General features: G+C 51.2%; 55 protein-coding genes, 2 tRNA genes and 1 other RNA gene (1 of these 58 running past the window's edge). 25 read left to right on the top strand and 33 right to left on the bottom strand.

Annotated features, from left to right (window positions below; genetic code table 11):
- Together yqeC and HOJ95_16380 are read left to right on the top strand one after the other, a co-directional pair.
- On the top strand, positions 1 to 110 hold the final stretch of the coding sequence (gene yqeC / locus HOJ95_16385; GenBank protein ID MBT6396274.1) for a putative selenium-dependent hydroxylase accessory protein YqeC. The gene continues 676 nt to the left of window position 1, outside the view; 110 of the gene's 786 nt are visible here — the last part of the coding sequence; its start codon lies beyond the left edge, outside the window; the stop codon is at positions 108 to 110.
- Positions 107 to 1309: a M20 family metallopeptidase gene (locus tag HOJ95_16380; protein MBT6396273.1), complete on the top strand. Its 1203-nt coding sequence runs from the start codon at positions 107 to 109 to the stop codon at positions 1307 to 1309. The genes yqeC and HOJ95_16380 overlap by 4 nt, the downstream gene beginning before the upstream one ends.
- A 63-nt stretch (positions 1310 to 1372) precedes the next feature.
- On the opposite strand, the gene HOJ95_16375 is transcribed toward HOJ95_16380, so the two are convergent.
- The 5 genes from HOJ95_16375 to thiE form a co-directional block, all read right to left on the bottom strand.
- Positions 1373 to 1612, bottom strand: coding sequence for a hypothetical protein (locus HOJ95_16375; GenBank protein ID MBT6396272.1), 240 nt, complete (start codon positions 1610 to 1612; stop codon positions 1373 to 1375).
- A gap of 24 nt (positions 1613 to 1636) precedes the next feature.
- Complete coding sequence (locus tag HOJ95_16370; GenBank protein ID MBT6396271.1) at positions 1637 to 2377, bottom strand: hypothetical protein; 741 nt, start codon at positions 2375 to 2377, stop codon at positions 1637 to 1639.
- A gap of 255 nt (positions 2378 to 2632) precedes the next feature.
- Positions 2633 to 3013 carry a hypothetical protein gene (locus HOJ95_16365; GenBank protein MBT6396270.1) on the bottom strand — a complete coding sequence of 127 codons (381 nt, stop codon included), beginning with the start codon at positions 3011 to 3013 and terminating at the stop codon, positions 2633 to 2635.
- 397 nt (positions 3014 to 3410) lie between these two features.
- The gene (gene thiL, locus HOJ95_16360) at positions 3411 to 4466 is read right to left on the bottom strand and encodes a thiamine-phosphate kinase (GenBank protein MBT6396269.1); all 1056 of its coding nucleotides are present in this window, start codon (positions 4464 to 4466) and stop codon (positions 3411 to 3413) included.
- Positions 4463 to 5104 carry a thiamine phosphate synthase gene (thiE, locus tag HOJ95_16355; protein MBT6396268.1) on the bottom strand — a complete coding sequence of 214 codons (642 nt, stop codon included), beginning with the start codon at positions 5102 to 5104 and terminating at the stop codon, positions 4463 to 4465. Before thiE ends, thiL begins: the two co-directional genes overlap by 4 nt.
- Positions 5105 to 5220: 116 nt before the next feature.
- Here thiE and HOJ95_16350 point away from each other — a divergent pair, with 116 nt between their 5' ends.
- A complete protein-coding gene (locus HOJ95_16350; protein ID MBT6396267.1) occupies positions 5221 to 7089 on the top strand; it encodes a hypothetical protein in 1869 nt (622 codons plus the stop codon).
- On the opposite strand, the gene HOJ95_16345 is transcribed toward HOJ95_16350, so the two are convergent.
- On the bottom strand, positions 7081 to 7677 hold the full coding sequence (locus tag HOJ95_16345; protein MBT6396266.1) for a TlpA family protein disulfide reductase: 597 nt from the start codon (positions 7675 to 7677) through the stop codon (positions 7081 to 7083). The two genes, HOJ95_16350 and HOJ95_16345, sit on opposite strands and share 9 nt — an antisense overlap.
- Positions 7678 to 7805: 128 nt before the next feature.
- On the opposite strand from HOJ95_16345, the gene HOJ95_16340 reads away from it, so the two are divergent.
- The 6 genes from HOJ95_16340 to HOJ95_16315 all read left to right on the top strand — a co-directional run bounded on the left by HOJ95_16340 (position 7806) and on the right by HOJ95_16315 (position 12331).
- On the top strand, positions 7806 to 8261 hold the full coding sequence (locus tag HOJ95_16340) for a DUF302 domain-containing protein (GenBank protein MBT6396265.1): 456 nt from the start codon (positions 7806 to 7808) through the stop codon (positions 8259 to 8261).
- Between the two features lie 154 nt (positions 8262 to 8415).
- The gene (locus HOJ95_16335; protein MBT6396264.1) at positions 8416 to 9162 is read left to right on the top strand and encodes an SUMF1/EgtB/PvdO family nonheme iron enzyme; all 747 of its coding nucleotides are present in this window, start codon (positions 8416 to 8418) and stop codon (positions 9160 to 9162) included.
- Between the two features lie 429 nt (positions 9163 to 9591).
- Positions 9592 to 9825: a hypothetical protein gene (locus tag HOJ95_16330; protein MBT6396263.1), complete on the top strand. Its 234-nt coding sequence runs from the start codon at positions 9592 to 9594 to the stop codon at positions 9823 to 9825.
- Positions 9826 to 9891: 66 nt separating this feature from the next.
- Positions 9892 to 10191, top strand: a complete 300-nt coding sequence (locus HOJ95_16325; protein ID MBT6396262.1) for a hypothetical protein — start codon at positions 9892 to 9894, stop codon at positions 10189 to 10191.
- An 87-nt stretch (positions 10192 to 10278) separates the two neighbouring features.
- Positions 10279 to 11040 (top strand): sulfite exporter TauE/SafE family protein, encoded by a 762-nt coding sequence (locus HOJ95_16320; GenBank protein MBT6396261.1) that lies wholly within the window; start codon positions 10279 to 10281, stop codon positions 11038 to 11040.
- 175 nt (positions 11041 to 11215) lie between these two features.
- Positions 11216 to 12331 (top strand): Gfo/Idh/MocA family oxidoreductase, encoded by a 1116-nt coding sequence (locus HOJ95_16315; protein MBT6396260.1) that lies wholly within the window; start codon positions 11216 to 11218, stop codon positions 12329 to 12331.
- A 66-nt stretch (positions 12332 to 12397) separates the two neighbouring features.
- On the opposite strand, the gene HOJ95_16310 is transcribed toward HOJ95_16315, so the two are convergent.
- A complete protein-coding gene (locus HOJ95_16310; protein MBT6396259.1) occupies positions 12398 to 13663 on the bottom strand; it encodes a hypothetical protein in 1266 nt (421 codons plus the stop codon).
- Between the two features lie 118 nt (positions 13664 to 13781).
- Complete coding sequence (locus HOJ95_16305) at positions 13782 to 14072, bottom strand: hypothetical protein (protein ID MBT6396258.1); 291 nt, start codon at positions 14070 to 14072, stop codon at positions 13782 to 13784.
- Positions 14073 to 14444: 372 nt separating this feature from the next.
- Between HOJ95_16305 and HOJ95_16300 the strand changes: the two genes are divergently transcribed.
- Positions 14445 to 14897, top strand: a complete 453-nt coding sequence (locus HOJ95_16300) for a GNAT family N-acetyltransferase (protein ID MBT6396257.1) — start codon at positions 14445 to 14447, stop codon at positions 14895 to 14897.
- A 10-nt stretch (positions 14898 to 14907) separates the two neighbouring features.
- Here HOJ95_16300 and HOJ95_16295 read toward each other — a convergent pair whose 3' ends face one another.
- The 4 genes from HOJ95_16295 to HOJ95_16280 all read right to left on the bottom strand — a co-directional run bounded on the left by HOJ95_16295 (position 14908) and on the right by HOJ95_16280 (position 18023).
- The gene (locus HOJ95_16295) at positions 14908 to 15255 is read right to left on the bottom strand and encodes a hypothetical protein (protein MBT6396256.1); all 348 of its coding nucleotides are present in this window, start codon (positions 15253 to 15255) and stop codon (positions 14908 to 14910) included.
- A 24-nt stretch (positions 15256 to 15279) separates the two neighbouring features.
- Positions 15280 to 15792, bottom strand: a complete 513-nt coding sequence (locus HOJ95_16290) for a tetratricopeptide repeat protein (GenBank protein MBT6396255.1) — start codon at positions 15790 to 15792, stop codon at positions 15280 to 15282.
- Positions 15793 to 15960: 168 nt separating this feature from the next.
- Entirely contained in the window at positions 15961 to 17319 is a 1359-nt protein-coding gene (locus HOJ95_16285) for a tetratricopeptide repeat protein (GenBank protein MBT6396254.1), read from the bottom strand.
- A 155-nt stretch (positions 17320 to 17474) separates the two neighbouring features.
- Complete coding sequence (locus HOJ95_16280) at positions 17475 to 18023, bottom strand: hypothetical protein (protein MBT6396253.1); 549 nt, start codon at positions 18021 to 18023, stop codon at positions 17475 to 17477.
- Positions 18024 to 18176: 153 nt separating this feature from the next.
- On the opposite strand from HOJ95_16280, the gene serS reads away from it, so the two are divergent.
- The 5 genes from serS (at position 18177) to HOJ95_16255 (ending at position 23044) form a co-directional block, all read left to right on the top strand.
- Positions 18177 to 19460 carry a serine--tRNA ligase gene (gene serS, locus HOJ95_16275; GenBank protein ID MBT6396252.1) on the top strand — a complete coding sequence of 428 codons (1284 nt, stop codon included), beginning with the start codon at positions 18177 to 18179 and terminating at the stop codon, positions 19458 to 19460.
- Positions 19461 to 19513: 53 nt separating this feature from the next.
- Positions 19514 to 19599 (top strand) — tRNA-Ser (locus HOJ95_16270).
- A gap of 245 nt (positions 19600 to 19844) precedes the next feature.
- A complete protein-coding gene (pabB, locus tag HOJ95_16265) occupies positions 19845 to 21086 on the top strand; it encodes an aminodeoxychorismate synthase component I (GenBank protein ID MBT6396251.1) in 1242 nt (413 codons plus the stop codon).
- Positions 21083 to 21967 (top strand): hypothetical protein, encoded by an 885-nt coding sequence (locus tag HOJ95_16260; protein MBT6396250.1) that lies wholly within the window; start codon positions 21083 to 21085, stop codon positions 21965 to 21967. Before pabB ends, HOJ95_16260 begins: the two co-directional genes overlap by 4 nt.
- 282 nt (positions 21968 to 22249) lie before the next feature.
- A complete protein-coding gene (locus tag HOJ95_16255) occupies positions 22250 to 23044 on the top strand; it encodes an SDR family oxidoreductase (protein MBT6396249.1) in 795 nt (264 codons plus the stop codon).
- A 75-nt stretch (positions 23045 to 23119) separates the two neighbouring features.
- Here HOJ95_16255 and HOJ95_16250 read toward each other — a convergent pair whose 3' ends face one another.
- Both HOJ95_16250 and HOJ95_16245 read right to left on the bottom strand, forming a co-directional pair.
- The gene (locus HOJ95_16250) at positions 23120 to 24094 is read right to left on the bottom strand and encodes a D-2-hydroxyacid dehydrogenase family protein (GenBank protein ID MBT6396248.1); all 975 of its coding nucleotides are present in this window, start codon (positions 24092 to 24094) and stop codon (positions 23120 to 23122) included.
- A gap of 99 nt (positions 24095 to 24193) precedes the next feature.
- Positions 24194 to 24904, bottom strand: a complete 711-nt coding sequence (locus HOJ95_16245) for a maleate cis-trans isomerase (GenBank protein MBT6396247.1) — start codon at positions 24902 to 24904, stop codon at positions 24194 to 24196.
- Positions 24905 to 25292: 388 nt separating this feature from the next.
- On the opposite strand from HOJ95_16245, the gene HOJ95_16240 reads away from it, so the two are divergent.
- The 3 genes from HOJ95_16240 to HOJ95_16230 all read left to right on the top strand — a co-directional run bounded on the left by HOJ95_16240 (position 25293) and on the right by HOJ95_16230 (position 27956).
- Positions 25293 to 26405, top strand: coding sequence for a CapA family protein (locus HOJ95_16240; protein MBT6396246.1), 1113 nt, complete (start codon positions 25293 to 25295; stop codon positions 26403 to 26405).
- A gap of 377 nt (positions 26406 to 26782) precedes the next feature.
- Positions 26783 to 26872 (top strand) — tRNA-Ser (locus HOJ95_16235).
- A gap of 262 nt (positions 26873 to 27134) precedes the next feature.
- Positions 27135 to 27956: a peptidylprolyl isomerase gene (locus HOJ95_16230; protein ID MBT6396245.1), complete on the top strand. Its 822-nt coding sequence runs from the start codon at positions 27135 to 27137 to the stop codon at positions 27954 to 27956.
- 10 nt (positions 27957 to 27966) lie between these two features.
- On the opposite strand, the gene recR is transcribed toward HOJ95_16230, so the two are convergent.
- From recR to HOJ95_16175, 11 genes are all read right to left on the bottom strand, one after another.
- Positions 27967 to 28575 (bottom strand): recombination protein RecR, encoded by a 609-nt coding sequence (recR, locus tag HOJ95_16225; GenBank protein MBT6396244.1) that lies wholly within the window; start codon positions 28573 to 28575, stop codon positions 27967 to 27969.
- A gap of 320 nt (positions 28576 to 28895) precedes the next feature.
- Entirely contained in the window at positions 28896 to 29213 is a 318-nt protein-coding gene (locus HOJ95_16220) for a YbaB/EbfC family nucleoid-associated protein (GenBank protein ID MBT6396243.1), read from the bottom strand.
- Complete coding sequence (gene dnaX, locus HOJ95_16215) at positions 29213 to 30919, bottom strand: DNA polymerase III subunit gamma/tau (protein MBT6396242.1); 1707 nt, start codon at positions 30917 to 30919, stop codon at positions 29213 to 29215. The genes HOJ95_16220 and dnaX overlap by 1 nt, the downstream gene beginning before the upstream one ends.
- Positions 30920 to 31002: 83 nt before the next feature.
- An RNA gene (gene ffs, locus HOJ95_16210) (signal recognition particle sRNA small type) lies at positions 31003 to 31102 on the bottom strand.
- 157 nt (positions 31103 to 31259) lie between these two features.
- The gene (locus HOJ95_16205; protein ID MBT6396241.1) at positions 31260 to 32102 is read right to left on the bottom strand and encodes a DMT family transporter; all 843 of its coding nucleotides are present in this window, start codon (positions 32100 to 32102) and stop codon (positions 31260 to 31262) included.
- Positions 32103 to 32213: 111 nt separating this feature from the next.
- Positions 32214 to 32831, bottom strand: a complete 618-nt coding sequence (locus HOJ95_16200) for a pyridoxamine 5'-phosphate oxidase family protein (GenBank protein ID MBT6396240.1) — start codon at positions 32829 to 32831, stop codon at positions 32214 to 32216.
- A gap of 507 nt (positions 32832 to 33338) precedes the next feature.
- Entirely contained in the window at positions 33339 to 34517 is a 1179-nt protein-coding gene (locus tag HOJ95_16195) for a hypothetical protein (GenBank protein MBT6396239.1), read from the bottom strand.
- A gap of 80 nt (positions 34518 to 34597) precedes the next feature.
- Positions 34598 to 35533, bottom strand: a complete 936-nt coding sequence (locus HOJ95_16190; GenBank protein MBT6396238.1) for a 3-hydroxyacyl-CoA dehydrogenase family protein — start codon at positions 35531 to 35533, stop codon at positions 34598 to 34600.
- 12 nt (positions 35534 to 35545) lie between these two features.
- Positions 35546 to 36580 carry an alcohol dehydrogenase catalytic domain-containing protein gene (locus HOJ95_16185; GenBank protein ID MBT6396237.1) on the bottom strand — a complete coding sequence of 345 codons (1035 nt, stop codon included), beginning with the start codon at positions 36578 to 36580 and terminating at the stop codon, positions 35546 to 35548.
- 16 nt (positions 36581 to 36596) lie between these two features.
- Complete coding sequence (locus tag HOJ95_16180; protein MBT6396236.1) at positions 36597 to 37769, bottom strand: hypothetical protein; 1173 nt, start codon at positions 37767 to 37769, stop codon at positions 36597 to 36599.
- Between the two features lie 46 nt (positions 37770 to 37815).
- Positions 37816 to 39024 carry a hypothetical protein gene (locus HOJ95_16175; protein ID MBT6396235.1) on the bottom strand — a complete coding sequence of 403 codons (1209 nt, stop codon included), beginning with the start codon at positions 39022 to 39024 and terminating at the stop codon, positions 37816 to 37818.
- A 255-nt stretch (positions 39025 to 39279) separates the two neighbouring features.
- On the opposite strand from HOJ95_16175, the gene HOJ95_16170 reads away from it, so the two are divergent.
- From HOJ95_16170 to HOJ95_16160, 3 genes are all read left to right on the top strand, one after another.
- Positions 39280 to 40152, top strand: a complete 873-nt coding sequence (locus HOJ95_16170; protein MBT6396234.1) for a hypothetical protein — start codon at positions 39280 to 39282, stop codon at positions 40150 to 40152.
- Positions 40153 to 40155: 3 nt separating this feature from the next.
- Positions 40156 to 40923: a hypothetical protein gene (locus tag HOJ95_16165; GenBank protein ID MBT6396233.1), complete on the top strand. Its 768-nt coding sequence runs from the start codon at positions 40156 to 40158 to the stop codon at positions 40921 to 40923.
- A 64-nt stretch (positions 40924 to 40987) separates the two neighbouring features.
- The gene (locus tag HOJ95_16160) at positions 40988 to 42157 is read left to right on the top strand and encodes an iron-containing alcohol dehydrogenase (GenBank protein MBT6396232.1); all 1170 of its coding nucleotides are present in this window, start codon (positions 40988 to 40990) and stop codon (positions 42155 to 42157) included.
- Between the two features lie 23 nt (positions 42158 to 42180).
- Here the strand turns inward: HOJ95_16160 and HOJ95_16155 are convergent, their stop codons facing one another.
- The 3 genes from HOJ95_16155 to HOJ95_16145 all read right to left on the bottom strand — a co-directional run bounded on the left by HOJ95_16155 (position 42181) and on the right by HOJ95_16145 (position 48509).
- A complete protein-coding gene (locus HOJ95_16155; protein ID MBT6396231.1) occupies positions 42181 to 43836 on the bottom strand; it encodes a hypothetical protein in 1656 nt (551 codons plus the stop codon).
- A gap of 75 nt (positions 43837 to 43911) precedes the next feature.
- A complete protein-coding gene (locus tag HOJ95_16150; GenBank protein ID MBT6396230.1) occupies positions 43912 to 45150 on the bottom strand; it encodes an aminopeptidase P family protein in 1239 nt (412 codons plus the stop codon).
- Positions 45151 to 45194: 44 nt separating this feature from the next.
- The gene (locus tag HOJ95_16145) at positions 45195 to 48509 is read right to left on the bottom strand and encodes a TRAP transporter fused permease subunit (protein MBT6396229.1); all 3315 of its coding nucleotides are present in this window, start codon (positions 48507 to 48509) and stop codon (positions 45195 to 45197) included.
- A 290-nt stretch (positions 48510 to 48799) separates the two neighbouring features.
- Here HOJ95_16145 and HOJ95_16140 point away from each other — a divergent pair, with 290 nt between their 5' ends.
- Complete coding sequence (locus HOJ95_16140) at positions 48800 to 49771, top strand: TAXI family TRAP transporter solute-binding subunit (GenBank protein MBT6396228.1); 972 nt, start codon at positions 48800 to 48802, stop codon at positions 49769 to 49771.
- A 112-nt stretch (positions 49772 to 49883) separates the two neighbouring features.
- Entirely contained in the window at positions 49884 to 50642 is a 759-nt protein-coding gene (locus HOJ95_16135) for a glucose 1-dehydrogenase (protein ID MBT6396227.1), read from the top strand.
- Between the two features lie 40 nt (positions 50643 to 50682).
- Here HOJ95_16135 and HOJ95_16130 read toward each other — a convergent pair whose 3' ends face one another.
- The 5 genes from HOJ95_16130 to HOJ95_16110 form a co-directional block, all read right to left on the bottom strand.
- Entirely contained in the window at positions 50683 to 51717 is a 1035-nt protein-coding gene (locus HOJ95_16130; protein ID MBT6396226.1) for a 5-methyltetrahydropteroyltriglutamate--homocysteine methyltransferase, read from the bottom strand.
- Between the two features lies 1 nt (position 51718).
- On the bottom strand, positions 51719 to 52654 hold the full coding sequence (locus HOJ95_16125; GenBank protein MBT6396225.1) for an MBL fold metallo-hydrolase: 936 nt from the start codon (positions 52652 to 52654) through the stop codon (positions 51719 to 51721).
- Positions 52655 to 52730: 76 nt separating this feature from the next.
- Positions 52731 to 53522, bottom strand: coding sequence for an alpha/beta hydrolase (locus HOJ95_16120; protein ID MBT6396224.1), 792 nt, complete (start codon positions 53520 to 53522; stop codon positions 52731 to 52733).
- Positions 53523 to 53577: 55 nt separating this feature from the next.
- Positions 53578 to 54759 carry a hypothetical protein gene (locus tag HOJ95_16115; protein ID MBT6396223.1) on the bottom strand — a complete coding sequence of 394 codons (1182 nt, stop codon included), beginning with the start codon at positions 54757 to 54759 and terminating at the stop codon, positions 53578 to 53580.
- A gap of 68 nt (positions 54760 to 54827) precedes the next feature.
- Positions 54828 to 55610 (bottom strand): SDR family oxidoreductase, encoded by a 783-nt coding sequence (locus tag HOJ95_16110; protein ID MBT6396222.1) that lies wholly within the window; start codon positions 55608 to 55610, stop codon positions 54828 to 54830.
- A 293-nt stretch (positions 55611 to 55903) separates the two neighbouring features.
- Between HOJ95_16110 and HOJ95_16105 the strand changes: the two genes are divergently transcribed.
- Entirely contained in the window at positions 55904 to 56284 is a 381-nt protein-coding gene (locus HOJ95_16105; protein MBT6396221.1) for a cupin domain-containing protein, read from the top strand.
- A gap of 92 nt (positions 56285 to 56376) precedes the next feature.
- A complete protein-coding gene (locus tag HOJ95_16100; GenBank protein ID MBT6396220.1) occupies positions 56377 to 57552 on the top strand; it encodes an alpha/beta hydrolase in 1176 nt (391 codons plus the stop codon).
- The last annotated feature ends 119 nt before the right edge of the window (positions 57553 to 57671 follow it).

The following is a 57671-nucleotide window of genomic DNA, read 5'->3' as shown; positions in this document are numbered from 1 at the left end:
TTCGTCTTGCCGAGGAAGTATGGGAATCAGTGCCCGAGGGCATCTTCGATATGTGCGTGACGGGAGATTCGGTGGAAGGCCGATTTTATCTTATCGGAGAGAAAAAATGATCGGTGCAAAAAAACTGCGCGAAAAAATTGAGCCGCGCCAGAGCGAGATAATCGAGAATCTCAGGCAAGTTGTCTCAATCGATTCACCCACCTTTCCGGGGCAGGGAACAACTAAAGTCGCCTCATACTTCGAGGCGCGCTACCGGAATATGGGCGGCGATGTGGATCGCATACCTGGCACGCACGGTACGGGCGACCACCTGACAGTTCGCTTCCGGGGAAAACGCCCAGACAAACCCAAGCTTTTTCTCATCGGACACTGCGATACGGTATTCCCAGAGGGCGAGGCCGCCAAACGCCCTTTTAAAATTACCGGAGACCGCGCGATGGGCCCTGGCATCATCGACATGAAAGGCGGGCTGGTTACATGCCTCCACGCGATGGAAACCTTACTCGCAGAGGGCTTCGATGATTTCGGCACCATCACCATTCTCTACGACACGGACGAGGAGCGAGGAAACCCCTCCTCAAAGGGTCTGATTGAGGAGATGGGCGAATTTGCGGCGGCGGCCCTGATACTAGAGCCTGCCCGAGCAGATGGCTCGGTCGTCAGCGCCAGAATGGGAAGCGCCATCGGCACGCTTTCTATAGAAGGAATCGCCGCACACGCCGGTGTTGACCCCGAAAAAGGGCGCAGCGCGGTCGAGGAAGTGGCCCGGCAAATTGTCCAAGCCTACGGTCTTGTTCGCCCCGGCGGAACACTCAACGTCACCGGCCTGAGCGGCGGGGAGCGCCCGCACATCGTGGCCGATAAGGCGGACTGCACCATTGAAATCAGGGCCTGGCAACAGGAAACGCTCGACGCCATGCGAAATGAATTGGCCAAGAATATTCAAACTCCCAACGTCGAGGGAACGCGCCTCATCTTCACCGAGGGAGGCGGGCGGCCAGCCATGGAGACCGGCGAGGAGACGGGAACGCTTCTCCAACTCGCCGAGAAAATTGCCTCCGATGCCGGCGTTTCATTTTCTCACACCCAAACAGGGGGAGGCTCAGACGGTAACTACCTCGCACCCATGCGTGTGCCCGTCCTCGATGGCCTGGGGCCTGTGGGAGGCGGACTCCATACAGTAGAGGAATACATCGAGCTATCCTCTCTCGTGCCGCGTACAGCGATGCTGGCCGGTATTATCGAGCGATTCTCAAGCGGCATCCACCCAGACTCTCCCGACAAGACTGAAAAACAGATGTTTCTTTAGGCCTTTCAGGCAAAAAAAATCCCCTCTCGCAGAGAGGGGTGAACTCACTAAAAAACCAATTCGTCAGGTAATCAAATTAACGTTCGCCCCCCGGCCGCCCTCGCGAAGAAAATTCGTCTTCAGGCTTTTCTGCTGGAGATTTTGGGTTAATCGAGCCGGTTTCGTAGGAAACGTATCCTTGCCCCCAACACTCGCAGCAATGACTTTCGAGGACACAGGAAAAGCAGCGGTCGTTTCCGGGCCCTTGGGCCCTGCAGGCAACGGCTTGCCACCCTGCGCCGCCACTTGAATAGAATCAACCATTAGCCATTTCCTTTTCCCTAATTATCAAGCAACAACATTCACAACATCGCCTCTAACTTCCGGCACATCAGAAGAATCCGTACTTGTATTATCAGCGGATGTTTCAGGCGCATTGGGAACCGCCACCTCGGGGATACTCGCTTGCGGCGCAGGACCTGTGCCACCTACAGCTTGCGGAGCCTGGCTTTCACTCGTCTGAAGCGTTGGTGTCGGGTTGGGTGCCTCTGCGACAGGCGCTGCCTGGCTCGATGTCTCTGTCGCGGCAGTATTCGTCTGCTGCCCAGCACTTCCACCAACAGCAACCGGGGCGACTTCAGGAGCCTCCGTTCGAGGGGAAACAGCGGCAACTTCTTGCCCACTATCAGGCGCCCCCTGGGGAGCATTTCCCACACCCGCCGGGCTTTGTGTTTGCTCCGGCTGAACTGGCGGAGGGGCCGGGCGTGACTGGGCCTGTGCCTGGATTGCCTGGCCTGTAAGCTCGCGCAATTGCGACGAAGTATTCGCACCCTGCGCCGCGTTCTGGACAGACACAGAGGAAGACTCAAGATTCCGGCGTCGCTCGCGTGCCTTACTAATTTGCTCTCCGGTATCGGGCCCCTTAATTGCCGGATCCGTTTCGGGCGCCTCAGAACTGCTTGGCGCAACCGCCGTAGCCGGAGGGCCACTCACCGAGCGCACCAGCGTACTCTGGCTATCTCGCTTGGCCACAAGCTCGTTTAAATTACGGCCACCCAATTGCGGTGTACTACCTACGTTATCAACCATGGCCTTGCCCCATTGAAAATTTAGATTAATGTTTCTCTAAACGTACATTTGTACTAAAAATTACTCAACCATTGAAAAAGTTTCTTTACATCAACCCCTAAAGTTTCCCAGAAAACAGCCGATAAGATCAACAGGTAATTAGAATCTCCCGTTTGGACCATCTCAAAAAAAATATTGAGATTAATCCCGATAAGTGAGAGAAAAACTGAAAACCCTCACAAAATCAGCAGCGATCCCCCCTTTTACAACCCTTTTTTAGCCCAGGAAGTTAACGTTACTACCCCTTGAACCACCTAGACTCTTCAGACCCACCGTGATCAAATTCGACTGAACCCGAAGAGACAGCCCCCCTCCCGACACCAACGAACTAGCCAAATTCTGGTCAACGATCTGCGAGCCAAGCTTGGCGGCAAGATTTATCCCACCTTTCTGAATATTGCTCGCAATGGCGTCCTGCGCAAGAAATGCATCGGCTGTATTCTGACTCGAGACATTCGCCAACAGCGCCCCAGAGGCGTTGGAAAGCCCGTCGCTAGAGCCTATACCTCCTAGCAAAGAGCTTTTAACAGATCCTCGGATGCTCAGCAGTTGTGCCTTAAATATCGCCGATTCGGTAAATCGTATCTCACCGCTCATATTCTCAGTTTCCTACATTTGTTCATTTTAAATATTCCCCCATATCTTTTAACGTCGATTTAAGGGAAAACTTTAGGGGAAAAAGTGATTTTTTTGAAAAAAAATCTTATTTTCCGTATAAGTTAAATATTAACAATAACTTATCTGTCATTAAGATCGAAAGAAAATTCGCCCGCTTTTTACCTGAAAAATACAATTTCAAGAAAAAAAATGGCCCCCGCCGGAGGAGACGCCGACGAGGGCCGAGGTGCGGAAGATAGGAGTCCAAGGACTCCCCACGAAAAATATAATTCAGACAGTTTAGTCCGTCAACTATTTTAGCCGAATAATCACGCGATCTTCCCCAGACAACAGCACCGTCAGAGAGATCACAAATAACCCCCATTTTATCAATACTTTAACTTTTAGGGTCCTCTTCAGGTTTTCCGAAATGATCCCATGATTTAACCTCAAGGGGCTCCGTGCCACTTCTTTTTTTAATCAAAATCCCCTCTGAGGGCAGCAATATCTCTCCAATCGGGGTAAGAGAGCCGCCGCCAACGGATCTTACAGCTTCTTGAAGCGCGGGCACCTCTGAGACCGGGGCCGTTAACAAAAGCTGATAATCCTCGCCCCCATAGAGAGCCCACTCTTTTGGGTCCACCTGAACAATTGACGCCAAATCGAGGGCCGCTGTCGAAATAGGCAGTTCATGCTCCCAAATCACCGCCCCCACTTCACTTGCTTTGCAAATATGCTCGACATCGCCTGCCAGCGCATCACTGATATCCATCATCGCGGTTGCCTTGCAAAGCGCCGAAATGGCCTGCGCCTCTCTCACCCGAGGTTGTGGTCGCTGATGTGCGAAGGTGAGCATCGTTCTCGATTCATAGCCGATCTTCAACTCCGGGTGGTTCAAGATATAAAAACCTGCGGCGGCGTCTCCCAGGTTACCTGTCACCAGAATTAGATCGCCCGGCCGCGCTCCGCTACGGAGAAGAAGATTCTCGCGCGCCACCTCTCCCGTAATAAACACGTCGATGAAAAACGGCCCTTCAGTGCGCGTTACGTTTCCGCCAACAACGGCGAGGCCCCACTGCTCGGCCTTGGCATTAATTCCCTCATAAACCTCGTCAAGAAATTCGAGCGACGTGTCATCTGTCACCCCAAGAGAAATCAGCGCATAAAGCGGACGGGCGCCCATCGAGGCAACATCGCTTATATTCACAGCAAGTCCCTTGTGGCCAACACTGAAGCCTGAAGCGCCCGTCTTCGGAAAATGGGTGCCTTGCACCTGCGCATCGCACGAAACTACCCAACATTTCCCATCGCCAGCATCGAGCACGGCGGCATCATCACCGATACCAACGATGACATTCGGGCCCTCGAGTGACTTGGTCAGCTTCGAGCGCAGGCGCTCGATCAGAGCAAATTCGCCATAACCTCCCGCCGTTTCTTGCACTTTTGCATTCACCCTTTGGCCTCCTCGATACGGCGCCTCAACTCCCGCGCTGCCGCCTCTGGATCGGACGCTCCCATCACCGCCCCAATAACCGCCACCCCTTGCGCCCCGGCAGCTATGACGGGCGCAAGATTTTCAGCATTCACCCCACCGATGGCCACCGCCGGAATACCACCCGCATAGGGAAGAATTTTGCCCATCCCGGCAGGGCCGATGGGTGGCCGCGCATTATCCTTGCTGCCCGTCGGATAGATTGGCCCCACCCCGAAATAATCTGCTCCATCAGCCTCTGCTTTTGCGGCCCACTCTATTCTCCCCGCAGTCACGCCATAGAACAGGCTACCTCCCAACGCCTTCGCGCGGGGAAGGGGTAAATCCGTCTGGCCAAGATGCACCCCCGCAGCTCCAGAGGCGAGAGCAATATCGATGCGATCATTCACTGTGAATGAACATCCGGTTCCATCGAGCGCGGCGCATAGCTCGTCTGCCTCGCGCAGCAACTCGGCACTCTCCATTTCCTTTTCGCGGTACTGAATCATCGTCGCGCCGCCAGCCGCCGCAGCACGGACGGCATCGGCCATCGGCATGTTCGAGGAGTGAGCCAGAATTTTTTTGTCCGTTATGACGATGAGCGTTGGGTCGAGGGGCATGATTTCTCCCATTGATTCTTCTTGTTGAGGGACGGCAGCCTACCTATAATACCCTTAATCTATGCGCTTGAGTTAAACGCGCCAGGGCCGGTGAAACGCATCTTCGAGGTTTCCAGTTGATCAGTGAAGACAACGATACCGCACAATCGGAATCAGTTCACACCTTTATCTGGGAATGGCGCTTTGGAGTCTCCCCCGAGCAGCTCTGGCCACACGTCTGTGACACCGACAAAGTGAACCGACTCGCAGGCCTCCCTTCAGTCACCTACAGGACCGTCCCGATTGAGGGCGGCGGCTCGCGAACCTACGCAGAAATCCGCCTGCTAGGCCTCATTCCGCTCCGCTACCGGGAACACCCATTCGAGTGGGTGGAAAACCACCGCCTTTCCGTGAGGCGCGATTTCGAGTCAGGGCCGCTCCACAGTTACACCAGCCGCGTCGAGCTTTTTCCCGAAACCAAGGGAACCCACCTAGTCCAGACCTTGTCTCTAAGGCCCCGGTGGCCGCTGATAGCGCCTCTTCTGAAAATGGTGGCAAGCCGGGCGAAAGTCTCCTTCGGCAAGGTATACGAGGGATTTGTAGCTGAAATACTTGACCGCGCGGACCACGCCTCCCCCGGTCGCTGGCGCTCCTCAGTGGAAAGAGAGGCTGCCCGCCTGCTCGGCAAAATCTCTCCTCCACCCGACCAGGATCTTCTCGATAAACTGGCTCGCCATATATCCACGACAGAAGGCCGGGACCTACGCTATATGCGCCCCTACGCACTGGCTCGGGAGTTTGGCTACCCTAAAGATGAGGTTCTCTCAGTGTTCCTCTCCTCGGTTCAGGCGGGCGTCCTCAACCTGACCTGGAACCTCATGTGTCCACACTGCCGAGATGCAAAGGCGCAATACACCTCGCTCGGCGAAGTCACCTCAGGGGCCTATTGTGAGGCATGCAACATCGACTACGAGGTGGAGTTTGACCGCTCGCTCGAAGTGACCTTTTCTCCCTCGCCTGGCCTTCGACAAATCCGAGAGGAAATATACTGCGTCGGGGGACCCGGCAACACGCCCCATGTGGCTGAGCAGTTCACGCTAGAGCCGGGCGGCTCGCGCCGGGCCAAACACCACCTTCCCCCCGGCGCCTATCGCATCCGGTGCGAGAAAAGCAAAACCTATGTTTCCATTCGAATGACAGATGACACTCGCCAAAACGAAGCGCAAGAAACGAAAATCAGAATCACCGAAGAGGGCCTCGACCCGTTTTTCATTCAAGAGCCTGCCGATATCCTCTGTTTGAATTACACAAACACGGCCGCCGAGGAAACGCTTATTGTACTGGAGCGGGTAGCCTGGGCCGACGATGCCGCAACGGCAATAGACATCGCCTTTTTTCCGCAGTTCAGGCGCATCTTCGGGCCGGACGCCATTCGGCCCGGCGAGAACATCGCCATCCAGAACGTCGCGCTCATGTTCACCGATCTCAAAGGCTCGACCCAAATGTATGAAGATATCGGGGATGCCGTCGCCTACGGGGTCGTGCGAGGACACTTCGACATCCTGAGCGCAGAAATACTTGCCCGCGACGGCCACCTCGTCAAAACAATCGGCGATGCCATAATGGCCGCTTTTAAATCCTCTGAGAAAGCACTAGAGGCCGCCTTCGCCATCCAACAAAAAATTGGCAAGCGAAACGCCGAAGGAGCAGACAACCCGGTAATTATCAAGTTGGGAGTCCACACAGGTCATGCCATCGCGGTCAACCTGAATGGGCAGACAGATTTTTTCGGAACAACGGTCAACATCGCCGCCCGCATCCAAGGCCAAAGCTTGGGCGGTGATATCGTGATCACCGATTCGCTCAGACAGGAGCCAGCCGTTGATGATTTTTTATCGCAGATAAACTTTCGCGAGGAAATTTTCGACGGAGAACTCAAGGGGATTGATGAAAGTCTACAGCTTCATCGGCTATGGCCCGGCGGGGCTAGAGGTCTCTCAGCGTAGGCTGGCAGTTTTCTTTCCCGGGGGCCACTGAGAGGAGGTCGTACGTTTTTCGAGAAGCTTTTCAATTAGTGCGGTCGCCTTTTTCCCCTTCCAGCTCACGCGGCCCACAGTCCAGGCGGCAAGATTTAAATCTCGATCAAGAACGTAGATTGTCGGGACATTTCGAATGTTATAACGAAGCCTCGATGCGAACTTTTGGTCGTGGAGAACAGGATAAGTCAGCTTTTTAGAGGCGCTCCAAGCCTTAACAAGAGAAACCGGAGCACGGTCGATTGATACGGCAACCACTGTGAGCCCGCGCTCTTTGTATTTTTCATAGAGTCGAACGAGTGCGGGCATTTCCTCATTACATAAAGGACACCAGGTGGCGAAAAAAACGAGGAAAACCACCTTTCCCCGAAATTCGGTCAAGGTACGTTTTTTGCCATCAAGGGCCGGGTAGGAAAAATCCTTGGGTGGCGTCGAGCCCTCGGGAGCAAGAAGAAGCTTGTTGAACACTGGGGCCGCCGTTGCGGTCTGCTCTATCGCCATCGCAAAAAAGGCAATCAGAAAAAGGAGTGCCGCAATACGGAATACTTTCGTGTGCATATTGTTTTTCCACTATAGAGTGATTTTCGGCCCAAATGGACGATACATCTCCCCTCTGGAAAGAATAACATCATCCGAGGGAAATTATTCACGGTGGGCTACCCCCTAGAAAAAGAGGGAATTATCGAATGCGTAATTTAGCCGTTATTTTCGCCATGTTCTTTTCAATTACCCTGCTCACGACCAGCCCTGCCCACACCGGTGAAATGCCTCGCTTCAAGACCAAGGCGCCATTTCTTCAAACAGAAAAAGACCTAACCGCCGCCATCAGGAAAAACAAGATGGGACTCGTCAGCAAAGCGAGTGCTACGCATGGTGCAGCGGCAATAGGCGTTAAAATTAAGGGCAACCGGGTTTTTGGTGTATATCATCCACGCTTTGCCGTTCGAATGCTCCAGGCGAGCATACCGGCGGGAATCGAGGCGCCGATTCGAATCTATCTTTACGAAAATACCGATGGCACGGCGACAATTACCTACAAAAAACCGAGCGATGTTTTCCGTCCCTACGGAAGCGCCGACCTCGATAAAATGGCCGCCGAGCTTGACGTGATCTTCGCGAAAATCGTGCAAGACGCACGATAAACGCCTCTCAGATAAAATAACTCGGGTAAGAAAACCCATGAGGGCAGCATTAACCGTAGCGCTATTTTTTTGGATTTCCCTGCCTGGCATGGTCAGTGGTGAACCCTGCAGCGGCGACAACTCTCTCATCAAAATACCAGCGGGACATTTTTGGATGGGAAGTGACCGGGCCGAGAGGGATCTCGCCTACCGCATCGGCAGCAACGCCGCACGAAAAGGCCGATGGTTTGATGCATGGGAACTTCCCCGCAAACAGCTCTTTTTAAAAAATTATTTCATCGACAAGAATCTCGTTACCCAAAGCGAATATCAATTTTTTGTTCGGGAGACTGGCCACCCTGCACCTTTCATTTCCCCTGAAGACTATCAGCGACAAGGATATCTCGTTCATCCCTACAAGGCTGTGCGCCGATACCTATGGTTAAAAGACGCGGGCGGCAAACCGACCCACCCTGCTGGCCTTGAGCGCCATCCCGTCGTCCTCGTCAGTCGATTAGATGGCGAGGCCATGTGCGCCTGGCGCAGGGGAAAATCCGGCGGCAAGCACTTGCGCCTCCCCACCGAGGCCGAGTGGGAAAAAGCCGCTCGCGGCACACAAGGCGCTTATTTTCCTTGGGGTAATCGATTCGACCCCGCTCGTTTAAATCACGCCTACCATCACAAAGGAACTACCCCAATTGGCACTTACACAAAGGGTGCCAGCCCGTACGGGGTTCTCGATATGGCGGGCAACGTTTTCGAGTGGACTTCGAGCGATTTTGACCCTGGACGGGGCGTTATGAAAGGTGGGGGCTCTTGGGACGATCAGCCGGGCATCACTCGGGCCGCCTCGCGGCATGGCCGATCTCCGAGAGCTCGCCACCTGCTATTTGGATTTCGATGCATGTGTGAGGAAAAGTGATAGGGCAAAACACACCCTTTAGAAGCCGCAAGATATGAGGCTTAAAAATTTTCAGGCGTGAGTATTGATACTCGATCCTCTGCCCGATACGGCTGCCGCCACCGCCTGTTTTGTGGAGGTCGTCGATACCTCCACAGCAGACATGATCAACTGAAGAGCCGCATTCTGTGACGCGGGTTTACCACCTCCGCCCCCTCGGGCTATTGCATGAGAACTTGGTCCTACTTGTACGGGCTTAATATACATCTCCTTATCCTCGAAAAAATTAATTGGCCACCCGTTACTATCTACGGTCGATATTAATGATATCTTTAGTAATTATTTAAAAAAATACAGAACGCCCGAAAAATAAGGGTTTTAGGCTCATATTTTTTTTACGAGGGGGCGGCAGTCCGAAAATGGCCCTAACTCATCGCCAGGAGATGACATATGAACTGGATACACCCCATGAAACTGGATGAAGCCAAAGGCGCCTCAAAGGAAATTATCGATAAAATTCGGGCCGGGGGCCGACCCGTCTCGAAATTTCTTCTTGCCCTCGGGCGGCGTTCCGAAGTCCTCTCGGGGCGTGAAACACTCAGAAACGCCGCCTACGGGGGGAGCACACTAGGAGTACGGCGAGAGCAGATGCTAGCATTTTTCGTCGCAGCTCACGGCGGCTGATATGGCTGAGCGATTAACCACGGATGGTCGTTCCATGGTCATAGCGAAAACACCTCGGAGGCCGATTTGGCCGAGGTCCTACTCTCCCCCGAAAACGCAAGGATACTTGATGGGGCTGACCGGGCTATTTGTGCGCTCGCCCTTAAAATCACCCTGAGCCCCCATACCATCGCAGAGGCCGATATTGACACCCTCCGCGCTGTTGGGCTCAGCGAAGACAATGTAGTCGATGTCATTGCCTGCGCCAGTTATCGCACCTACGCCAACCGGCTAAACTACGCTTTCGGCATAGTCGAGCAAGAACCCGATGGGTCGCCCGAACTGACAGCAGCACTTTCGCGTCTCAAAAAGGATAGAGAGGAGTGATCAATGCCCACCTATGCTAGAGTCCCCGGGCTCGGTTGTTGTTTATTCACATAATCTCAGATTTCCATTCGAACCAAGGAAACATCTGTGACTGAAATTCCCGTAATTCTCATGATTTTTCTTTTCATCGTTATGGTCTTTGGTGGATTTGCCAAAGGGACAATGGGCTTTGGCCTCATCGTATCGACCGTTCCCTTTCTCTCTGTCGTAATTCCTCCTAAGGATGCCATGGCATGGATGGCGGTGCCTATACTTCTTCTCAACATCTACGCCCTCATACTCACCCGTTCTGAGTGGCGCCAGACACCGCGAATCTTCGTTTTTCTCCCTGCGTGCATATTTTTCGTGCCCATCGGTGTCCGCCTCGTCGTCTGGCTTCCCGAGGACATCACCCGGGCCGCCATCGGGGCTAGTGTTTTTATCGTTGTCGCCATGCGACTCGGCGGCTGGAAGCCCGAGAAGAAAACAGAGCATGTCGGACACCCCCTTTCAGTTGCCTGGGGAGCGGCGACCGGTTTTCTCCATGGCGCACTAATGATGCCTGCCCCGACTCTTGTGCTGTACCTTAATTACATTTCCGTCCCGAAGGATGCTTTTGTTTTTCTTCTCAATTGCGTTTCGACAACTCTTATCTTCACGCAGATTGTCACATTCGCAGGCCTTGGCGCTTATGCATCTGGCGCGGGCTGGCAGAGTCTTTTTCTTCTCGCACCTGCCGTTCTCGGAATGTGGATCGGTAATCGTTTTCGCCAATCGCTCTCAGAATCCGGATTCGAGCGTATGGTCCTCAGCCTTCTCGGTCTCGTCGGAATAACGTTAGTCGCAAAATTCATATATGGACTCCTCTAGCCACCTGTTTCCCTGCAAATCTTAAACACCTCTCCAGATCCTGAACTTTATTTGTATAAAATTTGACCCTAAATCCAGATCAACATGCAGAGGCAGCCAACCGTGTGCTAGAATTCAGTTATCCGAAAATTCACGAGAACTTAAATCTATTCTGTTTAATGAAACAGGAGCCGCTATGAGCGAGGAGACAAAAACCCACCAACCCGTCGGCTTGGCTCTTGTGGGCTGCGGCATGATTGGACGCACCCGGGCTCAAATCGCCCGGGAATTCGGCGGCCTCGGGTGGCTGGGTGTCTGCGATCATAATGAAGAATTCGGCAAAGCCTTCGCAGAGGAAATCAAGGCTGACTTTTTCACGACCGACTATCGGGAACTTTTCGACTGCCCTGAAGCAAACGCTGTCATCGTTGCCACGGATGAAAAAAATCATGTCGAGCCGGTGCTCGCCGCTGCAGAGGCGGGCCATGCCATCATGGTCGAAAAGCCCCTGGCCGTTGATGCCCGCGAATCGGCCAAAGTCCTCAAGACTCTTCAATCCACCGGCGTTGACGCCGTCGTAGGCTACACTAGACGCTTCCTCCGCCGCTTTCTCACGGCAAGGGAAAGGATCATGACGGGCCAGCTCGGCGACGTCACCTCGATGACAACCCGGGCATTCATGAACCGTATTGCCTCATCTGCCATCGTTAAACGTGCGGACGACGCCGCTAAATTTACACCCATGGTAATTGCCGGCACACACACCCTGGATTTGTCATTGTGGTTTCTTGAAGAGAAAAAACCTGTCCAGATCTACGCAAGCTCGGTATCAAAAACAATGGCACCACTCGGCACAAAGGACGCCACATTCGGCATCGTCACTTTCGAGGACGGAACCATATTGAGCATGTCTATCAATTGGGCCCTGCCAGAAATCTGGCCAGGTTCGGTTTGCAGCAACGAATTTGGTATTGTGGGAACAGAAGGTGTGCTCACCATCGACGACACCCATCGAGATCAAGTGCTCGCCACCGAGAAAGGCCAACCAGCGGGCTACACCCCTGATATAAAGCGAAACGTCGATTTTCTCGAAAGCTATCCTGCAGGCGATTTCGCCTTTGGTCAACATTGGGGGCCCATCCGAGACGAAACTCTCACATGGTTATCCCGAGTTCATAGTGATCGCGACACCCCGCACGCCACCGCAGCCGACGGACACCGGAATCTGATCATCTCAAAAGCCATGGATCTTTCAGCCAGGCGAGGCGAGGCCGTGCGCCTTCCCATCGAACCCGAAGAGCTAGAGGATTAGTTTTCCCGGTTAAATTTCTAGGTGGCAAGGCTACTCAAGAGAGATAAAACAATCTCCTGAATTTCACTACCCTTTATCCAGTTCTATCCGATCATCGAAAATATCAAACGGCGAATTTTCCGCACGCCGTTTGGCTTCCTCAAGGAGTTTTCTTGCTTTTTTGGAAAGTCCCCGGCCTCCGAGCGTTGCTTTGAAAAATCCAAGATAGAAAGAATCAGGTCGAACACGTACCCGAACGCGAAGGGTGGCGGCCTCAGGGGGCCTTCCCCGACGATAGTTCATGATGAACGCTTCTTGTGGGGGAATGCGTTTATCGTAAATTTCGCGACTAAAATCAGAAGAAAGTTTCCGCTCAATAATCTCAACCACCTGGCTCCCCGGAAGGGCAGCTCCGTTTTTGTCCTCTAACCATGCGATAACATCAACCGAGGGCGTGATGTATGTTGGAAAATAATGGCCAGCACCCGTGTTGGTAAGAATGATTTTGGCCGAGACAATATCTTTAGGAGCTTTGTCTTCGAGTTCAACATCCAGGGTAACAGCGCTCTGCGCCATTTCTTTATCGTGTATGCCGCGCCAAAGATGTGCTCGCTTGGGCATATGGCAGTTCTGACACTGAACCCCCTCCTTGGCCCAGATACTCGCCTTCCATTCATTATAGGTATTCTGGATGGATTTTCCGTTCGGCCCACCGCCCTCGAACTGATGACAACCCATACAAAACTCGGCGCGCTCAAAAAACGGGGTACGCTCCACCCCACCGTGCTCCCCGGTTGATGTTGCATCATTAATTCCGACCTTTGTTTCGCGCTTCGGGGGGCCGTAGACTCGCCAGTTTCGTACATGGCAGGCAGCGCAAGCCAGCCCGGCCATTTCGAGTTTCAATATATGAGCCGGATTCTTTTTCCATGAAGCGAGAGGCCCGATGCCCGCCAGGGATTTTTTCTGCTGCTCGGCTAGCGGTGCATGACACTCATTACAACTTTGAGCGGAACCAGGATTATTTGCCCACAGATCTACGGTCTGACCGTAAATACCAGGGCTCATCGCTCCGGCATGAAGTGTCGTTTTCCATTGCTTGTATTGGTCTGGATGGCAACTACCACAATCCTCGGGAAGCAAGGAGCGCTCACGTTTTTTGTGAGACGCCGGAGCCTTCCCCATCGGAGGAACTGGTGTACGCCAATGTTGTTTCGCGAATTCAGCGGCAGACTTCCAAGCCGAAATAGATTTTTTTTCGGCGGCAGAGGATAAACGAACTGGCAATTGAAAATTCAATCCCGCAAGCAAGAAAACCAAAATAGTAGAACTTAAAATGCCGAGGCGTTTCATCGACTCTCTCAGAAAAAAACAATTTTATTAGAAAACCACAAAACAGGACAAAAAAACCCCGAAGGAAAAGGATACCCTCTCCTCCGGGGGATTATCCACCTTGCTCAGGCAGACAAAATTATTTTTTTGCGCAGGGGTTGCAAGGATTCTTCGCGGCGCAAGGGTTCTTCGCAGCACAGGGATTCTTGGCAGCGCAAGGGTTCTTCGCGGCACAAGGGTTCTTCGCGGCACAAGGATTCTTCGCGGCACAAGGATTCTTCGCAGCGCAAGGATTGCACGGATTTTTCGCAGCGCAAGGGTTGGACGCCGCTTCCGCCGAAATGCCACTAATCATAAGAAGCGAGGTGACGGCAAATCCCAGAAACATAACTTTGAGCATTTTCATCATGTGTATCCTCCGTTTTCCCAAAAATCAAGGTTGCATGGTTAAACGCTCCCGCACTACGCGGAAAGCGCCTTAAAAAAGACTTTTTTATCGTTAGGGGCACCATCATGCGGCTTCACACCCTCCCCTAGGATATTTTCTCTCCTAAAAGCCGCCATTATCAGGCTATAAGAGAGAGAACGATTCTGGGACCTATATTATTCCCGGTTAGAGCATCTGAATTCTATTTTGATGATTCCCGCCCCAGTATTGCCTATTAACGAATGTTAATAAGGAAAAAATTGACCTACGGTGGAAATTATTATCCGAAAATGGTTTTATCTTTCAGTGAGATACAATCTGAAACTCTCTAATACAAGCCAGCACCAACACCTACAGGAGTATATTTTGGACAGCATTAATATTCGGCCCGCGCTCGCAGACGACATAAACATCATCGTTCGCTTCAATATCGAGATGGCACTTGAGAGCGAAAGTCTGAAACTCCCACCAGAGGTCGTCCGCCAAGGCGTTGAAATGTCTCTTGGCAACCCAGAAAAAGGGAAATATTTTCTAGCTGAAGAAAAAAGCTCCGGTGATTCGGTAGGCCAGATACGCGTTACTCTCGAATGGAGTGATTGGAACAACGGATATTACTGGTGGATACAGAACGTTTATGTTTCCCCCTCATCACGAAAACAAGGGATTTACACCGCCCTACACGAGCATGTACGAAAGTTGGCACGGGAAGCCTATGCGTGTGGTCTTTTGTTATACGTCGACCATGAAAACACATCCGCCAGAGAAGTTTACCAACACTTAGGAATGAATAATAGCCACTATCTGATCTACGAGCAGGAAAAAAATTAATTCGGAACTATCAGACATTTTTTTTCATGAGGGAGATCAACTCCTGAAGCTTCAACTCTAGCAAATTCTTTTCCTTGCCAACCGAATCCACTCTAAAACCGATGGCCCAACTATCCGTTGAATCCAATTTTCCACTTTTCCAGACAATCCGGCCCTGACAATTAAGAAAGACCTCATCCATAATCTGAATAGCACATTGAATCGAATCACCGATCGTCGGTTCCTTGGTAACAATCACCCGAAACCCGCCAGTGCTAACATCTTCGGGGACAATAGATATTTCTGACAGCGCTGGCGCATCGATCACAACCGGGAGAGTAAACCTTGATTGTTGACGCCGTTCATCCGGGGATACCATTACATTTCCTTCACAGGACAATCATTATTTTTCGTTTTCGCTCAAAACATTTTTCCAAATAGGGAGCTTTTCAAGTGCATTTTTTGCCTCGATAAAATCAGGTTTGATTTCCAAGGCTTTTTCAAATAAACCGGCGGCTTCATCTAGTTGAAACTGAACTATGTGAACTAGTGACATGTTGTAGTAAATAACATGGTCGCCCGAATTGATGTCACTGGCCCGCGAGAACGCCTGCAGAGAAAGAGCAAATGTCTTCATTTGCCTAAGGCTAATTCCTAATCGATTAAATGCCTTTGCAAAACCCGGCCCTGGCTCAAGACTCGCCGCAGCCTCAAAAGTTTTTTCAGCATCCTTGAGTTCATCGAGCCCTACAAGTGCCTGACACAATCCAAGACGAGCGTGAATATTACTGAAATCACTTGTCAAGGCTTCGTCAAACTGCGTTTTTGCAGTTTTAAAATCTTTATCTTCTAGAGCCTCATGCCCGCGTACGACTCGATCATCATCGCCTCCAGGCGCCACGGCATCCGCGCTCAAAATCTTCTCCCTTACCTTCTAGTCAAGATACGTTTGCAATGACGCTTAATAACCAAACTTCCATTCTACGCAAAGACCTCTCCTGTCAACCATAAAATTATACAACGTTCTGATTATAAATGCGTTAAAATCAATCAAAAAAATTCCAAATATCGAAAAATCGACAAATTATTTTTTCAACATCTGTTGAATTTTATCCCTAGCCCCCTTGGCCTCAACAAACTCGGGGTTATACTGGAGCGCCGTTTCCAACAATTCAAGACACTCCTCAAACTGTGTTTGCGCAACATATACCATTGCCTTGTTATAGTAGAGAATTTCATCTTCCGGGTCATATGAAATGGCCCGATCATAAGATTCAAGAGCTGTCTTAAAATCCTTTGCCTTTCGAGCAGATATTCCCATTTTGTTATACACATGCAAATCCTGGGGGCGTTCATCGCTTTCCAGTGCCTTTTGAAAAGCCTTGTCGGCGGCCTCTTTTTCTCCCAACGCCTGATGGGATTGCCCGAGCCCAACGTTGGCTGCCACACTGTTCTCGTTCACACAAACAGCGCATTCGAATGCACTTTTTGCCTCCGGGATTTTTCCACCATCCAGATTTTTATCTCCCTGAGAAACTAATTCCGCTTCAATTTTTTTAAATCTTTCGCGGACTTCGGGATCTATTTTTTCAGCTTCGGCTATCGCCCGCTCGGCCGATTCTTTGTCGTTTTTCTTAAGGTGCACTTCAGCCAGACTGGCATATACCTCAAGCAGCTCCCCCCCTTTGAGCAAAGCATCCTCAAAAGCATCCTGCGCCTCGTCGAGTTTTCCTTTCTGCATATATTCTTGGCCACGTCGAATCAAACCCAAGTTTCGAGCATCGAATTTCTCCCGGGCCATCGGATCAATCCTGACGGCCTCGGCAAGGACCTGCTCGGCCGCCTCTTTATCACCTCGCGCCAAATAAACCTCGGCGAGGCCGCAAAAGACTTCCTCGGAGCCGCCACCAGTCATCATCGCTTCCTCGAAGGCTTCCTCTGCACCCTCCAAGTCTCCAAGGGCCAAAAGCTTTTGCCCCCGCTCAACAACCGACGTGGTCGCCGACTCATTTTCCTCGTTCTGCTCCTCCGCCATCGTCGCTGTGAGAATATATTTCCCGACGACATTTTCAATTGCCTCGCGAAGTGACCTTTCCTCCACTGGCCTTTTGATTATCTTGGTCACACCAGCGTCTATGGCAACCTTTGATGTCTCCTCATCATCGATTTGAGAAATGTAAATAATCGGCGCCTTTTTATTCTTCCCATCAGCTCGAATTTGAGAAATTACATTGACGCTATCTCCCTTCTCTAGATTATCTCCAATTAGAATGATTGAAAAAATTTCAAACCGACCCATGTGGAGGGTCTTGTATGCATCATCCACAAAGGTAACATTCGTCAACTGATATTCTTTGAAAAGTCGTTTTAGGGAGGCAATTGCCCATGGGGCGCTTTCAGCAGCCAATAGCGTAGTGCCTGGATCAAGTTTTTCTTCAGTCATAATTCTGGTTCTCCCATCTCACATCAGCATAATCAAAAATCAATACTATTGAATCAAGTTGGGATACTTGGAGTCAAGGATATTCAGTTCATATCTAAATAAAAGAAATGAAACCGGGCAGGACTTAACATAAAAAAAGGGCAGACTCTTGAAAGCTATTGCCCCATACCATCACCACGGGAGTCGCCATACTTACGTATCGTGGTGACATCCTGAGTTTGAATTGAATCTACTGTTATATTTTCAATTTTAGGTTTATTTTTCTTGTGAAAGGTACATCTTACACCCACAATCGTTCTAGCTGCCAACCTCACCGAGGATACGACTATTACACCCACAACAGCTGACTTCCCGCCGAGATAAGAAATAGCTTTTCTCCCACCCCTGCCCCCTATTAAAGCAATCCGAGAGGTGGCATCGACCGCCGAATTAATGGGCCGTCTCAACTGCGCTGTTAGACGGCGGAACACCCATGAGGCAATTACACAAAAAATAACGGACAGGACAAGGAAAACAGCTAAAACTTGAATCGCTTTGGATGGGTTTTCCACTAGAGCGACGCTCATAACGGCTATTCCGTAGAAAACAAAACAGACAAGAGCAATCAATGCAGCAACAATCCCACCGGAGCGATGTAGTATTCGAAAGAGGGTAAGCAAGAGAAATACCTCTTTATAAAAAAATGTGCGATAAATTATGTACAAATAAACGATATCCCAATTCTTCGAGTTGTCAAAGAAGGGGTACAACTAGTAACTATATTCGCTCATTGACGTCCCGTAGTGAGCGCTTTAATGTCTCAACCCGTGATATGTGGAACATCCAAACGTTGACTAGATGTCAGGGAGAGAACGGAATTGCTGGATATTCGCCTGATTCGAAATAATCCTGATGTGGTAGCCGAGGCTCTGGGCCGTAGAGGAGAATCCCCCGATTTAAGCGGAATCCTTGCTATTGATGCCCGCCGACGAGAGCTGACAGGTGAGGTCGAAAGCCGTGTGGCCGAAATGCGCCGCGGCAGCAAGCAAATTGGCGCGCTCAAAAAAGAGGGCAAAGATGACGATGTCCAGGCTATTCTCGATAAGAATGAGCACCTCAAAGAAGAAATTAAAAAATTTGAAACGGATCTTGAGGTAACGGAAATCGAGTTCCAAGGTCAAATGCTTCTGTTTCCCAACTCTCCTCACGAAACAACGCCTGAGGGATTCACCGACGCAGACAACCACCTGGAGCGAACGTGGGGAGAAAAACCTGAATTTAATTTCGAGCCCAAAGCCCATGACGATATCGGTGAGGAACTCGATATTTTAGATATGAAAAGGGCGGCAAAAATTGCTGGTGCGAGATTCGCTCTCTACAAAGGGCTGGGTGCCCGTTTGGAGCGCGCCTTAATTAACTTCATGCTCGACACTCACACCAGCGAGCATGGGTATACCGAGTGGCTTCCGCCATTCATGGTAAATCGGCAATCCATGACCGGCACAGGACAGCTTCCTAAATTCGAAGAGGACCTTTTTAAAGTTGGAGACGGCCAATTTTATCTAATCCCAACTGCGGAGGTCCCTATTACCAATATTCACCGAGAGGATATCCTGGACGGCAGAGAATTTCCCCTTAAATATGTCGCCTACACTCCTTGCTTCAGGAGCGAGGCTGGATCTTACGGAAAAGATACACGCGGCTTAATACGCCAACACCAATTCAATAAAGTGGAGCTCGTGAAATTTACCGTGCCAGAAAACAGCTACGATGAGCTCGAATCGCTCACTGCGAACGCCGAAACAATACTGCAGCGACTCGGCCTGCATTACCGAGTAGTTACCCTGTGCGCTGGCGATCTCGGTTTTTCCGCTGCCAAAACCTACGACATCGAAGTCTGGGTGCCTTCACAGAACACTTTTCGGGAAATTTCCTCTTGTAGCAATTTTGAGGATTTTCAAGCGCGACGAGCGCAAATCCGATACCGCCCCGAGCCCAAGGACAAACCCGAGTTCGTCCACACGCTCAACGGCTCAGGATTAGCCGTAGGCCGAACCGTCGTCGCGATTCTCGAAAATTACCAAAACAAAGACGGTTCCGTCACAATCCCAGAAGTCTTGCGTGGTTATATGGGTGGGGTCGAAGCCATCGAGCCCGGGTAATATTCAAATTCGCAAATTCCTTTATAATCGTTTCGATGAATGACTTTATATGCGGAGGGGTGGCCGAGCGGCTTAAGGCGGCGGTCTTGAAAACCGCTGAGTGAAAGCTCCGGGGGTTCGAATCCCTCCCCCTCCGCCAAATAGTCATTGTTTTCCAACGCGCAAGGCAGCGATTAAAACACTCCCAGCATATGGAGAAACAAGACCATTTCTTTTTCCCGTGAAACGACCAACCTGAAGAATCAAAACGTTTACAAAGCCGTCTGGTTAACTCGGCAGTGCCAGCGTTCACCTGTAGAAGTTTTTCATATTTTTTCATATCTTGGAGAACATCCGGCATTTTTTTATACTGGAGGTGAAAGTGTTTGCGAGGAACACTACAGCTTGATCGCTCTCTCTCCGGAGCCATCCCTTCACGTTCATCCTGATACTCTTGAAAATCCATTCACAATGCTGCGAAATGTTCTCAATTGCCAGAGTTGGGGCGGGTCAGACAGACCGCCAGTTCCCTTTATCGGTGGATGGGTTGGATATCTAACATACGACTTGGCCCACTGGATAGAGCGACTGGACACCTCCGCCCGTGTTGATCATAGCTTCCCGCTTATGGAATTCGCGTTTTGCCGCCGCATCCTTGCCTACGATCATACCCATAACACGTGGACCGCTATCGAGCTTTTAAATGAAGATACGCCACCAGAAGAAACAACCAAAAAATTAGAAAACCTATTAAACTTAATCGCCGGGGCTCCGAATCCGAAGCGCGACCACCGGCCTGCCTTATCAAAAGATCTTCAAAGTAATTTCTCCCGCAAAAGTTACGAGAGAAATGTTCAAATAATTTTAGAGCACATCGCGAATGGCGATGTATATCAAGTAAATTTTTCGCAACGATTCGAGGGATTTCTTCAAATTTCCCCCGAAGAGATGGCTCTTAGATTATTGGAAATTAATCCCGAACCTTTTAGCGCTTTTCTATCTTTCAGCAATCGGGCAATCGTCTCCTCCAGCCCGGAGAGGTTTCTTCGTGTGCATGATCGTTCGGTGGAGGCATGGCCCATAAAAGGTACATGCCCCAGGGGAGTGGCCCCGGAGGAAGACGAACGTTTTCTCGAAGAATTGCTCGCCTCGGAAAAAGATCGCGCAGAACTTATTATGATTACTGATTTGCTCCGCAATGATCTTGGACGCGTCTGCATTGCTGGTTCGGTGAAAGTTCCCGAGCTACGAAAGGCTGTTTCTCACAATAACGTCCACCATACATATAGCCGGGTGACGGGAAGACTTAATCCCGAAACAGACTTAATTGATTTACTCCAAGCCACATTTCCAGGCGGGAGCGTTACCGGAGCCCCTAAGATAAAAGCCATGGAAATCATCGAAGCACTTGAGCCCACAACCAGGGGTCCGTACTGTGGAGCGATAGGCTATATCGGCGTGGACGGCACAATGGATTTGAATATCGCCATCCGGACGGTTCTATGCGAGGGCAGACGCGTAACGTTCCAAGTTGGCGGAGGCATTGTAGCCGAAAGCCGCCCGTCCGATGAATTTGAAGAAACGCACCAAAAGGCAAAGGGCATCTTGAAAGCCTTCGGTATAAATTTGGATAACTTTTTCAAATGAACAAATCGAGCCCTTCATTTGTGATTCTTAATGGAGAGGTCATCTCTACAAAGGAGGCGTCAATTCACGTTGATGATAGAGGATTTCTTTACGGCGAATCAATATTTACAACAATTCGATGTTACGGTGGCGTTCCTTTTCGAGTAATTCGTCATTGCGACCGCCTGAACAACTCACTGTCGTCCCCCGTGGTGGATATAGACTATCACGTTGACTTTGCAAAACTCGAAACTGACATTCAACAACTCCTCAAATTGAATAAGTGCCCTGATGCTGCGGTACGCTTTACCATTACTCGAGGTTGTGCCACTGGACCACTTCCACCCCAGAGACTTACCCCCACGACACTTCTGAGTCTCCACCCCTTTGCTCCTGACACATCCCTTCTGAGTCGCGGAGCTTCTTTATGCATCTCAAATATTCGACGAGATCCTGCAGGGGATATTGGAAAACATAAATTAGGCAGCTACTTCCCCTCACTCCTTGCCAGACGGCAAGCATTCAATAAAGGGCATGACGAATCGGTGATTTGCGACACAGATGGCAACTTCCTCGAGTGTGCCTGCTCGAATTTATTTGCTGTGCTTGATGGAACTCTTGTAACACCAGATACAACAGAGAATATTTTACCTGGCATTGCTCGCGAAGGAGTACTGGAATGTGCTGCAGCCATCGGATTGAAAACATCACTCGAGACACTGACATCCGATATACAGAAAAATGCTAAAGAATGGCTGATCACCAACTCACTAATGGAAATTGTTCCCGTTGCCAGCTTGGGGGAAAATAGATTTTTCGTTCCGGGACCAGTAACAAGCCGTCTACTTGGAGAATTCAAAGACTTGGTGGCTTCCGAGATCCGCTCTGAAAAGCATGAGTAAATCGACCAGAGTTGTTGGCGACCGTTGTGTTTTCACCCGTCATTGAAAAAGTAAGCCTCGATTCGAGCCAGACAAAAACTTCTCCATAATTAGTAATGAGAATCGCAATGTTTCTTCAGATAAAATTGTATTGATTCAACACATCCGAAATGATTACGTCAATTGGTAATCCAAATCCATAAACCCGAGGTGAAGAATCTTGCTTTCAGCTAGAATGTCCCAACATCCAAGAAATTAATGGCTTTAAATTCTATTCCATACTGGGAGAGGAGGGACCACGTAATGATCTCTATCGATTTAAATGGAAAAGTTGCCATAGTTACAGGCGCAAGCCAGGGAATTGGACGTGGGTGCGCAGAATGGCTCGCTCGCGCCGGAGCAGCGGTTGCTCTTGTTGCGCGAAACGCTGAACTGCTAAACGAAGCGAGTTCAGCTATTCGCTCAGAGGGTGGGACAGCTGAAACATTTGTGGCCGATTTAACGGAATCGGGCAAGACTGAATGGGTTGTTAAGGAGACAATTAAAAGATTTGGAGGACTCGACATTCTAGTAAATGTCGCTGGTGCAAGCCGCCGCTCCGATCCCACAGAGACTTCCGATGAAGATATCGATTTGGCCATAGATACAAAACTGCGAGCGGCCGTTCGGTTGACGCGGGCTGCCGTCCCACATATTCGTTCTCGCGGAGGAGGCAGCATCGTATTTACCGGGGGCTCTAGTCAACGCCAAAGCACCGATTTTCACGGCTCAGGCTGTATTCCCAATGCTAGTCTGGGCGCATACAAACATCACCTTGCGCAAACGCTTGCACCAGAGGGAATTCGGGTTAACCTCATTGTACCGGGGTCCACCAGAACACCACGGATGGAAAAAGGCGCGAGCCGTCTCGCCGAGCTAAGTGGAAAAACCACTGAGGAAGTCATGGCGGGCCGAATGGCAGCCGTTCCCATGGGCCGCATGGGCACTCCTGATGATTGCGGGAAAGTTGTCTTGTTTCTTGTCTCGGACCTTTCCTCGTTTGTAACTGGAGAATCTATCGGAGTTGACGGCGGTCGCTGTGATGTCATCCGATACTAAAACAACGACTCAAAACAGACAATTTTTTTTTATAATCAACAACGAGAATCAGAGAAAATGTATCCAAAAAAAAACTTACTTTTTCAGCACGGCCGGATTGATAACATTGATTGGTAAGCCAGTTTCATAAGCCAATATCTGATCGAAGATATCGCTGAACTGCAACTCATATTCCTCTTGGGATACGTAGCCGATATGCGGTGTGCAGATGACATTTTCCAATTGAAATAATGGGTGATCTATTTCCATCATAGGCTCATTTTCATAAACATCGACAGCGGCCATACCAGGGCGCCCGCCGCGAAGTGCATCAACAAGAGCATCTTGCTCTATTAGTTGGGCACGACTTGTATTAACAATCAGAGCGGTCAGTTTCATACGGGCAAGATCAGTGGCTGTAACGATACTCCGAGTCGAATCATATAAGCGCAAATGCAGAGAGATAACGTCACACTGCTCAAAAAACACCTCTTTGCTTTCAGCGGTTTCATATCCATCAACTTCCGCACGAGAGCGAGATTTTTCACTCGCCCACACCAGGATATTCATCCCGAACGCTTTTCCATATCCGGCTACCGCACTTCCAATTCGACCGTAACCAAAAATTCCGAGTGTGCGCCCACGCAAAGTGTTTCCCACACCGCTCTGCCATCCACCCGCCTTGAGCGAGGACATCTGCTGAGGTATCTGTCTCATCGCCGAAATTATCAAACCCCAAGTCAGCTCGGCTGTTGCGTAAGAAGGCGTCCCCACATGTTGGCTGGATGATAAAATCACTCCCAGGCTCGTGCAGTCATCCACATCAATATGGGGATAAATACTCCGCTGGCTAATGAGTTTTAGGTTGGGAAGCTTCTCGAGCAAAGGCGCTCGGATTTCCGTTCGCTCCCGGATGAGTACCAGCACCTCGGCATCCTGAAGACGCCCTGCAAGTTCATCCATATCCTGAATATGATCATTCCAAATAGTGACATCGTGTCCGTTCAGTTTCTTGAAACATTCAAGCACTCGTAACGTATCGAAATAATCATCCAAAATAGAAATTTTCATGAGCGGCTCGCCCGAAATAACTTTTAGCGCAAACAAACACTACCCAGATTTTTTTATAACGCAGAAAAAGCATTGCGCATCGATTGAACCTTCTAAAATTCAAGGGTGGGAAACTGTCGAGAGATGGTCGCGCAACAATGTGCCCCCCGCAGTGGCGGGCTCTTCAAAACCTGCCACGCGAAGAGTGTACCAAAGAGCCGCCGCATTGCTCGTAAGCACCGGCTTTCCAAGATCAGCTTCAAGCTGATCTATGACCTCGAGAGAGCGGATATTTGTACAGCTGATTAAAATAGCGTCCGCATCAGGCGTATCAACCTCCCTGGCCAGGGCTTCGACTTCCTCCGGAGGCAAAAAAGAGGCCCCTCTGATATTAAGCCCACGCTCCCGAGTAACCTCAAACCCATAACCATCTAAAAATTGAATGAGACGATCATTTAGCTCTTGCCGGTAAGGGGAAGCCAAAGCAAGACGAGAAACATCCATCTCTCGCAAAGCTTGAATTATGGCAGTTGTAGTGGTGGTTGCCGGAACATTTGTCTTCTGTTCTATAATTTCTGAAATTTCTTGATCAATACCAGGCCGAACAAAGCTCGCAACAGTGCAGCCAAAGCAAATAGCATCGAGGTTGGCATGCCCAAGAAGCTCCGCCAACTGGGGAACCTCTTCAACTTGTTTTTCCGCACCTATACCATGATCCACTCGGGTGAAATGAACAGAAACACCCTCCGGAGCCATGCGCTGGCATTCGTACTCCATCACTGTATTCCATGAGGGGACGATAAAACCCAACTTCTTTTTCCAATCCATCATTTCTCCCCTTTCTAGTATCTTTTAACTTTTAGCCAATCGACCAAGGCTCATTTTATTAAATTCTTAATAAAAAAGACCATCATCAAACATTCTGAATATACCATGCCTCCCCTTCCTTATGCCGGATACTTGATCACAGACACCCACAAGTAGAAATCTCTAATACTCCTAATTGAGTGCAATTCGAGGCTTTTTCCTGGGCGCATTATACCCTTTCTCCCATCGTGCCATTTTGACACAACTCTCGTTGAGCTATTCAGCCATCAAAGGGTAAACTTGGGGCCTAAATTTAATAGATGGTGACGACCTTCCGGCTGGAGCGGGCCGAATTTTCGGTACATTGCCCTACCAGGTAGAAATTTCGTGACCTTATTTGGGAGATAATACGGTGACTTCAAAAACCAATAAAATAGCGCAATGGCCACGGGAAATCACCAAGGACGACGAACATGTAAAAATGATTTTAATCGGAGACACTAATATTCAGAACAGGACCAACCCTGCGGACGCCTTCAAACATGTCATGCCGGCATTACACTCTGCCGATCTGCTCTTCGGACAACTTGAGAGCCCGCTCTCACCCCCCTCCACAGATCCTAAAAAACCAGACATTCAACACAAATATTTATGGCATCACTCTCACCCGGAAATGGTGAAGGGGCTTGAGGCCGCTGGATTCGCCGCCGTAAGTTGCGCAAGCAACGTCACCTACGGCAGCCAGACAATACTCAATTCACTCTCTACGCTCGACACTGCAAAAATCGGGCATTGCGGCGCAGGTCGCAACCTAGAGGAAGCAAGACGCCCGGCTATTGTTGAGCGAGGCGGAGTACAGTTTGGCTTTCTCAGCTACACCTCCGTTTTCTGGCCCGTTGGTCATGCTGCTGGCACAGACACCCCAGGGGTGGCCACCATCAAAGCGACAACCGCCTATCAGCCTGGTCCACGAGCACTCGAAATGCCGGGGGTGCCGCCGCTCGTTGTCACAACACCTGACCCGACCGAATTAGAGGCCATGAAAAATGATGTCAGGCGATTGCGTGAGGAGGTAGATATTGTCGTTGCTTCTTGTCATTGGGGCGTTTCGGGAAGTAGCGTAGTCGCCGACTACCAACGAGCGATAGGCCATGCGGCAATCGAGGCTGGCGCTGACATCGTGATCGGTCATCACCCGCACGTTCTTCAAGAAATTGAAATATGGCAGGATCGTCCTATCTTCTACAGCATGGGAAATTTTGTCTTTGATTGGGAGAGGATGAGAAACAAGAACCTAGATGGTCTTATCGTATATTGCACGATTCGTGATCGCCACCTTGTGGATATAGCTTTTGCACCCGTTCGTCGTAACAATGATAATTTCATCGAATTACTGCAAGCGAATCGAGACGAGGGGGGCAAAATTGTTGATCACGTTTGCAACCTATCATCCAAGGTCAATACCGAAATTACCGTGGAAAACGAGGTCGCTGTTATCAAAGGCCTAGAAGTGTCCACCGCATAAATTCGATTAGATTTTTCAACTACAATCAACAATGGATAATTCACCCGCTCTGTAAACTTCGGAAATTTTTCATCCCTACCACTGACAATTCGGGAGATAATGGACTTTTCCGTTCGGGTGTGGCATCTGGCATTAATGAAAAATTGGGGGAGGCGACAATTCAAAACCACCTGGCTAGCAAAGATAACCAAGAAAGCTTTAAATCTTTCCTCGAAATACGTAAACCAAAGCAGAGCAAGAAGTAAGATAAGGAAAACCACCAACAGGAACGATTACGCCTTCTCCCGTTGACAGAACGACCGGATAAGCCCAATCTTAGCGGGAAAGAGATGCCGCAGCCTGCCGGGCGGCTCCAAAAAATTTGAAAATATTGACGCGGAGAGGTGGCCGAGTGGCTGAAGGCGCACGCCTGCTAAGCGTGTGAATGGGTGACTGTTCCGAGGGTTCGAATCCCTCCCTCTCCGCCATTTTTTTGTCAACATTTACTATCACCCAAGAATCCTATTTCTTGTCATTTTTTTAAACTTCAAATTTCACATTCAGCAAAATGAGTTCCACGAAAATTTCCTGTTTTATTTCGGCACTAGAAATCAATGAAATTTCCCTGTATCGTTAGTGTTAGTGATACGTGAACGGGCCCTTTTGGGGGCACATTTCTAATTTCAAACCACCTGGTTATGGTTCGCAACTAACTATCAAAGGTCCGATAAAAAAAACAGGAGTTCATACATGAGGTTCCTCCTCTCATTTGCGGTGCTGTTATTTTCCCTCCAACCTTTTCTTGCCTTTGGAGCTGAAGAATCCAACCCCGTTGCCATCATGAAAACATCACAGGGTGATATCCACCTTGAACTCTTCAAGAAATCTGCACCCAAAACAGTGGCGAATTTCATCGGTCTTGCGGAAGGAACAAAAGAGTACAGAAATTTTAAAACCGAAAAAAAAATGAAGGGGAATTTTTATGACGGCATCGTTTTTCATCGCGTAATTAAGGGCTTCATGATTCAAGGTGGCGATCCTAAGGGAAACGGCACCGGGGGCCCCGGATACCAGTTCGAAGACGAGATCAATGCCTCGGATCTTGGTCTTGGAAAACTGAAAGCCATTCAGGACAAAGGCGCAATACATCGTTATCTACCGGTTCGTACCCAACAGGACTATCAGCGCTTCATCTTAATGCCGCTATTCAGATCGATGGGTATTCGCTCCCAAAAAGAACTCGACGATCGAAAAAGCGAGATACAAAAAAAACTCAAAGAAATGACCATCAAAAATGTATATGAGAATCAAGGGTACATTTTCTCTAGCGAGCTTAAATCTCACCCCCCCCTGAAGGGCGTTATCGCTATGGCGAACTCGGGGCCCAACACGAATGGCTCGCAGTTTTTCATCAATCTAGTAGACACACCTCACCTTACAGGCAAACACACCGTATTCGGGAAAGTGGTCAAAGGCATGGAAATTATCGAAAAAATTGGTGACGTTAAGGTGGGCCAAGGCAGCAAACCAGTTCAAGACATTAAGATCATATCAGTTAGATTAAAAAAATAAGACACTTTTGTTAAAGTTCTTTTCTTCCCTCGATAGAACGGGAAAGAGTAAGTTCGTCTGCATATTCAAGATGGCTACCCATCGGCAGCCCTTGGGCTAATTGCGTAACACGTACACCAAATGGTTTAAGCACCGTCGCTAGATAAAGAGAAGTTCCCTCGCCTGCCATATTCGGATTCAATGCCAAGATAACCTCTTTCACTCCATCCTTTTTAATGCAATCTATCAAATCTCCAATAGTGAGATCCTCGGGATTCACGCCGTCTAAGGGCGAAATGACCCCCATCAGAACATGAAATCTTCCACGGAACCCACTTGCTCTCTCTATCGAAAAAACATCTGCGGGCTCTTGAACAACACAAATAACGGACGGATCACGTCCTCCGCATATAGAACAATCTTCACCACCTGCCTCACCTTCCACCAAAATATGACACCGCTCACACAGATTTACGCGGTCATGAAGAGATTCACATTTTTCAGCGATTAGCGATGCGGCCTCGGGATCTTGGGTAAGCAAATGAAATACTATTCTCTGTGCACCCTTGGGCCCTATGCCGGGAAGACGGCGGAAAGCATCGATACACTCTTGAATCGCGGGAAATTGGTCGAGCGGCATTCGCCACACTCCATATAAGTATCTAAAATTTATTTTGTTATTGAAAAAAACATAGCTAGTAGCACAGTAAGCAGCCCAACCAATAGGAGCGGGCCGATAAATTTTGAGCCGATATCCGCTCGATGCCCACATGCGGGACATCGGCTAAAAAGGAACTGTTCTCGAGGCCCTCTAAAACCACATCTTTCACAAAGAGCGGAGACTAGGCGCGCACTACACGAAGGGCATACAGGATCGCTCGTAGAAATTCGAGCGCCACAGTTTCCACATTTCAGTCCGGAATTGGATGGCGAATTTGTACGCGTCACCCCGCACTCACCCTACATTAGACCCGGTATTTTCATTCCACCAGTAAGCTTTTTCATTTCTTCAGCCGCCATATCTCGTCCTTTTTTTATTGCCTCGCTGCAGGCCGCACGAACAAGATCTTCAAGCATTTCGATGTCTTCGGGGTCAACAACATCTTTTTCAATTTTTACAGAAAGTAAATCACCGGCTCCATTCGCAACGGCCTTGACCATTCCACCACCTGCAGCAGCTTCAACTGTCTTAGCGGCCATCTCTTCTTGAATTTTCGCAATCTTGTCCTGCATCTGGCGGGCCTGCTTCATCAAGTTCCCCATACCACCTTTAAGCATTACCTATCTCCATTAGTTTTACCGCCCCTGTTCCTGGCAGGCCGGATATTCGAAATTTGACCGTCAAATATATCTATCACTTCCTGAATAAAAGTTTCTTCGGTTTCTTTTATTTTCTGCCTCTCCCCAACATCCACGGAGTCTTCGGGGGGAGACGGCTCGCTTACAGAAAGTTTCTCAAGTATCACCCGTACGGGCCATGGAGCCTCCGAACCAAAAAATGCCTCAATAGAAGGAACCGCCTGCTGGATCATTTCAAATGCTTGAGCATGACCATTATCAACCGGGAGAGATAATTTTATAGTGCCCCCAGAACGCAGATCAGCATCAACCCCTTTCAAAAGCTCACGCTGAGCCGGACGAAGGGATCTAACAGCTTCGGCCCATATCCGGCCCGCCTCTTCTATATCCCAGGACACCTGAACTGCACTTGCCACAGGAGGGGAGGCACCTTTATCGGCAACATCCTTATCCCCCTTTTCCTCTTTCATGGATGCGGTTGAGCGAAAATCAGACGATGCCGCCCCAGCCCGCGAGGGAACACCCAAAGAAGGCGTAATTGGTTGCTTAGATTCAAGCTTTTCTATCATGGGCCCCAGTTCGGCGATATTCCTGAGGCGGCACATCCGGAGGAGGGCCAGTTCTAGCGTCATTCGCGGGTGCGTGGATGCACGCAGTTCGATCTCCCCGCTTTGTAAAATGGAATAAGCCTGATGGGCTTCAGGAAAGGAAAGTCTACCAGCAAGAGCCTTGCGCTGCCCTATCTCAGAGGGGCCAAGGTTAAAGAGCGTATCGTCTTCACCAGCCGACTGAAAAACCATTATGTCACGCAGAAATTCAAGGAGATTCCCACAAAAAAGACGAAGATCGTGACCCGCATCAAAAAGATTGTTCAGTTCGAGCAACGCGGCGTGGGCATCGCGCTCAATCATAGCAGTAACAATATTTCGGTATACCTCAGAAGATGGAACACCGAGAACACCCTCCACCTCACTAGCGGTCAAAACACCATTGCCGGAGAAAGCGATTACCTGATCCAGCAAGGATTGCGCATCACGCATGCTTCCCTCGCCCATCCGCGCCAACAGGACGAGTGCATCTTCTTCAACTTCCAAGTTCTGCTCTTTAACGATACGTGAAAGCTGCTCGGCTATAACATTTGTAGCGATGCGTCGAAATTCAAAAACCTGACAACGACTCAGAATCGTATCCGGCACTCGCTGCAACTCTGTAGTAGCGAAAATGAAAACAACATGCGGTGGTGGTTCTTCGAGGGTTTTGAGAAGTGCATTGAATGCACCCTTCGATAACATGTGAACTTCATCGATTATGAGTGTCTTATAGCGTCCTCTAGCAGGCCGGTACCTCAATCCTTCGCGAAGCTCTCGTACGTGATCCACTCCCGTGTATGTGGCTCCGTCTATTTCAAGAACATCAGGATGGGAGCCCTGGCTTATCTCCTCACACGAAGAACATTTATTACAGGGCTCGGCTACTGGATTATCTGAGGACTCACAATTAAGGGATTTAGCGAGTATCCGCGCCGTTGTTGTTTTCCCCACGCCACGTGTTCCACTAAAAAGATAGGCCGATGCGATACGACCAGCTTCCAGTGCATTGGAGAAGGTACGGCGAATATGTTCCTGACCAACAAGATCTTCAAACCGCTGAGGCCGCCATTTTCGTGCACTGCCGATGAAATTCATACTACAGACCTCTCACCATTGACTGAGAGAAAGCGAAATCCAAACAGAAAGAATAACCATTCAAAGGCTCCGCCGCGCGAAGACAGAGCCAGGCACCCTCGTGGCACCCGGGAGTGATCGCATACCGCTGCTTCCTTCCGGACCTGACGGAGTTCGCAAGCTCCCGCCGCACGAGACCCGACTCGCCGACAACGCGACGGAGCGATACCTCGAATGGAATCGAATTTGACGCTGGCGGCAAGCACTCTGTTTTCCGCCCTGCTTCTATAATTATCCTATCGCGGCCCACACCCATTTGGAAAGGGCAGGAAATAATCAGCCACAAAGGCCCAAGTAACCCTTATTTCAAGGAAGTAACTACCACCACTCCAATCACGATAAGGCATGCACCGCCGATAATACGAGGAGTTAGTTTTTCCCTCCCACCCAAAAAAAACTTTGTCTGAATCAAGGCAAATAATGGCCCCGTAGCCATAATAGGACCAACAAGCGAAACTCGCCCCCCACGCAGGGCAAAGAGAAGAGAAAACAAAGCGAACGACATTGCCAGCCCAGCTATGAGAAAAAATAAAATTGATTTTCGGTTGAATACATAAGCCCGCCCTCCTGTCGCCAATTTAAGTATAAAAGGACCGACGAGCACGGCCGATGCACCCTGCAAGAAACCACCAAAAAGCAGAGAATCCATCCCTCCGAAACCAATTTTCCTCAAATTATGGGCCAAAGCAAAAGCCAGGGCTGACATCAATGGAATCCAGATATACTTCAATTTTTCCCTAAGATCTCTTCCACCCATCAGAAACCAGACTCCCACGAGGAGAAGAGCAATACCAAACCATAAGGCTGGGTGCGGACGCTCGCCAAGAATAAAAATAGCCAAAAGAGGACCGAAAAAAGCATGAGAATTAACAAGAGCGTTCGTCGGCGCAACCCCAAAATGAGAAATTGATCGATACAAAAAAAACAAAGAGATCGCTGGAGACGAAATTCCCGCCGCCATAAACGCGAACCAATGCCATGAAAAAAAGATCTGAGAAAAATCTATTAATAAAAGAGCGAAGAGAAACGCCAAAAAATTAACAATCAGCACTACAAAACTTCCGGTGTGAGGGGTACTCCCTTCCAAACCCCGGCGTGTCATAATAGATGAAAATGAAAATAAGAAAGATGGAACTAAGGCCACGATCTCAAAAGGTATCAGGAGTATTTCTCCTATTATAAACAGCGAAAATTCGGTAAATCATAAATCCGAATTCATTAACGACATAAGAAACAATCCCAAACTCAACCATAATCAATAGAGCCGAGTAACGTAGCCCTCCTGCACTAATTTCTCGATTTCTTCGGCATCCTGGTCACTTCCAACCTGGTCTTTGAAAACTTGCCCAAGAGTCGGAAACGAACTCCGCTCAATGTGGCGTTCAGAGTCCCAAAGATGAGAACGCATCAAGGCTTTTGCACAGTGCATATAAACCTCGTCTATTTCAACGATCAAAGCAGACTTGGGGCTCTTTCCTTTGACCGACATCGGCTTGAGAAGTTTTTCATCGGTAATCACCCGCGCCTTACCGTTTATACGCAAAGTCTCGTTCATCCCAGGGACAAGAAAGAGCATTCCGACATTCGGATTTTCCATGATGTTGTGCATAGAATCCACCCTATTGTTCCCCATTCGGTCAGGTATTAGCAGGGTATGATCGTCCAAAACAGTAACGAATCCGGGAGCATCACCTCTAGGGGATGCGTCCGTTCCCTCAGAACTCGAAGTGGACAATACGAAAAAAGGAGAAAGTGAAATGAAATGCCGACTGTGCTTTTCAAGCTTTTCCATTTGCTTCTTCGCAGCGCGCTCGTTCGGCTCTCCATAGTAGTCGTGCAATGTTTCTTGATTTAGGAACCCATTATTTTCCATCAGCTAATTCTCCTTTAACAAGAGGCGTAGCGCTTAAAACCCACCAAAGAAATTACAATCCCCTTAAAAAAAACTCCCACAAAATAATTTCCTGCCCTGAAATTCTTTTTTTGAGAATTTTGACACCTATACCATGAGGTCCCTTGCCCAAAAAAGAAATCAGGATTCAAATTCATTTTAACCCAGAGTTTTAACTAGGGGAGGATATCTCGATCCAAAACAACACGCCCTATTTCATTTATTTACAGTCACTTACAGGCAGACAAGGAGCATGAACAACAACGCCATACATTGTTTATTTACAGTCACTTACGGGCAAACAAGGAGCATGATCGAAGTCACCTCAAAGACGATTCAATGTATATTTGAAATATCAAGAATATCCAGCTGGCACACCACAATGACAAGAAGAGCATGCGCCCAATTACAGGTGGTGGTGAGCTTATTTTCAAGTGGAGAACCAAAATCCGGATGAGCGATTCCATGCGAAACATCAAAACATCCAGATTACAGATACGGCATCGCACGAACGCGTTGGGCCTCGTTTGTTCCTGCAGAATGGAGAAAACTCGTCACATCGCGCAAATATTTCTCCATCGGCGCCTCCGTCATGTAGCCCATACCGCCCCACACTTCCAACGCCTTTTTCGCTATACGAAAACAAGCCTCCGATGCAAAGAGCTTTGCCATATAACCCAGCTTGGGGTCGTAGCCCTCGTCTTGCATCGACCTCCATGCGGCATAGTGAAGGGTCTGACGAGCCGCCTGATAGTCAACAAAACAATCGGCCAGCATGAAACCAACCCCGTGATGCTCGATAATGGGCTTTCCTCCCTGAACACGGTTTCGCGCGTGTTCAAGCGCATCTTCGTAAGCCGCTCGGGCAGGTCCCAATGCCGTCGCCGCCGACTCAATAACCGAACCTCGCGCGAAAGAGCCAGAGCGGGCGCCCACACCACCACCCACCGCTGTCACGCGATCAGAATCAGGGATACGGCAATTCTCAAAAATAAGCTCAGCATTCTGGGAAAGACGTTGCCCCATCTTATCGTGGATGCGCCCGATGGAAAATCCTTCCTGTCCAGGCGCAACCATAAAATAAGTAACCCCTTTTGAAACCGCCACAGAAGGATCCGTCCGCGTCACCAACGTATAGAGCTTGGCAATTCCGCCATTACTAATGAAATGTTTCATCCCATTAACAATCCAGTCTTCACCATCGCGCTCGGCCCTCGTGTGAACACCGTGCGCAGGATTCTCGTCAGGCGTAAAATTTTCAGATCCCACATTGGGCTCGGTCATCCCCACTGCCAGATGAAATCGATGATCCGCTAAAAATGATGGAAGTATTCTAGCGCGCTGCTCCTCGTTCCAAACGCGATCGAGAAAATGAATAATCTTCCATGTCTGGTCAAACGTAACCGCCACGCCAAGATCACCCCAGGCGATTTCTTCGCCAACAATACACAAATCTAAGATATTGGCCCCCGCCCCGCCTCGTTCCTCGGACAGAGAAAGAGTTCTCAGGCCAAGCTGACTTCCCTTTTCAAGAATATCCCAGGGAAATCGCTCCTCCGGATCCTCAAGCCGCTCCCGATCACGGACAAAGGGACGAATTTCCTTTTCGGCGTAATCGTGCGCCAGCGTCTGAAGCGCGCGCTGCGTATCAGTTAATGTAAAATCCATCAAATCACCCAGCCCAAAGAAAGAAATAGTTTATAAACTATCGAATAAGAAAAATTATTCATCAACACATCAAATCGCCATCAATCCGGATCCTGAAAAATTTCACGCTCCTTCATTCTCATAATAAGCGTTTTAATTCTTTTATCTGTGGCTTTTTTCACTGACTCTTCATCCCAATCAAAAAATCCCTGCCCACTTTTTATACCCAACTCCCCCTTATCTACTTTCTCTTTCAATAGAGGAGAAGGCGTATCCCGATTATCTAAATCCTTCTGGAGATACGAATGAATATTCATAAAAACATCCAAACCCGATGCATCCATTCCAGCAAATACCGGCAGAATGCCAAAATTATAGGCTACCTTATCAATATCCTCTGGAGAGGCGATTCCCCTTTCCAGCATATACATCGCCTCTCTTCTCACGGCAGTCGAAATTCTCACTCCGATATGGCCAAGAGCCTCCTTAACCAGAACCACATCTTTATCAATATCTTCCAGAAGTTTTTTTGTAACCTGAAACGTCTCCTCAGAGGTCTCCGCTCCCCGAACAATCTCCACCACCGGGCGCAAAGGGGTCGGGGTGTAATGGTGAACGACTATCAATTTATCTTTCCGGTTGGCTTTGATACCAATTTCCGACAGACGCAGCCCGGAGGTGTCCGATGCGAGAATGACATGCGGCGGACACAAAGCATCTAGTTTCATGAAAATATCCTGCTTCAGACTAAGATCCTCTGAAACAGATTCCATGACATAATCCGCGCTCCTCGCCGCCTCTTCAAGATTAGTCGTGGGCTGAATAAGCGAAAGGGCATCCTCGGCTTGCTTGTTAGAGTAGAGCCCGTTCTTCTCAAAAAGATCGAGAAAAAATTGAACCCTCTCCATCGCCAATGATGAGCTTTCCTTTGTCCTGTTATAGACAGAAACCTGATAGCCGCCACGGGCAAACTGAATTGCCAGGCCTTGCCCTACATACCCACCACCGATTACAGAAATATTTCTAATAACACTCATCTTGAAATCCCTCTACAAAATTGCAACACCTCTTCCAAACACTTCGTTCCTCTCAATTTTATCAAGAACGTCGTTAACCTCGGACAAAGGAAACGAAAATGAAACCACCGGCTCTATCTTTCCCGCCCTCACTAACTCCAAAGATTTATTGAATTCCTCCTTGGTGTTATAGCGGCAGCCGGTGAGAACAACTTCTTTCATAGTAAGCGCCTCTGGATCAATTTCGAGCCGATCGCCAATCCGGGAGCCAATTCGCACAAGCGTTCCCGCCGTATCAAGACAACGATAACAGGCTGCAAGAGAATCCGACGAACCATACAAATCGATTGCCGACTGCACGCCTGTCCCGCCAGTGGCTTCCAATACCGCTTCGTCAAAAGATGCACCAAAAGGATTTTCCATGGTGTTGATGACAGCTTCAGCCCCGTATTTTTTTGTCTTATCGTTTTTTTCGTCCGATACATCTGCCGCAATAACCCTGGCGCCAAATAGCTGGGCCATTTGCACCATATGGATACCTACGCCACCCGCAGCACCCACAATCAGCAAATAGTCTCCCGGGGAGACCCGGGCCCGCTCTCTTAGCGCATGAAGGGAAGTAGAAACAGGACTAACGAGCGTAGTCGCCGCCTCGTCTGAGACATCCGTAGGAATCGGCAGCACATTTCTGCCGGGAACCTTTATGTAGTCGGCAAATCCTCCGTCGATTGCCAGCCCGACGATACCCTTGTTGTTCCGGCAAAGTGTCTCTCTTCCTTTCCAGCAAAACTCACAGGCGCCGCAGTTTAAATAATCATAAACAACTACCCGCTCACCAAGACGGATATTTTTCACCGATGCACCGACTTCGGCAATTTCGCCGGCTATCTCATGCCCGATTATGCGAGGAAGCGTAATATTCGATTGCCCGGCTCGTGTTTTTACATCGAGCATGTCCGGTGCGCAGGCCCGCACCTTCACCACAACTTCGTCCAGCCCCGGCTTAGGATCTGGAACCTCTCCTAATTGGAGAGGGCTTGAGAATTCATGAAGCACCATTGCGCGCACGCGAGTCTCTCCTTAGCTAAATAGCTTCAGATTCCATGAGTCTTCCGAGTTTCAAGCGGGCCATGTCGTGCGTGTCTCCATGGTAAAGACACATTAGAGAGTCCCGCCAATATTTCTGCACCGGGTAGTCGCGCATAAAGCCATAGCCACCAAAGAGTTGAATTCCCATGTCACAGACACGAGGGGCCATTTCCGAGGCAAAAAGAAGAGCAGACATGCCTATTCCCGGTGCGCCCTCGCCCGGATTGTCAGAATGCCAGGCCGCCCGCCAAACGAGATCCCTTGCCACGTCTACATCAACCTTCATCTCGGCCAACCTAAACGACACGACATCGTGCTCGAAAATCGGTTTGCCGCCCTGTACCCTCTCAAGACAGTGAGCGATGGAGGTTTCCAAAGAGGCGCGAGCTATTCCCACACCAAAAGCGCCCAGCGTAGGGGCAATCTTTCCAAAATAGCGGCTCTTGGCGCCAGATCCGTTGCCACTACCGTCCGAGAGCATGTCATCTGCCGAAACTTGACACCTATCAAAGGCTAGTTCCGACTCGAGGAAAGTCCTTGCGCCCATCTTGTCGTGAACCTCTTCCTGCCTAATACCTGGGCTATCTTGTGCAACAAGCAGGGTGGCTACATCGCTCGAACCCTGCACCCCGCTGCCCGTAGCAGCATCCATGAACAAAAGCTTGGCTATCGGGCCACAACCCACAAAACGCTTCCTGCCCTCCAGTGCCCAACCGCCTCCTTCGGGCCGTGCCCTCAATTCAAGATCCTCGGATGAGCCGATTAGACCAAGGGTCCCGTCTCCCATCAAATATTCACTATTCTCGGAGAAGGCACCTATATGCCTGGATATCTGGTCGTCCGTTCCACACTCGGCAAGCAGCCCTGCCAATTTCCAGGACTGATGAACAGCGGCGGCAAAACCGGCTTCAACCGTCATCAACTCTTCGAGCAGAACGCAATGGGTCAACACATCCATATCCGCTCCGCCCCATTTTTCAGGCAGAGGCAGATTTTTCAGCCCGAGGGTGGAGAACTCCTTTAACGCCTCCCAGGGAAAGGGAGACGCCGGATCGTCCGATGCTTTTCTGTCGAGTTCATCTGCAATGGGTTGAAGCTGGCGCTCTGCGAAATTTCGGCACAATTCCTTTAGCGCTGCCTGCTCTTCGGAAAGAATGAAATCCACCATGATGAAAACCCCACGATATTAAAAAGGAAAAAACTTCCAGTATTTTTTAAAGAGGAGAAACAGATTCCCCTGTGAGAGATCTACCGATTTTGAGCAATCGCACATCCACCGTATTGTTAATGTGGTTGGTCATCAAAGCATCGCGCATGTATTTTTCCGCCGGGAAATCTCGTAAGTAACCATTTTTTCCGAAAATATGCATGGCGCTCTCACAAACCGATCTCGCGCAGACAGTACTAAAATAGCTCGACACGGCCGCGTCCCTTTGAACGAAATGTTCCCGGTTGTCCGAACCCCAAGCCGCCCGCCAGATGGCGCTCCGCGTCGCCTCGATTAGTGTCAACATGTCGGCAAGACGCATGGCAATAGCATCGTCTTGAATGAGGGGCTTGCCTCGCCGGACTGTATCGCGCGCATAGGCCAAGGCCGCCTCATACGCCCCTCGGGCAGTGCCCAGCCCGAAGGTGGCAACCATCGGGGCCCCTCTTCCATAATGCCTGGCCTTATCAGAGAACCCCTCATTAAGACCCATCAGAATGTCGGATTGAGGGACTCTGACATTTTCCAGGATGAGTTCGGCGTTCATGAGCAACGCCGCACCTAACTTGTCGTGCGTGCGCCCTACTGTGAATCCCGGTGTATCACGCCACATGAGAAACTGCGTTGAGCCATCGGGCCCCGGGAGATTCGGGTCGGTCCTGCCTAAGACGATGAAAATTTTTGCGAGGGAGGCATCTGCGACAAAGTGCTTTGTACCGTTAAGAACCCAATCGTTGCCATCCTTGACGGCTGAAAGTTTGATTCCGCCATCAACGCCCCTGTAGGGAAACGTGTTGTCCGTACCCGAGCCGGGCTCAGTCTGGGCAATTGAAAGCAGACAGGTGTCGTCCTCGGCAAACGGGATGAGAAATTTCTTCGTTTGCTCCTCAGTCGCCTGCCGACCGATGTGCTGCGCCAATCGCCAGACCTGATGGAAAGTGGCCGCAAATCCCGGTTCGACCGCCATCATCTCCTCAAGCAGGATGCAATGAGTCAAAGTGTCGATGTCGCGTCCACCCAACTCCTTGGGAAGCCCGAGAGTCCGAAGCCCGAGACGCGAGGCTTCCTTAAGAGCCTCCATCGGGAAACATCCCGCCGGATCGCTCTGCGATTTACGGTCGCAATCGACCGCGATGGGTCTCAGAACCCTTTCGGAATAGTCCCTGACAAGAGCCTGAAGTTCGAGTTGCTCATCCGTCAATCTCATGTCGACCATGATTCATTCCTTAACGAGAGGAAAATACGCTTCTAGCGACCACAAAAATTAAAATAAGAATGGGCATATTGTACTCCCAGAGGTAGCACTCTTCAAATTAATACAAGACTCTCGTATTTACGACTTCAGGAGATGCAAAATCTTCCTAAATCGCGTTTAATACGGCCAAAGAGCTTTCGATAGACGAATTACAATCATTTACATCCCGAAAGTAATTTCTCTTAACCCGCCTAGGAATAGGCTTAGGAACTTGTTATGTCATACAGTTCCATCACTGAACTCGCTTCGAATAAAGTCTACGCCCTGCACAACACCTTTCCGCTCGACGGGCGTGTGAGCGCCTATCCAATGAGCACAAGAGGACACTCTGCGTCGAACTGCTATCTTCTATGCGAAGATGATGGCGCGCTTCTTCTCGACACTGGATATGCGGCACACGAAAAATCAATAATCGAGCAAATCAGCTCAATTATTGATACCAGCAAACCACTGTCGATTTTTCCGCTACGGATGAATGAATTCATGTCCGTCGGAAATGCCATGGCGATAGCCAAGCACTTCAACGTGGTGGAATGCTTCTCCTCCGTGCCTGATGTCGTAACCTGGCTGGAGTTTGAAACACTGGACGCCGATGGCAAGAAAATGGACGTCCCGGACTTGCCCACGAATTTATTCGACCCTTCAAAATCTTACCAGGTCGGCAAAAACGGTAATCGCCCCATCAACATTATGAATGCACCAATACGATTGATAACAACCAGATGGATTTACGACGAATCCTCCAAAACGCTGTTTTCATCGGACATGTTCAGCCATGTCGCACAAGACAATCCGGAGGGTCCTTGGTTAATCGAGGATGAAGCGGCTACGACCTCCCCCTTCGTACGATCATACCTGCTCAATACGCGCTACTGGTGGCTGGAAGGAATTGACACCAGCTCCCTTCGAAAAGGCATAACCGACATTTTTAATAGGTTCGACATCGAAACCATCGCCCCCGGCTACGGAAGCATTCTGAGGGGTCGCGCTCTTGTCGAACGTCATTTTTCGATACTCGACGACGTACTGTGCCGCCTAGACAAAAGCGTCGTCGAGCCACAATACATACCAAGAGGCATGGAGAGATAAATCATGAACGAAAACAATCCTCTACCCCGAGAAATTTCGCCCGGCGTATGGTGGCTCGGAGATTGCCTCGTTCAACACCACAAAGGCAAAACCTACCACTCCTACAATGCGGCATTCCTCATTATTGGCTCTGAAGCCTCGCTACTCATCGAGACGGGACACCCAAAAGATTTTCCCGAAATCGAAGTTCAACTGAAAACCATCCTTGGTGAAGATAAAGCTCCCATAAAACATTTATTCATCACCCACCAGGAAACTCCGCATTCCGGTGGTCTCGGCCGAGTACTTGAACTCTATCCCGACCTGACTGTCCATGGCGATGTCAGCGACTATCATCTCGCCTTCCCCCAACACGAACACCGATTAAAGGAAATGGAAGTCGGCGACACCATCGACTTGGGAGACAGGCAATTTGTAGCCGTTGAACCAATCATTCGAGACCTACGCTCTTCGCTTTGGGGATTTGATACCGGCGGACGCGTTCTTTTTCCAGGTGACGGCTTTGCCTATAGCCACTACCACTGGGATAACCATTGCGGAATGGTTGCCGAGGAGGCGAAATCTCTTGATCTAGTCGATGTCTTGGCTGTTTTCGCCGAACGCGCATTGTTCTGGACTACGTTCACCGACATGAATATCTATGCAGATAAGCTTGAGGAATTACTCGCTGAACTCGAAGTAGATGTTATCGCACCAACCCACGGCCTCCCGATACTCGACATACCGACCACAATGCCAAAGGTCCGCGAAGGCCTTATAGCCTGTGGCTAAAATTTTGATATGCACTCCTTTAAAGGTTAATGATTTTCCGACAATTTAAACAAGGAGAGCCAACATGATTCAGCCATTTAAAATCGCATCGGGCCCCCGCGTACGTTTTGGTCGTGGTGAAGCCGCATTTATCGGAGAAGAAACCCTCGCACTCGGCATGAAGAATCCGATGCTGATTACGGATACGGGCCTGCATAACACTGGCATTCTTGAGCCCATTATCCAGAGCCTAAAAGATACAGGAATTAAATTTTCCCTATTTGAAGAAGCCGAACCCAATCCTTCGGACGGCAGCATTCTACGCGCCAAAGAGTTCTACGAGTCGAACAATTGCCAGGGCATGATCGGCATCGGGGGAGGCAGCGCGATCGACACAGCCAAAGCGATGGGGACCCTTCTGACAAACGGAGGAAAAATTAGCGACTATTACGGTGCGGACAAACCATCAAAACGCATACCCCCTTTTATCACCGTACCCACTACGGCGGGCACGGGCAGCGAAGTTACGCGCGCTTCGATTATCACTGATGTAGAAATGGGAACAAAAGCCAGCATCCACAGCGACATGCTGTACGCCGATGTCGCTATTGTAGATTCCTCCCTCCTTGCCACGTTGCCACATTTTTTTGCGGCAGGAGCCCTGATGGATGCACTCACGCACGCCATCGAATCACTCGGTTCAACCAACGCAAACCCTTGGACCGAGACACTATGCTATGAAGCGATTGGGCTTATCGGAAAAAGTGCAAGACAATTCATTGAAAACACAGGAGACCCCGATGCCGCCGATTCCATCTCCCTCGCGGCGACTCTGGCCGGAGCATCATTCACTAATACCGGGCTAGGCATCGTCCACGGTTTGACTCATCCGGTATTCAATTTTTTCGGCGGCCATCACGGCACCACCAACGGAATCCTGCTTGCGCCCGTAATGACCTTTAATCTTCCGGCAATGCGACAGAAATATTCGAAATTAGCCCCGCTCCTTGCCGATCCCGTAAAACCAACTTCTGTTAACACTGACAACCCAGATGCCGCCGAGGCCGCCATAGAGAGCGTCCGCGCACTCGCTTCGGATATTGGCATTCCACCGTCATTGGGAGCCATAGGCATGAAGGAAGAATATCTTGACCGTATGGCGGTGGACGCCGCCAAAAGCTCGACGGTCCTGACCAATCCGGTAAACGCGGATGAGCAAGACATGAAAAAAATCTACACGGGGCTTTTAGGTTGAATATGTAGAAAGAAACAAAAGATTTATCGACTCGCCAACTCAAGAAGATTTATGGTCTCGGCCCGTTCACATCCGTCGATATCAAGATCATCGAGTGCCTCTAGCTGTCGTATCAAGCGGCTTAAACCAGACGCCAGCCCATCGAGACGCTTGGGATCAACCCGGTAGCCAATCCCGCTAGCGATTCGTTTGATGTCATCGGCGGAAAAATCGACAGGTTCGTTATTTCCCCCTGCACCAGGCGAGGCCGCGACAAATCGATCTTCAGCCTGCGCTTTATCCTCCATTGGTGGGCGCAAGTGCCACAGGGGCTTTGATTTTTCAAAAGCCGCACCAGCACCCAAAACCAAAGCCTCCTCGCCCCACCTTCCGGCTATTTGAAGACCTACGGGCAATCCTGCCTCCGTAAAGCCGCAGGGCACCTGGAGCGTGGGATTACCGATGGTGCTGAATGCCGCCGTGCAATCACTGACAGCCCCCCACATTTTCATTCCATCCAGACAGTCTTCAATCGATGGCGGCGAGATAGCCGAGGTCGGCGTTAAAATCGCATCCACCCCTTGAAAAATTTCTGTCGCCTGACGGATAAAAAGCGTCCGGGCGCGCTGAGCCTGGACATAGCGCCATCCCGGTATAAACAGGCTCTGCTCAAAGAAATCAGCCCCCGGCGACACATAATCATCACGCCTATCCTTCAAAAATGCCCGATGGAAATCGGCGCTCTCAGGGCCCACCACCGCCCCATAAGCAATTTGCCCGAGTTTGGCCCAGGGAATCTCGACCTCCCGGATTGTCGCGCCCATGCGCTCGAATTCCGAAATCGCCTCGCGAACAATTCCCTCGCCCTCGGGCTCAAGGCCCGGCCAGAAATGATTTGTTGGCACCCCGAAGGTCAGGCCCTCCACCCCTCGGTGCAACATGGCGCACATATCTGGCGCCACCTTCGACCCAGTGGTGGGGTCAGCGGGATCGGGCCCGGCCATAGCCTGAAGAATAAGTGCTGCATCTTCAACGGTTTGTGCGATTGGCCCCACGTTATCGAAGCTCAATCCCAGGGGAACCGCCCCCGCGCGGCTAACACGTCCATAGGTCGAGCGCATACCCACCAGGTTGCAGTACGCCGCCGGCAGGCGCACCGAGCCCCCCGTATCAGAGCCAAGGGCAGCCACGGCCATGCCTGAGGCCACCGCCGCCGCCGAGCCGCTGCTGCTCCCGCCCGGCGAGCACCGAAGGTTCCAGGGATTCCGAGCGGGCCCAAAATACGAGTTGGCCCCCGTCCCCCCCCGGGCGAATTCCTGCAAGTTCGTTTTCCCGACGATAACCGCGCCTGCCGCCATCAGCCGCCGTACGCTCTCCGCCGTTCCGGTGGCAACATTGTCCTTCAAGATTTTACTGCCCGCCGTCATCAAAAATCCTTCAAGGTCGAAAAGATCCTTAATGGCAATTGGTATACCGTGCAACGGCCCTCGCACATCACCCCGCCCGGCTTCTTCATCAAGCGCGGCGGCCTGCTCCCTTGCAAAATCAAACGTGCGCGTAATGAAGGCATTAACCCTCTCTTCATCGGCTTCGATACGCTCAATACAGGCTTCAAGAAGATCGCTCGGCTTCAGATCGCCCGAGGCAACCTTTGGGGCAAGTTCCGTTATCGGCTGAAAAGAAAGGTCGGCGTTGTTCAAGAAAAAATCTCCAATGCTGAGTAACTCTCTTTGGTAAAAACATCCCAAACTTCAAATCAAAAATATCAAGGCGCCCTAGACCACAAAATGCTCGCGATCTGGCGAGCCGAGGTGCTCCATACCATCCTCGGTAACGAGCGCAGTGTATTCCGCGTGCACTCCGCCCTCGCCGAAGGTCCCCGAGGGTAACTCAACCGAGAGCACGGCCCCTGCCGGAAAAGGAATGTCCGAGGACTCGGGTAAAAACGGATCGCTGAGCTTAATGGGCTCGCTCAGCGTATAGGGAAGCTCTCTGGCCTCGATACCTATCGTGTGACCGCAAAAAGCGCCATTGTAATTCGGGAGCCCCGCCTTTTTCGCACCCGCCACGGCAGCGCGGAAAATCTCCGAGGGCTTGACCCCCGCCTTGATGGTTTCAAACGCCTCGGCCAGCCCGGCCTGAATGGCATTAAATTGCGCCTTGCGCTCAGCACCCGGCTCACCAAAGGAGCCGCAACAACCCACATCGCCGCAATAGTGGTTCAACCGCATTCCGGCATCGAAAAAGAATCCGTCGCCCGTCTCAAACGGACGATCAGAAGGCGGATATATCGAGGCCGAACGACGGCCTCCTCCGAGATGGAACCAGCTCCATTTTCCCCCGCCTGCCGCAACGGTCCGGTAATAGTGACTGGCAATCTCGCGCTCGGTTTTCCCCACCGCCAGTTCTGCATGAAAGGCAGACAAGGCCGCCTCGTTCAAAGTGGCGGCGGCCCGAATCCGTTCGATTTCCTCGGAAGTCTTCTGGAGACGAATCATGCGAAACAGATTCGCACCATCTTGAAACGAGATGCCCGGCAGGGCAGCCTCCAGACTGGCCCGGCTGGCGGGCCTGATGCCCTCGTTGTCAATGGCAATCTTGCCCTTCGAAATTCCCCGCTCTCGCAGCACCCGCAAAAGCGCATCAACGGAATTCGCCTCCCTCGGGGCATCCTCGGCGATAAGGCTCAGGTAATTGCGCTCCTCATCCGTCGCCCCCTGCTCGCCCGGCTCGATGTTGAGCGCCGAGCGGGGGCCGTACCCACTCACATCCTCTATCCAAGACCCGGTGGCCGAGTAATAGGTTTCATCTTGCCTCGAAACGATAAGAGCAGGCGCCACGCTGCCGTCCTTGAAAAAAAGCGCAAACGTTTCTGTCGTCGCATCTCCGTAGGTGTACTGCGCCCACCCTTGGAAGCCTGAGAGATAAAGAACGTTGTGGCGCGTCGTCGCCAGCAGGGCGTCGAGATCGTACTTGGCCATGAATTCAAGAGCGCGTTCACGATTAAAGAGCATGAATAACCTCACGGAATGAGAAAGAAATTTATTTTAGAAAAAAACTAAGCGATTGCCGCGAGCTTTTTTTCCTTGAGCTGGCGAACCAGCGGAACGCCGCCGCAGATGAGCCCGATGGACAGCATGATAAAGCTGTGGAAAATAATGAAGAGGACCAAAGTGACGAAGGAGGCATACAGCAATACTCTTTCATAATAGTGGAGCCTGGAGATAAGCCACCCTTGGGTCCCGGCAGAGAACGCCACGAATGCCAGCAGGGTCATCGTGAACGAGAATGCGATGCGGCCCGGATGTCCAAAAGCCAGCAGGGCAGGCTCGAACATGAACAGGAACGGGACGATAAAACCTACGATGGCAAATCGAAGCGCCATCATTGAAGTTTTAAAATAGGGCGCGCCAGCTAGTTTCGCGGCCACAAGCGAGGCAATAGCCACGGGCGGCGTAATCGCAGATAGGATCGCGAAATAGAATATAAACATATGGGACACGACCCGATCACCCCTGGCCGCGATAAATTCCTTGGCCCATTCCGCGCCGTAGATTTGCGTCAACTCCGGGCCCACCAGCTTGATGAGAACCGGGCCGCCGAGGATGGCAAGCAATACGTACGCGGCCGTTGTCGGCATTCCCATACCAAGAATTGCACAACAAACTGCCGTCAAGAGCAAAGCCACAAAGAAACCGTCTAAGCCGAGATAGTAGGCGCACCCGCCACCGGCGGCGGCCCCAATAAAACAAAAATCTGTGGCAAGCGACTCGATCAAATAGGCAAATTTATTGCCGATGCCCGTAATCGTCAGAACCGTAACGACCAGATCGATCGTGAGCAGGGTGACGCCGAACTCCGCCCCCTGTCGGCCTCCCACGCGAAGCGCTTGCCGTATCATATCGAGCCAATGGGCCGCGCTCTCGGCGGCTCTAACATCGGCCCCCTCTTCACGCCCTTGTCCCTTCATGTGCCGCAGGTAGAAAAACGGGTTGCAGGAAATCGCGGCCACCTGGCGGACACTTGGCCTCTCGCTGGCACCCTTTTCACCCCCGGAGAGAATCAATTTCTGGATGCCAAGCGCAATCGCGAAGAAGATAAGCGAATGGTAGATAAATCCGAATGGCACTAACCATACGTCGAAATCCGATATCGCAGGAAGAACCCAGTAAAGCCCCATTTGGATCTGATAAGAAACCGCCCAGATAAGAACAAAAATCCAGGGGATGACGGTGGTCGGCTGAGATAAATTTCCACGTGCAACGCAAAGAACACTCAACAAAGCAAAAATAATAAACGCGCCCGCCACACCCGATGTCCACCCGAACATCGCCCACAGGCCCAGGGCGGCCATGGGGAAAATCACCAGCCAGCCGCGTTGAATTTCATTCCAGAACACCGAGCCCAATGCACTTATACGCACAAGGACCGAGGCCAGAATTACACCCACAACGCCCAGAACAACCCCCGCCTTCACCGCCGAGGCCACCGCAGGCGCCTCCCGGAGGCCAAGCGGCAACCCGAACCAGTTTTCCAGGCCGTTTAAAACCACGTAGAGCAAGAACCCGAACACCCAGAAGGTCACGGGAACGAACACGAACACGTCATCGGGAACCGTTTTGTCTCCGACCCTGAGGCTCCCCAGAAACTCAGACGTGTTCCGGTAAAACCACACCGCGACCATGACAAAAACTGCCATCACGCCCGCGAAGACAGGCGTTCTCCCCTCGAACAGGAAAAACACCAGGAAGGCCAGAGGCACCAGATAGAACCAGCCGCTTTTGAGCTCCGCCCGCCAATCGGGAATTTCCTCCGGCGGAAGCGGCTTAATCGATAACGCACCGGCAGCAAAGTGGATGTTGATGCCCACAATCGTGAAATACAAAATAGCCGGGATCGTGGCGTATACGATAATCTGGAAATACGGCACCTCGATCAGCTCGCTCATGATAAAAGCGCCCGCACCCATGACCGGAGGCATGATCTGCCCGCCGCTACTAGCGGCCGCCTCTGCCGCCCCCGCGATGTGGGGGCTCAGGCCAATTCGCTTCATCAAAGGAATGGTGAACGTCCCGGTCGTTACGACATTGCCCGAGGCGCTGCCCGAGACGGTTCCCATCAATGCGCTCGAACCCACCGCCGCAAGACCCGCCCCGGCCCGCATCCGGCCAAAAAGGCCCAGGGCAAAATCCACGAAGAACTGACCGGCCCCTGATTCTTGCAAAAACGCGCCGAGTATAAGGAACATGATAATGAATGTTGACGAAATCACGACCAGGAATCCGATAACGCCGCCGATGAAGTCCGTCGAGAGCTTCGCCAGCATCTCCACCCAGTCATGGCCGCCGTGTCCGAACGGGGACGCAAAGAGATTTCCCCAGATGCCGTAGGATATCGAAATAATGGCGAGGGTCGGAAGCGGCGGACCAAAACAGCGCCGGGTCAATTCCAGCGCAACGATAATCATGATAAATCCCACGCGCGAGTCCGCGAAGGTGGGCGCGCCGGGGCGATCAACCATCTCCTCGTGAAACCAGAAAAGATAGAGGCAGGCGCTGACGACATAGACGAGCATTCCAACATTAAGACCGATGGTCAGCCCGGCGGGATACGGGTAGCTGGGATACTCATCAAAATCCGTATTGATAGATCGTCTGGACCAAATCATCAGGCCAGCTAAAATGAGAGCCGGCCAAAGATAAAGAACGCTCCGAACCTCGTCGGCCTGATAGGCCCAAATGCGGACTCTCCAAGCCACAAGGAAAAGAGAGACGAAAAACACAACAAGAGGAACGGCGGCCTTGCGCACCCCCTCGATGGGCCGATAGAAAACACCGAACAAAGTCCACATCACCGGTATGGCCGAGGCCAGCAGTATCCACCAGAATGTCGGATTCTGGGTCGTCTCCGACAATGCGCTCCAATTGGCCACCAGGAAAAAGAACGGCACAAACCCCAGCGCCCAGAGCAAAAGCGCGAGCCAGGCGCGCTCCATCGCCATCATCGCGGCCCACAGCGCAAACGGCGCGATAAACACCCACATGACTTTTTGATCGGTCCAGCCTTCTCCTAGCTCTCCGACGAAATAGAAAAAGAAAACCGCCGGAAGAAGGGAGAAAAGATAAAGAGCGGGAAGGATATTGAGATTCCTGATTTTATCGCCGTAAATCTCGGGCATAGCCCCGGCGCCGCCTATTAAAAGAATGGTGTAGGCAAAGAGTAAATGCATATTCGGGTGCATCTCACCCGGGAGCGGGCGAAGATAAACCGCCGATATATGATAAAGGCCGGAAAGAACGGCTATCCAGGAAGCGGTAAAAATAAGACCGCGTACAAGCGGCGCGCGCGTGCTGGTGTCCAGATCAGAACTCATGAATGTTCCTTCCAAGTACGCAAAAAGGAATAGAGAATTGAACTACCTAAGGGAAACGCCATTATCCTACCGGAATTTATGGGCGTATTACCAGCTTCCAACCCTACATTTTCCCTATTTTCCAGTACTTGACCATTCCGATATCTTTCTCTTGACCATTCAGTGATCTTTCTATCTAATAACCAGCATCAACATATATGGGATATTAACCCTTTCGCCCTGGGGGCGGAACCGCAATTTGGGGTGTAGTATCTTTTCACATCCCATTCTTATTAATGAAGGAGAATTTGATGAAAAAGCTGATGCTTCATACTGTCACGCTCGCGGCGAGCTTCGCCCTGATTCTCGGGGCCGCGCCAATGGCAAACTCCGCCTCAAAAGTTCTGCTGGGAACATCCCAGCCGGGCGGCGCCACCTTCGAGATTGGCACCGCCATGAGCAAGGTCATCACCGACAACTCGGGCGGAAAAATTTCCGTCTCGGCCTCGGTCACAGGTGGCTCGACCGCCAACGTCCGCGTGGTTCAGAAGACTGATAAAACCAAGGGCCTCCGCATGGGAATGGCCACCGCGCCAGCCGTGTCCTGGGGGCAAGTGGGCAGAAAACCCTTCAAGAAGAAGCAGGACGTTCTGGCCCTCGGGGCGCTCTATCCGCTGACCATCGTTTACACCACATTTAAAACCTCGGGCATCAAAAAATGGTCCGACCTTACCGGAAAACGCTTCGTCGTCGGCGGCCGTGGCGGCTCGATTTACATCGTCACCCAGCTCGCCCTCAAGATCAGCGGCATCAAAGCGAAGCGCGAGTTCTTCAACAACAACCAGAACTCGGCTGCGATCAAGGACCAGCGCGTTGACGCGGGCTTCTTCTTCCTCAACGGCGGCGTTCCCGCCCCCGCTTACATGGAGCTTTCCCGCGTTCTCTCGGGCAAACTTCATTTCTTCGGGCCCGATGAGGCCACGATCAAACAGCTCGTCAAAGACGAGGCCGGACTCGTGCGCGATGTGGTGGCCGCTGGCGCTATTACGGGCTACGACAAACCGATCACGAGCTGGGGTCAGATGTGGACCCTGATGACCAGCAGCAAGATGAGCAACGATCTTGCCTACGGCATCACCAAAGCGCTCTACGATAACCACACGCAGATTACGAAATACCACCCAGTCGGAAAATTCATCACCAAGAAGACCGGCCTGCGCGGCCTGAAAAGAGTCAAAGTCCATCCGGGCGCGGCTCGCTACTGGAAAGAGAACGGCATGTAGTAGTTGTTTCCCAGATCCACACAGAAACACGAAGCCCCCCTCTTTGAAGGGGGGCTTTTTTCTTTTGAAGACCAAGCCAGCAAACACAATCAAAATTTTATTTGAGGAAAACATGGAGCTTAAAGACAAAGTCGCGCTCATCACGGGCGGCGCCCAGGGGATCGGCGCTGCGGCGGCCAGGCTTCTCGCCCGCGAGGGTGCGGCGGTGGCCGTGATTGATCTTGACGACGAAAAACTCTCCGGGCTGGTCAATGAAATTCAAGCCACAGGTGGGCGCGTGGTGGGAATTAAAGCCGATTGCGGCAGCAAGGATGAGATCGACCGCATGACAACTGAAACTGTCGCGGAATTCGGCGGCCTCGACATACTAGTAACTGCCGCTATTTTTCGACCGCAAAAACCTGTGCACATGATGGAGGTCACCGAAGCGGATCTTGACCGAGCCCTAGAGGTGAACGTTAAAGGATATTTCCTTAGCGTCCAGCGCGCTGTCCTAGAGTTTCGAAAACGCGGAGGCGGCAAAGTCGTCTTGATGTCAAGCAATTTCGGATTCGTCGGCGCACCGAACTATTCGGTCTATTGTTCTTGCAAGGGAGCCATCACAAACATGACCCGCGCCCTGACTTTTGAGCTCGCCCAAGAGAACATCAACGTCAACGCCGTTGCACCGGGCCCCATCATGACCGATGGGATGCGCAAGCTCATCGAGAGCGACCCGACAATCGAAACCCACCGCACGGCAAACATGCCTCTGCCCCGCTTTGGGACGCCCGAGGAAGTCGCCGAGAGTATTTTATTCCTCGCCTCCGATCGGTCCCGATACGTCCACGGACACAACCTGGTCGTTGATGGGGGATATCTGGCGGTTTAAAACGAGGGGACTCAAGATAAGAGAATCTTCGGGAGATAGGCTACGAAATTTCCTCGCGAACGATTTTGGCGCCCCCGGCCAGCGCCTTTAATTTTTGAAACGCCGAATCGCGAGGCAGATACTTCATTCCGCAATCAGGCGCCACTATCAGCCTCTCGGGCGGCAGATACTCAAGCGCAGCGCGAATCCGCCCGGCGACAACTGCGGGCGTCTCGGGCGTCTCATCGCCCATGCTAATGACCCCAACCATTATTTTTTTAGAAGGCAACTTTTCCACTATCGATAAATCCAGCCCCGGCTGGGCCGCTTCAATCGAAACGATATCCGCCACCGTGGCGTCCAGTTCGGGAAGAAACGAGTAGCCGCTGGGTTTGCCCTTAACCGAATGGGCATAGCCAAAACACATATGAACCGCCTTGGTTCCCGTCGCGCCATCAAAGGCACGGTTTATCGCCCTGACGGCAAATTCTTTGGCCTGCTCGGGCCGTGCCTGCATCCACGGCTCATCAAGCTGCACGATATCCGCGCCTGCGGCGAACATATCCTTCACCTCCTCGTTGACCGCGACGGCATAATCCATCGCCATCTCCTCGTCCGAGGGGTAGTAGTCGTTTTGCGCCTGCATGGCCATCGTGAACGGCCCGGGCACGGTGGCTTTGATAATCCGCTCGGTTTGGGCGCGAAGAAACGCGATGTCTCGCGCCTGCACAGAGTGCGTTCGGCGAATAGGCCCGACAACACGGGGCACAGGAATCATCCGGCCAGAGCGGCTCAGCGTCTCGCCGGGCTGATCGATGTCCACCCCATCAAGCGCGGTGGCAAAGCGGTTCGAATAGCTCTCTCGTCGAATTTCACCATCCGAGACAATATCAATTCCGGCACGCTCCATGTCGCGAACCGCAAGGGCGGTGGCATCATCTTGCGCCCCTTCAAGATTCGGCTCGGCAACGCGCCAAATATCCCTCAGCCGGACTCTCGGGGGCGTGCTCTCGGCCATGAACTTTTCCCTGTCTATCAGCCATTCGGGCTGGGGATAACTCCCCACGACCGCAACGGGCAGAATTTGAAGGTCCATCTCATCTCTCCAAAGACAACGATTGATACGTTTTTTGAACGTTATAGGCGTGGAGGTCGCGGAAAAAATCGATTCGCCGATGATCGGCGGGCGGCGCGTAGGGCTGCGACATATCCAACGGAATATTTTTCATCGCCTCACCTAGAGACCAGCCATTGCTTACCGCGCCCCGAACCGCATTCGTCACCTGGCTCAAGTATTGAAGATACCCCCCTAAAAGCGCGCCCGATGAGGGGGGATTGTGAGCCGGAATAAGCGTATCTATCTCAAGCGACTGGGCAAACCGGGCGATAGAGTTCATGTAGGTCGGCGCATCGCTTTCAAGCGCAACGATCAAATTGCCGCCCGTCATGTTCCCCGTCCAGGCGGCCCTGACACTCGGCACATAAGTCACCGTGTCGCCCGGCGTGTTGGCTGGCCCAAAATGATGAATCTCGACAACAATGCCGCCCAGATCGAGGCTGAGAAAATCATCGAACACGATATCTGGCCGCCTGAGCTCGACACCCTCAAAAACGGCCTTATCATTACCAACACAAGGGAGCATAAATGCCATCTCTTGTTCAAAAAATTCGACCAGCGCCGCCGATTGGCGGTGTTGAACTATAAGCGTATCCGCGGGAAACGCGCAGTTTCCAAACGTGTGATCGCCATGATAGTTCGAATTAACCAGATACCGGATCGGTTTATCGCTCACCTCGCGAACGCGCTCCTGAATCTGCCGTGCCATCGCAACATTGATGTGCGCATCGATCACCAGAACCTCGCGCTCGCCAACGACAAAACCAGCGTTGTCCACATTCGGTATCGAGGAGAGCAGCGCATAGACGCCTGGGCCCAACTCTTTGGTTTCAAGATTCGCACCTGTGGGGTTCAAGAAAAAAGGGGTAAACGTTTCGGGAAAATCTGACCAACTCAATGGCTGATAGTTTTTCATCTTCTCCTCAGGGCCTGGCGCAAATAACGTTCAGGAGCGCTTGCCTGCCCTCCACCCGAACGGCATGGAGCACTCGTCAAATAGGGTGATTCGCCAAAAATTCATCGAGCGCCGTCATCATGGCATCCGTCGCGTCCCATATCGGGAAATGCCCGGAGCCAGGAAGTATGGTACGCGTACAGTCGGGAATGTTCTCCAGGTAAATATCACTAAAATCGAGGGGCCCCGGATCGTTTTCCCCGTAGCATATCCAGGTAGGCACCGAAATTTCACTTAGCCGACCCACCAGATCGGGCATACTGAACAGCGCACTCGCCGAGGCGGCATATGTGTCCGGGGTGTTTTTCAAAAATCGTTTTTTGTATTCCACCGCCAGCGGGCCCTCAAGCATTTTTGGTGGGAGCAGCCTTCGAAATTCCTGATGGTTGAACACGGCCTCCATCCCCTCTTTGAGGGATAGCTGATGCAGAACCTCAAAATGTTCCCGATAGGCCCCCGAGGGGGCAGCCGCCGAGGATGAAGCCAGCATCAGCCGGTTCAAGCGATCGCTATGCTCGATGCCAAACAGGGTTCCCGTACGACCGCCCATGCTGTGCCCCAGAAGATCCACCTCTTCAAGACCCATCGCATCAAGAAAGCCGAGCAAATCATCAGAAAAATCCTGAATACTGTAAGGGCCCGGCGGCTTGTCCGAATCGCCGTGCCCCCTTTTATCCAGAGCAAAAACCTGAAAGCGCTCCGCGAGGCGGTCGATGATGGGCGTGAAGGCGAACCCAGAATTCTGGATGCCGTGCGATAGAATTATGGGCGGGCCCTCGCCCTTAACCAGATAGTGCATCTTGAGGCCCTTCACATCCACAGTCGGCATCGCAAAAATCTCCTTCGATAGAAGAAAAAATATTCTAATCTAGCACCTTGCTCAATTAGCGGGGACCCGTGTACTCCAGAATATCGAGACCACAGCCCCAGCGGTCAGAGACATAGATCAGGCCGCGGCCATCCACAAATACATCGTTGCTCTGCGGGGTGGATTTTCCGTTGCAACCCGCCGGAACATAGTAGCCAACCTCCTCGGGCCGAAAAGGATCGGATATATCCACAATGCGGAGGCCACCGTTGAACCATGTCGTGTAGACAAAATCATCTTTGCCCATGAACTCCCAGACATTGTGCGCGCCATAGCGGCCACCCCGCGTCGCCCAGTCTCCCACTTTGGGGAAAAGGTCAGAGTTAACCGGATAGGGCATCCAGGTGGAGATGGGCACCGGATTGCTCGGCACCTTCGCGTCATAGATGAAAATAAAGCCCGGCGCCTCGCTCACCTCAAAAGAGGTGGACTCATGCGTCACCACGAGAAGATCGGTCTCCGGAACAGGCAGCACCGTATGGCAATGGCCGGGATATGGCGGCGTCGGGTTGTAATGCGCAATCTGCTTGGGGTTTGAAATATCCTTCACATCGAGCACGACGACGCCCCAATCCGCGCAGCCAAGATAAAGGTAATCCCCTCGCCGGTTGGCCTGGTGGACCTGAAGGGTTTTCACTCCCGGCGGCAGCGGGATATTTTCTTCCTGGCCCTCAAGCGCAAACTTGGTTACGACTTTGGGATTCGCCGGATCGTCGATATCGAGTATCCAGAGAATGTTTCCCCGATAGCCCTCGGACCCGCAAGAGCAGTAGAGAAGGCGATTCTCCTCGTCCAGAACCGGCCTATGCGTCCCCCGGCCATACATCGGAAAATCCTTGATAAGCGTCGGGTTCGCCGGGTCCGAGGCATCAAACAAGCGAATTCCGCCGACAAAACCCTCGCCCTCCCAACCGCGAATCTGCTCGGCGTTGACAATCATCACGTCGTCCAAAAATAAAACTTTATGGGAGTGGGTGCCCTCGGGCGCCTGGATCTGCTTCACCACCTTCGGGTTCGCCGGGTCCTCGACATCAAGTATCGAGGTGCCCTCATGGCCCTCCATTCCCGAGGCGGCCAGATAACACCACTTGTCGTCCCGAACAATGACCTGAAAGGCATCGCCCCAACCGTCCACATCGCTGTGGCCGATTCGTTTCACGTTCCTGGACTCTTCTGGCATCACTTTTTGATCGCTCATTTCACGTCTCTCCTGTCATCTACAAGGAATGATAGAAAGTAATTTCGCCAAAGTATCGGAACAACAGATCACACTATCGGGCACGTACCCCCATCCACGTTAAGCGCCACCCCCGTGATGTAGGACGCGGCATCAGACGCCAGAAAACAGGCGGCGTTCGCATACTCCTCGGGATTCCCCATCCTGCCAAGGGGAACGCCTTTGCCCCGCCCTTCTAAGAATTTCTCAAAAGACATGTCGGGCGCCTGATTTTTATAGGCGCGGTCCCACAAATCGGTGACGAAGATGCCTGTGCAGAGCGCGTTCACCAGAATATTGTGGGGGGCATACTCTTTGGACAAAACTTTTGTGAGCGACATTCCGGCAGCGCGGGATATGGCCGTGGGTGCGTTCTCCGCCTGCGGCGCCTTGGCAGCGGTATTGAGCACATTCAGGATACGACCCCATTTTTGCTCTCGCATTTTTGGCAAGACGAGCCGCGAGATCCGAATGGCCGCGAAAAGCTTCAAGTCAAGATCTTCCTGCCAAACCTCATCTGTCACTTCCTCGAATTTCCCCCGAACCGCCGAGCCGGCATTGTTCACGAGAATATCCACTTTTCCAAAATCAGAGCTGACCGCCTCATGCATCGCGACAATCTGCCCCGCATCGCAAACATCGCAGGCATAAGCACCCACTTTTGCTTCCGAGACAGCCTCGATCTCAGATTTCGTTTCCTCCAGGACATCGGCGCGCCTCGCCGTAATCGCCACATTGGCGCCCGCCTGGGCAAACTTCATCGCCATGGCACGCCCCAGCCCGCGGCTGCCGCCGGTAATCAACGCCGTTCTTCCATCCATTCGAATTTGCATATTTCCCTCCCGGAAAAATGAGAAATTTTTCTAATTATTTCACTTGAAACAACAACATTCTGCCCAGCCGCAATAGGCCTATTTTATGCCGTTTCAGAATTGCCGTGATGGATTTGTACCTTCATAATAAATCTTTCTTTTATTAATTGCTATTGTGCGCTTGGAGATCTCATGGCTGAAAACATCCCCCCTTCCTTGGAAGGCAGCCCGCTGGGCCTCAAGTTAGGCGCATCGCACGCAATTCCTCAACTCACCTGGCTTCACAAGAACCCAATTTGAAAAGGAGCCCTATCATGCCAATTTATCGATTCGAAGATCTCACAATTACGCAACAGAACCCGGCCCTCTCGTCCGGTCTCGGCGAAACCGTCAAGGGGGATAGGATGTATTTTTGCCACCGCATCTGGGCAACGGGCACGAAAGCGGACCCGCACCACCACCCTTGTGAGCAATTCATTTACATCCTGAGAGGAAAGCAAATATTCACCATTGAAGGCGAGGTATTCAACGTCGGGCCCGGCGATGTCATTCACGTACCCGCAAGCGTCGTTCACTCGACAGAAATCGAAGAGGAGGTAGAGGCGATCTACGTCAAAGACACCTCCTGGGGCCTTAAGGGTGTTCCCGCGGGAGAAAAAGCGCCGGACACGCAGCCCGAGGACGACCCTTTTTAAATAAGCGATTATTAATTTTCACCCGGAGTGGAAATCCACCATAACGAACCTGAATCGACAGGTTCTTCCATAACGAAAGAAAGGGCCACGCTATGCCTGAAGCTGCTGCGAATACCCGCTGGTTCACATATTTTCCCGAAGACTACCGGTGGTCTTCGGGTCTCGTTAATTGTCTCTCCGTGGCCCCCTGGGGCGGGGCTGATATCGGCGAGGTCGATCAGGTTGGCAGGCGACTCAGAAAAGATATCGGCAACGATAACCTTTGGTTCCGTGAGTGGATATTGATGGCCGACAAGGTGCGTAAGCTGGCGCTGTCCGAGGAGCGGAAAAAACATAACCTCAGCGCCGCCTACCACCACAAGCGGGCCGCGATGTACTACCAGATCGGCGAGCGCTTCCGCACCCCGAAGGACAAGAAGGCAAAAGCCGCCTACCGGCTGGCGCTCGACAGTTTCGAGCGGTTCGCCCGTCTAATCGACAGGCCGAAAATCGAGCCCGTCGAGGTTCCCTTTGAAAATGGTGTTAATCTTCCTGGTTATTTCGTACATGCCGAGAACACGACAAAGGCCAAGCCGCCTGTTGTCGTTTACTTCGATGGCCTCGATGTCACGAAAGAAATTCAATATCTCCGCGGTGTGGAGGAGTTCGTCCGGAGGGGAATCAGCTGCCTTGTCATGGATGGCCCAGGAACAGGAGCGGCTATCCGCTTCCGAAAGCAATACCTTCGCCATGACTACGAAGTGGCCGGCTCGGCCGCCCTTGATTATCTGGAAACAAGAAAAGATGTGAACGCCAAAAAGGCTGGCGTGGTGGCTATCAGCCTGGGTGGTTATTACGCGCCGCGCATCGCCAGCATGGAGCGGCGCTATAAGGCATGCGTCGCCTGGGGCGCATGTTGGGACTACCATGCGATATGGAAAAAACGCTTGGCCGCCTCCATGAAAACCGAAATGTCGGTGCCCGGCCACCACATTAAATGGGTGTTCAACACCAAAACCTACGAAGAGACTTTTGAAAAACTCGAAGGGTTTCGCCTCGATGGCGTCGTTCAGAAAATGCGATGCCCTTTTTTACTCACCCACGGCATCGACGATAAACAGGTGCCCACGCGGGATGCCCGCAAGCTTTACAACGCGGTCGGCTCAAAGGACAAAACGCTGAAGATTTTCACCGTCAAGGAAGGCGGCTCGCAACACTGCCAGCGCGACAACCTCTCGCTGGGCATCACCTATATCGCAGACTGGCTACAGGAAAAACTAAAACCTTAAAATACCTGCCTAGGATTTTAAAATTTCGGGCAGGCGATTTCGCACTTCGGGAGTCGCCTGCTCGTAGGCATGGGCGATACACAAAACTCGCGCCTCAGCTCCCGGCAGGCCGACTACCT

The sequence above is a fragment of the Nitrospinaceae bacterium genome (assembly GCA_018669005.1).
Taxonomy (GTDB): Bacteria; UBA8248; UBA8248; order UBA8248; family UBA8248; genus UBA8248.
The sequence above is the reverse complement of the archived record's forward strand: the minus strand, read 5'-3'. Positions and strand labels throughout refer to the sequence as shown.

What these genes read in the sequence shown, in the direction of transcription:
- HOJ95_16380 (MBT6396273.1), top strand. Translation starts at nt 107, where the DNA reads ATGATCGGTGCAAAAAAACTGCGCGAAAAAATTGAGCCGCGCCAGAGC.
- HOJ95_16375 (MBT6396272.1), bottom strand. Translation starts at nt 1,612, where the DNA reads ATGGTTGATTCTATTCAAGTGGCGGCGCAGGGTGGCAAGCCGTTGCCT.
- HOJ95_16370 (MBT6396271.1), bottom strand. Translation starts at nt 2,377, where the DNA reads ATGGTTGATAACGTAGGTAGTACACCGCAATTGGGTGGCCGTAATTTA.
- HOJ95_16365 (MBT6396270.1), bottom strand. Translation starts at nt 3,013, where the DNA reads ATGAGCGGTGAGATACGATTTACCGAATCGGCGATATTTAAGGCACAA.
- thiE (MBT6396268.1), bottom strand. Translation starts at nt 5,104, where the DNA reads ATGCCCCTCGACCCAACGCTCATCGTCATAACGGACAAAAAAATTCTG.
- HOJ95_16345 (MBT6396266.1), bottom strand. Translation starts at nt 7,677, where the DNA reads ATGCACACGAAAGTATTCCGTATTGCGGCACTCCTTTTTCTGATTGCC.
- HOJ95_16340 (MBT6396265.1), top strand. Translation starts at nt 7,806, where the DNA reads ATGCGTAATTTAGCCGTTATTTTCGCCATGTTCTTTTCAATTACCCTG.
- HOJ95_16335 (MBT6396264.1), top strand. Translation starts at nt 8,416, where the DNA reads ATGGGAAGTGACCGGGCCGAGAGGGATCTCGCCTACCGCATCGGCAGC.
- HOJ95_16330 (MBT6396263.1), top strand. Translation starts at nt 9,592, where the DNA reads ATGAACTGGATACACCCCATGAAACTGGATGAAGCCAAAGGCGCCTCA.
- HOJ95_16315 (MBT6396260.1), top strand. Translation starts at nt 11,216, where the DNA reads ATGAGCGAGGAGACAAAAACCCACCAACCCGTCGGCTTGGCTCTTGTG.
- HOJ95_16310 (MBT6396259.1), bottom strand. Translation starts at nt 13,663, where the DNA reads ATGAAACGCCTCGGCATTTTAAGTTCTACTATTTTGGTTTTCTTGCTT.
- HOJ95_16295 (MBT6396256.1), bottom strand. Translation starts at nt 15,255, where the DNA reads ATGGTATCCCCGGATGAACGGCGTCAACAATCAAGGTTTACTCTCCCG.
- HOJ95_16285 (MBT6396254.1), bottom strand. Translation starts at nt 17,319, where the DNA reads ATGACTGAAGAAAAACTTGATCCAGGCACTACGCTATTGGCTGCTGAA.
- HOJ95_16260 (MBT6396250.1), top strand. Translation starts at nt 21,083, where the DNA reads ATGAACAAATCGAGCCCTTCATTTGTGATTCTTAATGGAGAGGTCATC.
- HOJ95_16255 (MBT6396249.1), top strand. Translation starts at nt 22,250, where the DNA reads ATGATCTCTATCGATTTAAATGGAAAAGTTGCCATAGTTACAGGCGCA.
- HOJ95_16250 (MBT6396248.1), bottom strand. Translation starts at nt 24,094, where the DNA reads ATGAAAATTTCTATTTTGGATGATTATTTCGATACGTTACGAGTGCTT.
- HOJ95_16245 (MBT6396247.1), bottom strand. Translation starts at nt 24,904, where the DNA reads ATGATGGATTGGAAAAAGAAGTTGGGTTTTATCGTCCCCTCATGGAAT.
- HOJ95_16230 (MBT6396245.1), top strand. Translation starts at nt 27,135, where the DNA reads ATGAGGTTCCTCCTCTCATTTGCGGTGCTGTTATTTTCCCTCCAACCT.
- recR (MBT6396244.1), bottom strand. Translation starts at nt 28,575, where the DNA reads ATGCCGCTCGACCAATTTCCCGCGATTCAAGAGTGTATCGATGCTTTC.
- HOJ95_16220 (MBT6396243.1), bottom strand. Translation starts at nt 29,213, where the DNA reads ATGCTTAAAGGTGGTATGGGGAACTTGATGAAGCAGGCCCGCCAGATG.
- dnaX (MBT6396242.1), bottom strand. Translation starts at nt 30,919, where the DNA reads ATGAATTTCATCGGCAGTGCACGAAAATGGCGGCCTCAGCGGTTTGAA.
- HOJ95_16200 (MBT6396240.1), bottom strand. Translation starts at nt 32,831, where the DNA reads ATGGAAAATAATGGGTTCCTAAATCAAGAAACATTGCACGACTACTAT.
- HOJ95_16195 (MBT6396239.1), bottom strand. Translation starts at nt 34,517, where the DNA reads ATGGATTTTACATTAACTGATACGCAGCGCGCGCTTCAGACGCTGGCG.
- HOJ95_16190 (MBT6396238.1), bottom strand. Translation starts at nt 35,533, where the DNA reads ATGAGTGTTATTAGAAATATTTCTGTAATCGGTGGTGGGTATGTAGGG.
- HOJ95_16180 (MBT6396236.1), bottom strand. Translation starts at nt 37,769, where the DNA reads ATGGTGGATTTCATTCTTTCCGAAGAGCAGGCAGCGCTAAAGGAATTG.
- HOJ95_16175 (MBT6396235.1), bottom strand. Translation starts at nt 39,024, where the DNA reads ATGGTCGACATGAGATTGACGGATGAGCAACTCGAACTTCAGGCTCTT.
- HOJ95_16170 (MBT6396234.1), top strand. Translation starts at nt 39,280, where the DNA reads ATGTCATACAGTTCCATCACTGAACTCGCTTCGAATAAAGTCTACGCC.
- HOJ95_16165 (MBT6396233.1), top strand. Translation starts at nt 40,156, where the DNA reads ATGAACGAAAACAATCCTCTACCCCGAGAAATTTCGCCCGGCGTATGG.
- HOJ95_16160 (MBT6396232.1), top strand. Translation starts at nt 40,988, where the DNA reads ATGATTCAGCCATTTAAAATCGCATCGGGCCCCCGCGTACGTTTTGGT.
- HOJ95_16150 (MBT6396230.1), bottom strand. Translation starts at nt 45,150, where the DNA reads ATGCTCTTTAATCGTGAACGCGCTCTTGAATTCATGGCCAAGTACGAT.
- HOJ95_16145 (MBT6396229.1), bottom strand. Translation starts at nt 48,509, where the DNA reads ATGAGTTCTGATCTGGACACCAGCACGCGCGCGCCGCTTGTACGCGGT.
- HOJ95_16140 (MBT6396228.1), top strand. Translation starts at nt 48,800, where the DNA reads ATGAAAAAGCTGATGCTTCATACTGTCACGCTCGCGGCGAGCTTCGCC.
- HOJ95_16135 (MBT6396227.1), top strand. Translation starts at nt 49,884, where the DNA reads ATGGAGCTTAAAGACAAAGTCGCGCTCATCACGGGCGGCGCCCAGGGG.
- HOJ95_16130 (MBT6396226.1), bottom strand. Translation starts at nt 51,717, where the DNA reads ATGGACCTTCAAATTCTGCCCGTTGCGGTCGTGGGGAGTTATCCCCAG.
- HOJ95_16125 (MBT6396225.1), bottom strand. Translation starts at nt 52,654, where the DNA reads ATGAAAAACTATCAGCCATTGAGTTGGTCAGATTTTCCCGAAACGTTT.
- HOJ95_16120 (MBT6396224.1), bottom strand. Translation starts at nt 53,522, where the DNA reads ATGCCGACTGTGGATGTGAAGGGCCTCAAGATGCACTATCTGGTTAAG.
- HOJ95_16115 (MBT6396223.1), bottom strand. Translation starts at nt 54,759, where the DNA reads ATGAGCGATCAAAAAGTGATGCCAGAAGAGTCCAGGAACGTGAAACGA.
- HOJ95_16110 (MBT6396222.1), bottom strand. Translation starts at nt 55,610, where the DNA reads ATGCAAATTCGAATGGATGGAAGAACGGCGTTGATTACCGGCGGCAGC.
- HOJ95_16105 (MBT6396221.1), top strand. Translation starts at nt 55,904, where the DNA reads ATGCCAATTTATCGATTCGAAGATCTCACAATTACGCAACAGAACCCG.
- HOJ95_16100 (MBT6396220.1), top strand. Translation starts at nt 56,377, where the DNA reads ATGCCTGAAGCTGCTGCGAATACCCGCTGGTTCACATATTTTCCCGAA.